General features: G+C 46.8%; 55 protein-coding genes and 1 pseudogene (1 of these 56 running past the window's edge). 20 read left to right on the top strand and 36 right to left on the bottom strand.

Features of this window, described 5'->3' with window-relative positions; translation table 11 throughout:
• The 4 genes from OQJ86_RS05845 to OQJ86_RS05830 all read left to right on the top strand — a co-directional run.
• A protein-coding gene (locus OQJ86_RS05845) for a sodium:solute symporter family transporter (RefSeq protein ID WP_102388995.1) crosses the window boundary here: on the top strand, nt 1–1,763 show its 3' portion. The gene continues 25 nt to the left of window position 1, outside the view; the window shows 1,763 of its 1,788 coding nt (coding positions 26–1,788); its start codon lies beyond the left edge, outside the window; it ends in the stop codon at nt 1,761–1,763.
• Nucleotides 1,764–1,821: 58 nt separating this feature from the next.
• A complete protein-coding gene (locus OQJ86_RS05840) occupies nt 1,822–3,438 on the top strand; it encodes a polysaccharide lyase 6 family protein (protein ID WP_265987133.1) in 1,617 nt (538 codons plus the stop codon).
• 179 nt (nt 3,439–3,617) lie between these two features.
• Nucleotides 3,618–4,574 (top strand): AEC family transporter, encoded by a 957-nt coding sequence (locus OQJ86_RS05835; protein WP_265987132.1) that lies wholly within the window; start codon nt 3,618–3,620, stop codon nt 4,572–4,574.
• An 87-nt stretch (nt 4,575–4,661) separates the two neighbouring features.
• On the top strand, nt 4,662–5,471 hold the full coding sequence (locus OQJ86_RS05830; RefSeq protein WP_265987131.1) for a fumarylacetoacetate hydrolase family protein: 810 nt from the start codon (nt 4,662–4,664) through the stop codon (nt 5,469–5,471).
• A gap of 64 nt (nt 5,472–5,535) precedes the next feature.
• Here the strand turns inward: OQJ86_RS05830 and OQJ86_RS05825 are convergent, their stop codons facing one another.
• The 3 genes from OQJ86_RS05825 to OQJ86_RS05815 all read right to left on the bottom strand — a co-directional run bounded on the left by OQJ86_RS05825 (nt 5,536) and on the right by OQJ86_RS05815 (nt 9,031).
• Nucleotides 5,536–6,237 (bottom strand): DUF1028 domain-containing protein, encoded by a 702-nt coding sequence (locus tag OQJ86_RS05825; RefSeq protein ID WP_265987129.1) that lies wholly within the window; start codon nt 6,235–6,237, stop codon nt 5,536–5,538.
• A gap of 21 nt (nt 6,238–6,258) precedes the next feature.
• On the bottom strand, nt 6,259–7,650 hold the full coding sequence (locus tag OQJ86_RS05820) for a YfcC family protein (protein WP_005437061.1): 1,392 nt from the start codon (nt 7,648–7,650) through the stop codon (nt 6,259–6,261).
• A 133-nt stretch (nt 7,651–7,783) separates the two neighbouring features.
• The gene (locus OQJ86_RS05815; protein WP_265987128.1) at nt 7,784–9,031 is read right to left on the bottom strand and encodes a M20 family metallo-hydrolase; all 1,248 of its coding nucleotides are present in this window, start codon (nt 9,029–9,031) and stop codon (nt 7,784–7,786) included.
• A 208-nt stretch (nt 9,032–9,239) separates the two neighbouring features.
• Here OQJ86_RS05815 and OQJ86_RS05810 point away from each other — a divergent pair, with 208 nt between their 5' ends.
• Nucleotides 9,240–9,986, top strand: coding sequence for a FadR/GntR family transcriptional regulator (locus tag OQJ86_RS05810; protein ID WP_005437056.1), 747 nt, complete (start codon nt 9,240–9,242; stop codon nt 9,984–9,986).
• A gap of 28 nt (nt 9,987–10,014) precedes the next feature.
• Here the strand turns inward: OQJ86_RS05810 and OQJ86_RS05805 are convergent, their stop codons facing one another.
• From OQJ86_RS05805 to OQJ86_RS05795, 3 genes are all read right to left on the bottom strand, one after another.
• A complete protein-coding gene (locus OQJ86_RS05805; RefSeq protein WP_005437051.1) occupies nt 10,015–10,467 on the bottom strand; it encodes a MarR family winged helix-turn-helix transcriptional regulator in 453 nt (150 codons plus the stop codon).
• A gap of 542 nt (nt 10,468–11,009) precedes the next feature.
• Entirely contained in the window at nt 11,010–14,171 is a 3,162-nt protein-coding gene (locus OQJ86_RS05800) for an efflux RND transporter permease subunit (protein ID WP_265987127.1), read from the bottom strand.
• Between the two features lie 2 nt (nt 14,172–14,173).
• The gene (locus OQJ86_RS05795; protein WP_265987125.1) at nt 14,174–15,310 is read right to left on the bottom strand and encodes an efflux RND transporter periplasmic adaptor subunit; all 1,137 of its coding nucleotides are present in this window, start codon (nt 15,308–15,310) and stop codon (nt 14,174–14,176) included.
• Between the two features lie 497 nt (nt 15,311–15,807).
• Here OQJ86_RS05795 and OQJ86_RS05790 point away from each other — a divergent pair, with 497 nt between their 5' ends.
• A complete protein-coding gene (locus tag OQJ86_RS05790) occupies nt 15,808–16,434 on the top strand; it encodes a winged helix-turn-helix domain-containing protein (RefSeq protein WP_265987123.1) in 627 nt (208 codons plus the stop codon).
• The gene (locus OQJ86_RS05785; RefSeq protein ID WP_265987122.1) at nt 16,388–16,810 is read left to right on the top strand and encodes a hypothetical protein; all 423 of its coding nucleotides are present in this window, start codon (nt 16,388–16,390) and stop codon (nt 16,808–16,810) included. Before OQJ86_RS05790 ends, OQJ86_RS05785 begins: the two co-directional genes overlap by 47 nt.
• Before the next feature lie 96 nt (nt 16,811–16,906).
• Here the strand turns inward: OQJ86_RS05785 and OQJ86_RS05780 are convergent, their stop codons facing one another.
• The 7 genes from OQJ86_RS05780 to OQJ86_RS05750 form a co-directional block, all read right to left on the bottom strand.
• Nucleotides 16,907–18,544 (bottom strand): methyl-accepting chemotaxis protein, encoded by a 1,638-nt coding sequence (locus OQJ86_RS05780; protein ID WP_265987121.1) that lies wholly within the window; start codon nt 18,542–18,544, stop codon nt 16,907–16,909.
• Between the two features lie 179 nt (nt 18,545–18,723).
• Complete coding sequence (locus OQJ86_RS05775) at nt 18,724–19,191, bottom strand: hypothetical protein (protein ID WP_265987120.1); 468 nt, start codon at nt 19,189–19,191, stop codon at nt 18,724–18,726.
• A gap of 163 nt (nt 19,192–19,354) precedes the next feature.
• On the bottom strand, nt 19,355–21,106 hold the full coding sequence (locus OQJ86_RS05770) for an ABC transporter permease subunit (RefSeq protein ID WP_416236443.1): 1,752 nt from the start codon (nt 21,104–21,106) through the stop codon (nt 19,355–19,357).
• Nucleotides 21,107–21,110: 4 nt separating this feature from the next.
• Complete coding sequence (locus OQJ86_RS05765) at nt 21,111–22,625, bottom strand: ABC transporter substrate-binding protein (RefSeq protein ID WP_265987118.1); 1,515 nt, start codon at nt 22,623–22,625, stop codon at nt 21,111–21,113.
• A complete protein-coding gene (locus tag OQJ86_RS05760) occupies nt 22,615–23,463 on the bottom strand; it encodes an ABC transporter ATP-binding protein (RefSeq protein WP_265987117.1) in 849 nt (282 codons plus the stop codon). Before OQJ86_RS05760 ends, OQJ86_RS05765 begins: the two co-directional genes overlap by 11 nt.
• A 20-nt stretch (nt 23,464–23,483) precedes the next feature.
• Nucleotides 23,484–24,245 (bottom strand): ATP-binding cassette domain-containing protein, encoded by a 762-nt coding sequence (locus tag OQJ86_RS05755; RefSeq protein ID WP_084413280.1) that lies wholly within the window; start codon nt 24,243–24,245, stop codon nt 23,484–23,486.
• Nucleotides 24,246–24,417: 172 nt separating this feature from the next.
• Nucleotides 24,418–25,722 (bottom strand): MATE family efflux transporter, encoded by a 1,305-nt coding sequence (locus tag OQJ86_RS05750; protein WP_265987115.1) that lies wholly within the window; start codon nt 25,720–25,722, stop codon nt 24,418–24,420.
• A gap of 306 nt (nt 25,723–26,028) precedes the next feature.
• On the opposite strand from OQJ86_RS05750, the gene OQJ86_RS05745 reads away from it, so the two are divergent.
• Together OQJ86_RS05745 and OQJ86_RS05740 are read left to right on the top strand one after the other, a co-directional pair.
• On the top strand, nt 26,029–26,694 hold the full coding sequence (locus OQJ86_RS05745) for a DUF1007 family protein (protein ID WP_095759907.1): 666 nt from the start codon (nt 26,029–26,031) through the stop codon (nt 26,692–26,694).
• Nucleotides 26,694–27,563: a nickel/cobalt transporter gene (locus tag OQJ86_RS05740; protein ID WP_265987110.1), complete on the top strand. Its 870-nt coding sequence runs from the start codon at nt 26,694–26,696 to the stop codon at nt 27,561–27,563. The genes OQJ86_RS05745 and OQJ86_RS05740 overlap by 1 nt, the downstream gene beginning before the upstream one ends.
• Before the next feature lie 80 nt (nt 27,564–27,643).
• Here OQJ86_RS05740 and OQJ86_RS05735 read toward each other — a convergent pair whose 3' ends face one another.
• Both OQJ86_RS05735 and OQJ86_RS05730 read right to left on the bottom strand, forming a co-directional pair.
• Nucleotides 27,644–27,967 (bottom strand): cupin domain-containing protein, encoded by a 324-nt coding sequence (locus OQJ86_RS05735; RefSeq protein WP_038866922.1) that lies wholly within the window; start codon nt 27,965–27,967, stop codon nt 27,644–27,646.
• Nucleotides 27,968–27,970: 3 nt separating this feature from the next.
• Nucleotides 27,971–28,777, bottom strand: coding sequence for a class I SAM-dependent methyltransferase (locus OQJ86_RS05730; protein WP_038866920.1), 807 nt, complete (start codon nt 28,775–28,777; stop codon nt 27,971–27,973).
• 212 nt (nt 28,778–28,989) lie between these two features.
• Between OQJ86_RS05730 and OQJ86_RS05725 the strand changes: the two genes are divergently transcribed.
• Complete coding sequence (locus OQJ86_RS05725; RefSeq protein WP_038896347.1) at nt 28,990–29,676, top strand: Crp/Fnr family transcriptional regulator; 687 nt, start codon at nt 28,990–28,992, stop codon at nt 29,674–29,676.
• A 73-nt stretch (nt 29,677–29,749) separates the two neighbouring features.
• On the opposite strand, the gene OQJ86_RS05720 is transcribed toward OQJ86_RS05725, so the two are convergent.
• The 7 genes from OQJ86_RS05720 to OQJ86_RS05690 form a co-directional block, all read right to left on the bottom strand.
• Complete coding sequence (locus tag OQJ86_RS05720) at nt 29,750–30,085, bottom strand: zinc ribbon domain-containing protein YjdM (RefSeq protein ID WP_005426222.1); 336 nt, start codon at nt 30,083–30,085, stop codon at nt 29,750–29,752.
• A 141-nt stretch (nt 30,086–30,226) separates the two neighbouring features.
• Nucleotides 30,227–31,654, bottom strand: a complete 1,428-nt coding sequence (locus OQJ86_RS05715) for a 6-phospho-beta-glucosidase (protein WP_265987101.1) — start codon at nt 31,652–31,654, stop codon at nt 30,227–30,229.
• Between the two features lie 63 nt (nt 31,655–31,717).
• Complete coding sequence (gene ascF / locus OQJ86_RS05710) at nt 31,718–33,211, bottom strand: PTS cellobiose/arbutin/salicin transporter subunit IIBC (protein WP_265987099.1); 1,494 nt, start codon at nt 33,209–33,211, stop codon at nt 31,718–31,720.
• A 371-nt stretch (nt 33,212–33,582) separates the two neighbouring features.
• Nucleotides 33,583–35,130 carry an arylsulfatase gene (locus OQJ86_RS05705; RefSeq protein WP_009707066.1) on the bottom strand — a complete coding sequence of 516 codons (1,548 nt, stop codon included), beginning with the start codon at nt 35,128–35,130 and terminating at the stop codon, nt 33,583–33,585.
• A gap of 184 nt (nt 35,131–35,314) precedes the next feature.
• Nucleotides 35,315–35,554, bottom strand: a complete 240-nt coding sequence (locus tag OQJ86_RS05700) for a hypothetical protein (RefSeq protein ID WP_038875735.1) — start codon at nt 35,552–35,554, stop codon at nt 35,315–35,317.
• A gap of 352 nt (nt 35,555–35,906) precedes the next feature.
• Nucleotides 35,907–36,350 (bottom strand): DUF3291 domain-containing protein, encoded by a 444-nt coding sequence (locus OQJ86_RS05695; protein WP_265987094.1) that lies wholly within the window; start codon nt 36,348–36,350, stop codon nt 35,907–35,909.
• 30 nt (nt 36,351–36,380) lie between these two features.
• On the bottom strand, nt 36,381–37,145 hold the full coding sequence (locus tag OQJ86_RS05690) for a carbon-nitrogen hydrolase family protein (protein ID WP_265987092.1): 765 nt from the start codon (nt 37,143–37,145) through the stop codon (nt 36,381–36,383).
• A gap of 381 nt (nt 37,146–37,526) precedes the next feature.
• Between OQJ86_RS05690 and OQJ86_RS05685 the strand changes: the two genes are divergently transcribed.
• Nucleotides 37,527–37,898, top strand: a complete 372-nt coding sequence (locus OQJ86_RS05685; protein WP_005528920.1) for a zf-TFIIB domain-containing protein — start codon at nt 37,527–37,529, stop codon at nt 37,896–37,898.
• A 63-nt stretch (nt 37,899–37,961) separates the two neighbouring features.
• On the opposite strand, the gene vopD is transcribed toward OQJ86_RS05685, so the two are convergent.
• From vopD to sctW, 12 genes are read right to left on the bottom strand one after another with little or no spacing between them, the layout of a single operon-like run.
• A complete protein-coding gene (gene vopD / locus OQJ86_RS05680; RefSeq protein ID WP_265987088.1) occupies nt 37,962–38,966 on the bottom strand; it encodes a type III secretion system translocon subunit VopD in 1,005 nt (334 codons plus the stop codon).
• A gap of 9 nt (nt 38,967–38,975) precedes the next feature.
• Complete coding sequence (vopB, locus tag OQJ86_RS05675) at nt 38,976–40,175, bottom strand: type III secretion system translocon subunit VopB (RefSeq protein ID WP_042600917.1); 1,200 nt, start codon at nt 40,173–40,175, stop codon at nt 38,976–38,978.
• A gap of 3 nt (nt 40,176–40,178) precedes the next feature.
• Nucleotides 40,179–40,670, bottom strand: coding sequence for a SycD/LcrH family type III secretion system chaperone VcrH (gene vcrH, locus OQJ86_RS05670; RefSeq protein ID WP_005426175.1), 492 nt, complete (start codon nt 40,668–40,670; stop codon nt 40,179–40,181).
• A gap of 12 nt (nt 40,671–40,682) precedes the next feature.
• The gene (locus OQJ86_RS05665) at nt 40,683–42,500 is read right to left on the bottom strand and encodes a virulence-associated V antigen (protein WP_265987082.1); all 1,818 of its coding nucleotides are present in this window, start codon (nt 42,498–42,500) and stop codon (nt 40,683–40,685) included.
• A 10-nt stretch (nt 42,501–42,510) separates the two neighbouring features.
• Complete coding sequence (locus OQJ86_RS05660; RefSeq protein ID WP_005426293.1) at nt 42,511–42,801, bottom strand: LcrG family type III secretion system chaperone; 291 nt, start codon at nt 42,799–42,801, stop codon at nt 42,511–42,513.
• 60 nt (nt 42,802–42,861) lie between these two features.
• Nucleotides 42,862–43,275, bottom strand: a complete 414-nt coding sequence (locus OQJ86_RS05655; protein WP_265987076.1) for an LcrR family type III secretion system chaperone — start codon at nt 43,273–43,275, stop codon at nt 42,862–42,864.
• Complete coding sequence (gene vcrD / locus OQJ86_RS05650) at nt 43,275–45,401, bottom strand: SctV family type III secretion system export apparatus subunit VcrD (RefSeq protein WP_095759917.1); 2,127 nt, start codon at nt 45,399–45,401, stop codon at nt 43,275–43,277. The genes OQJ86_RS05655 and vcrD overlap by 1 nt, the downstream gene beginning before the upstream one ends.
• Entirely contained in the window at nt 45,385–45,723 is a 339-nt protein-coding gene (gene vscY / locus OQJ86_RS05645; protein WP_038866893.1) for a type III secretion system chaperone VscY, read from the bottom strand. Before vscY ends, vcrD begins: the two co-directional genes overlap by 17 nt.
• A 5-nt stretch (nt 45,724–45,728) precedes the next feature.
• Nucleotides 45,729–46,106 carry a type III secretion system protein VscX gene (gene vscX / locus OQJ86_RS05640; RefSeq protein ID WP_005426245.1) on the bottom strand — a complete coding sequence of 126 codons (378 nt, stop codon included), beginning with the start codon at nt 46,104–46,106 and terminating at the stop codon, nt 45,729–45,731.
• Nucleotides 46,103–46,477, bottom strand: a complete 375-nt coding sequence (gene sycN / locus OQJ86_RS05635; RefSeq protein WP_038875764.1) for a type III secretion chaperone SycN — start codon at nt 46,475–46,477, stop codon at nt 46,103–46,105. The genes vscX and sycN overlap by 4 nt, the downstream gene beginning before the upstream one ends.
• Nucleotides 46,464–46,748, bottom strand: coding sequence for a TyeA family type III secretion system gatekeeper subunit (locus OQJ86_RS05630; RefSeq protein ID WP_005426113.1), 285 nt, complete (start codon nt 46,746–46,748; stop codon nt 46,464–46,466). Before OQJ86_RS05630 ends, sycN begins: the two co-directional genes overlap by 14 nt.
• On the bottom strand, nt 46,729–47,622 hold the full coding sequence (gene sctW, locus OQJ86_RS05625) for a type III secretion system gatekeeper subunit SctW (protein WP_038875767.1): 894 nt from the start codon (nt 47,620–47,622) through the stop codon (nt 46,729–46,731). The genes OQJ86_RS05630 and sctW overlap by 20 nt, the downstream gene beginning before the upstream one ends.
• A gap of 186 nt (nt 47,623–47,808) precedes the next feature.
• Here sctW and vscN point away from each other — a divergent pair, with 186 nt between their 5' ends.
• The 8 genes from vscN to sctU are packed head-to-tail and all read left to right on the top strand — an operon-like array spanning nt 47,809 to nt 54,708.
• Nucleotides 47,809–49,131, top strand: coding sequence for a SctN family type III secretion system ATPase VscN (gene vscN / locus OQJ86_RS05620; protein WP_265987066.1), 1,323 nt, complete (start codon nt 47,809–47,811; stop codon nt 49,129–49,131).
• A complete protein-coding gene (sctO, locus tag OQJ86_RS05615) occupies nt 49,128–49,589 on the top strand; it encodes a type III secretion system stalk subunit SctO (protein ID WP_265987064.1) in 462 nt (153 codons plus the stop codon). Before vscN ends, sctO begins: the two co-directional genes overlap by 4 nt.
• Nucleotides 49,590–49,598: 9 nt before the next feature.
• Nucleotides 49,599–50,969: a type III secretion system needle length determinant gene (locus tag OQJ86_RS05610; protein WP_265987062.1), complete on the top strand. Its 1,371-nt coding sequence runs from the start codon at nt 49,599–49,601 to the stop codon at nt 50,967–50,969.
• Nucleotides 50,969–51,934 carry a type III secretion system cytoplasmic ring protein SctQ gene (gene sctQ, locus OQJ86_RS05605; RefSeq protein ID WP_265987235.1) on the top strand — a complete coding sequence of 322 codons (966 nt, stop codon included), beginning with the start codon at nt 50,969–50,971 and terminating at the stop codon, nt 51,932–51,934. Before OQJ86_RS05610 ends, sctQ begins: the two co-directional genes overlap by 1 nt.
• Entirely contained in the window at nt 51,931–52,581 is a 651-nt protein-coding gene (vscR, locus tag OQJ86_RS05600) for a SctR family type III secretion system export apparatus subunit VscR (protein WP_265987060.1), read from the top strand. The genes sctQ and vscR overlap by 4 nt, the downstream gene beginning before the upstream one ends.
• 13 nt (nt 52,582–52,594) lie before the next feature.
• Nucleotides 52,595–52,861, top strand: coding sequence for a type III secretion system export apparatus subunit SctS (gene sctS / locus OQJ86_RS05595; RefSeq protein WP_265987058.1), 267 nt, complete (start codon nt 52,595–52,597; stop codon nt 52,859–52,861).
• Nucleotides 52,858–53,640, top strand: a complete 783-nt coding sequence (gene sctT, locus OQJ86_RS05590) for a type III secretion system export apparatus subunit SctT (protein ID WP_045424042.1) — start codon at nt 52,858–52,860, stop codon at nt 53,638–53,640. The genes sctS and sctT overlap by 4 nt, the downstream gene beginning before the upstream one ends.
• Nucleotides 53,641–53,658: 18 nt before the next feature.
• Nucleotides 53,659–54,708 carry a type III secretion system export apparatus subunit SctU gene (sctU, locus tag OQJ86_RS05585; protein WP_038866876.1) on the top strand — a complete coding sequence of 350 codons (1,050 nt, stop codon included), beginning with the start codon at nt 53,659–53,661 and terminating at the stop codon, nt 54,706–54,708.
• A gap of 148 nt (nt 54,709–54,856) precedes the next feature.
• On the opposite strand, the gene OQJ86_RS05580 is transcribed toward sctU, so the two are convergent.
• The gene (locus OQJ86_RS05580) at nt 54,857–56,335 is read right to left on the bottom strand and encodes a CesT family type III secretion system chaperone (RefSeq protein WP_265987055.1); all 1,479 of its coding nucleotides are present in this window, start codon (nt 56,333–56,335) and stop codon (nt 54,857–54,859) included.
• Between the two features lie 11 nt (nt 56,336–56,346).
• Nucleotides 56,347–56,805 (bottom strand): CesT family type III secretion system chaperone, encoded by a 459-nt coding sequence (locus OQJ86_RS05575; protein WP_265987053.1) that lies wholly within the window; start codon nt 56,803–56,805, stop codon nt 56,347–56,349.
• Between the two features lie 467 nt (nt 56,806–57,272).
• On the opposite strand from OQJ86_RS05575, the pseudogene OQJ86_RS05570 reads away from it, so the two are divergent.
• Nucleotides 57,273–57,671, top strand: a pseudogene (locus OQJ86_RS05570) (IS5-like element ISVa2 family transposase); the annotation flags it as partial.

Below are 57,671 nucleotides of genomic sequence, written 5' to 3'. Positions count from 1 at the left end.
GCATCTATTTCCTATTCCTCATTGCGATAGGCTGGATGTTTAGAACATTTACAAGCACCACCAGTGACTACTTCCGCGGGGGCGGCAACATGCTGTGGTGGATGGTAGGCGCAACGGCGTTTATGACCCAGTTCAGTGCTTGGACATTTACTGGTGCGGCCGGTAAAGCGTACACCGATGGCTTCGCTGTAGCGACTATCTTCTTAGCGAATGCGTTCGGTTACTTGATGAACTACCTGTACTTCGCACCGAAATTCCGCCAGCTGCGCGTTATCACGCCGATTGATGCGATTCGCATGCGCTTTGGTCGCTTTAACGAGCAAGTATTCACTTGGTCTGGCATGCCAAGCAGCGTGATTTCTGCGGGTATCTGGTTGAATGGTTTGGCGATCATCGCATCGGGCATTTTCGGCTTCGATATGACAACCACCATTTGGATCACGGGTTTAGTGGTGCTGATGATGTCCGTAACGGGCGGCTCTTGGGCGGTTATCGCATCTGATTTTATGCAAATGGTCATCATCATGGCAGTTACGGTTACGTGTGCTGTGGTAGCAGTAGTAAAAGGGGGCGGGATTACGGAAATCATTGCGAACTTCCCTGTTCAAGAAAACGGCTCTTTCGTAACGGGTAACAACCTGAACTACCTCAGTATTTTTGGTATCTGGGCAGTGTTCATTTTCTTAAAACAGTTCTCTATAAACAACAACATGTTGAACTGTCACCGTTACCTAGCTGCAAAAGACTCTAAGAACGCGAAGAAAGCGGCATTGCTTGCGTGTGTACTAATGACAGTGGGCGTATTTATTTGGTTTACCCCTTCTTGGTTCATTGCAAGCCAAGGTGTTGACCTATCGGCGCACTACCCAGATGCAGGTTCAAAAGCAGGTGATTTTGCTTACTTGTACTTTGTTGAGCAATACATGCCAGCGGGCATGGTTGGTCTGCTGATTTCTGCGATGTTTGCAGCGACGATGTCGTCAATGGACTCAGGTTTGAACCGTAACTCAGGCATCTTCGTGATGAACTTCTACTTGCCGATTCTGCGCCCGAACGCGACAGAAAAAGAGCTGATGATCGTATCGAAAATCACCTCTACCTTCTTCGGCATCGCGATCATCTTGATTGCTCTGTTCATCAACTCGCTAAAAGGTCTGAGCCTGTTCGACACCATGATGTACGTTGGCGCGTTGATTGGTTTCCCAATGACGATTCCCGCGTTCTGTGGCTTCTTCATCAAGAGAACACCGGACTGGGCTGGCTGGGGCACATTGGTGGTAGGTGGCATCGTGTCTTACACGGTTGGTTTTGTCATCACACCGGAAATGATTCAAAACTGGTTTGATCTTCAGCCTCTAACAGGTCGTGAATGGTCAGATCTAAAAGTTGCGGTTGGTTTGATTGGTCACTTGGTGTTTACCGCAGGCTTCTTTGCTCTGTCGACACTGTTCTACAAACCGCTTGAAGAGAAACGCCAACAAGACGTTGACCGCTTCTTCAATAACTTAGCAACACCGTTGGTTTCTGACTCAACGGAACAGAAAAAACTGGATAACAAACAACGCCAAATGTTGGGTTCGTTGATTGCTGTGTCTGGTGTGGGTGTGATGGCGATGTTCTTACTGCCTAACCCATTCTGGGGACGCATGATTTTCGTGTTCTGTGGTGTGATTGTTCTTGGCGTCGGCGTGGCGCTGATGAGAGCAGTCGATGGCAACGCAGAGCGCGCTTCTGAGGGGGCTCCGATAACGGAGAACTCATAACGAGAAACAAGCGGTTGAGTATTCAACCGCTTTTTGTGCTTCTACAAAGAGATACATTATGAAAAAAACAATGCTTGCTGGCGTGGTTGCCGCGTCCATTTCTGCCCTAACCTTAGTAGGTTGTAACACTTCACCTTCTCAAACGACGGAAGCTGCGGCTCCCGCTGTTGTTGAAACCGCGGTGAATGACATCACTCGCGATTACTTGCTTGCTACGGATCGCTTAAACACAGTGGACGGCAGCGCACTTAAAGCGCAATCAGCAGACGCTGTGCAAGCATTGAAACAACAGATGGAGAATACCGAAGACGGTACAACAATTACGATTCCTGCGGGTAAATACGCGGATCTTGATATCGTTACGGTGAAAGCCAACGACATTACCATCAAGGCGGAGCAACCTGGCAGCGTTTGGCTAACGGGTTTGGCTCAGCTTCGCCTTGAAGGTAACAACATCACTGTCGACGGTTTGGTGTTTACCGAAGGCGGCCCTGCTGAACGTTTCGGCGGCGTGCGTATGATGGGTAACAACAACACTTTGCAAAACTCTACGTTCTACTACTTCAACCACGCTTACGAATACCAACCGGACGAACGTCGCTCTGAATACCCGAAATATTTGTGGGTTTCACTTTGGGGTAAAGATGGCAAGGTGATCAATAACCGTTTTGAAGGTAAGCAAAAGCGCGGCACGTTAATTGGTGTACAAAAAGACGACACACCAGATAACCACCTTATTGCTAACAACATTTTCTTGGACCAAAAACCAAACCAGTTCAATGAGTTCGACATCAAAGAAGCGATTCGCTACAACGGCAACAGCTGGGAAGCGATTCGAATTGGTGACTCTAAATCTTCTCAATGGGCATCAAACTCTAAGTTCACCAACAACCTGATGATTGATATGGATGGTGAGCGTGAGCTGATTTCGATTAAGTCAGGCGGCAATGAAATCTCTGGCAACACCATCTTTGAAAGTGCCTCTCTGATTTCTCTTCGTCACGGTAAAGCGAACGTGGTGAAAGACAACGTGATTCTAGGTAATGAAAAACTGCTGACTGGCGGTATGCGTATTTATGATGAAGACCACGTGATTGAGAATAACTACATCACTGGCACGCGCGGTCGTGATGGCAAGATTGAAGGCAATGCGGATCTACGTGGCGGCATCGTGATCAACACCGGCATCATTGATGTAGCAAACGGCGAGCAACTAGACCAAGCAGTGAAAGGCAAAGAGCTCAACAAACAATGGACACCAAAGAACATCACCATTCGGAACAACACCCTTGTGGATACGGAATGGGGCATTGTCTACGGTAACCAAACGCACCGTGTGAGCCTGTTCAACAACAGTGAAGTGAAGAACATTTTCGCTGGCGTGGACGTTCACTTCGACAGCAACGTGGTTGATAACCACCAGCAAGAGCAATTCGTTAGCGTACGCGCGACAGAAGAGTTGCCGCTGGTGAATCCTATCTACAACAACGAAGTTTACGTCGGCGCGGTGACTAACGCAGAGCAAATCGCTTCTTACTCGGTAGAGCTACCAAAAAGCGAACAAGTGAAAGGCTTTACTCAATACCAAGGTGCTGGTGCAGATACGAGCAAGCTGTCTGTCGTAACGGCGGAAACAGCAGGGCCTGATTACCTCCTTTCAAACGCTCAAAAGTAATTCTGCTTTAGAGTTTGCTTCCAGTCTGGTGATACAAGCCAGACTGGTTTTCCTCTCCTTTCACCAGTAACCCCAAAATAACTGAAGAAAATTTCACCACCCTACTGTCTCCCAAGATTGAGTTGTGGTTTAATTGTATGACAATTATAAAACTCTTTTCTTTTGCTGCGGATACACTCATGGATGCTGTTTTACATCAGTTGCAATTCTCGTTGTCGATCACTGGCCCCATCTGCTTAATGCTGGTATTGGGCGTAATCTTCAAACGCATAGGGCTTATCAACGACAACTTTATCGAAGTCGGTTCTAAACTGGTGTTTCAGGTCACGCTACCTGCGATGTTGTTCTTGAGTATCGTCGTCTCCGAGCACGATTTCTCTGCTGCTAGCGGCTTCGTCAATTACGGCATTGTTGCCAGCATCGCGTTTTTCATCTTCACCTATGTTTCCGTCAAACTGTTCTTCAAATCTTCGCCCGACCAAGGCGTTTTAATCCAAGGTGGCTTTCGCGCCAATACGGGCATCATCGGCATTGCGTATGTGGCGAATGCTTACGGTTCACAAGGTGTGGCGCTGGCCGCGCTTTATGTTGCGGTAACCACCTTTATCTATAACGTACAAGCGGTGATTTGTTTGTCTCCAAAAGGCGCAACGTCTGGATCTCAAGCCGCCAAAATGATGGTGAGAACCTTAACGCGCAACCCACTGATCATCGCAATCGTCTCTGGCATGGTGTTCTACCTTCTGTCGATTCCGGTTCCGGATGTGGCGATTGATGCCGGTAACTATCTATCGAAAATGACACTTCCCCTCGCCCTTTTGTGTACCGGCGGCTCACTCGATTTAAGTTTGATGAAGAAAGAGAAAGGACCATCTTGGTTTGCTAGCAGCTACAAACTGATCGTCGCCCCTATTGTGATTACCACAGGCGCGTATTTAGTCGGCTTTAGAGGGATTGAGCTTGGAATTCTGTTCTTTATGAACGCCTCTCCTGTAGCGGCAGCAAGCTATGTTATGGCACGTTCGATGGGAGGAAACTCCGTCTTAGCAGCGAACATCATTGCTTTAACGACCGTGCTCTCTACAATCACTTGCACATTGGGTATCGTCATCCTTAAGAGTTACAGTCTCATTTAATCGAAACATATACCCAAGTGGGAGATATCGGCATACGCTTCCCTTTAATTAACCGATATAATGCGCTAAAAAATAAGGATTTCTAGAATGAAGCTCATCGCATTATGTTTAGGTGCGTGTTTAAGTGTTGTTAGCCTTGCCGCGAATGCCTCTTCAACGACATATGTTCGCTATCAACACCTCGGAAAAATCGGATACGGTAAGCTCGTTGAAGACTCAATTTATCCTCTTAAGGGGGATATTTTCTCTGACTCATCCCTTTCATCCCGAAAAATGTCTGTCCGTGATGTAAACCTGTTACTTCCAACTAAGCCTGAAAAAGTATTCGTTGTTCAAGCCCAAAAACAGCTTGGTGAAACACAAGCAAACGATTATCAATTTTCGTTTAAACTCCCCTCAGCCTTAATTTCGAAAGGTGTTCCTATTCAAATACCAACCGATGCGAAGAACATAGAGTATTCCAGTTCCCTAGTGGTCGTGATAGGAAAGCAAAGTAAGAACATCGATACCAAGCAAGCGTCAGCCGCTATATTTGGACTCACCGTTGGGGGCGATCTTACAGAAACAAACTGGCTGCAGCGTGATGCCCATTCGTTAAGAGCAAAAAGCGCAGACGGTTTTGCCCCAATTGCGAATGAGATCGTTCGCGGACTCGATTTCACCCAGATTCATGTTTCTACGCAAATCAACGGTAAAGCGATTAACAATGATGCCTTTGCTGAAATTACCTATTCTCCAGCAGAAATCGTGAGTGAACTCAGTCAGTATTTCACACTCAAACCGGGCGATTTAATTTACATCGACTTGCCAACTCACACTGTTGAAGTGAAAGATAACGATGTCGTTTCTGTTTCACTCAATGGCATCGTTAAAGTTGAAAACAAAATTATGTTTTAACCAATACAAAAAAGCCGAACAGCAATAACTGTTCGGCTTTTTATTTTGCGCGACATGAATCCTCTTACTGATTCGGCAATCCGTTGAGAAACTCTTGGAAGCTCGGTGCTTGTACGCGACTCAGTACCTTTCTCATGTCTTCAATTAGGCTATCGTCAGACCAATCAACGCGAATATCAATCGGTGCTTGCGTGTAGCTTTCAATACGAAGCGAAGCCGAATACGTACCGCGCTTATCGCCGCCTGCTTCCAACGCGGCTTCTAGTGCAGTTATGAGCACTTCCGCTAACCTTGCTTCGTAGTTCTCATGATATTGAGGTTTGTCCCCTGCTCTCACTTGATCGGCATTCAACATTGTTTGAGCCATAAATGAATCCGCAAAAGCTTCAATAACCGCGTCACTTTCTAACATGTTGCCTGCAACAGCGAGATCTTGAAAAGCAAGAGAACCCACGTGCGCGATATTCTCTTCACCGTTGATAAACGCCGCGTGGCCATGTTTATCCATTACCATGCATTGACGCTTAGCAAATTCAGCATCGCCCTCTTTCAAACGCTCAACCACATCATGGCAGCAAAGCCCTTGGGATAACCATCGCTTGGCGTTGTCCGCATACCAAGGGTTAGTAAATAAGCCTTGGGTGGCACACGCGCCAATCCCACGCCAACTGTGGTTTACGTAGCCACCGACGGCAACGCCGCCAGTCGCTGTAATGGAAGCCGATAACCCTGTTTCTGGGTTAACGTGTATAAGTGAAATCGTCATAGATTCTCAATATAAAAGGCGTTAGTAACCAACCATTTGTCCAACAAACAGAGCTACCCAACATAGAACATAAACGAACGCCATGAATGGCATGATGGCTTTGAGCCACTGCTCGTAAGACACGCGACCAAGTGCCAACATTGCTAGCGTACCACCAGAAGTCGGTACGATAAGGTTGGTCAGACCGTCACCCACTTGGAATGCGGTGATCATCAGCTGACGGCTCATGCCAGTGAGATCTGCCACAGGAATTAGGATTGGCATAGTAACCATTGCCTGACCAGAGCCCGATGGTACGAATAGGTTGATCACACCTTGCACCACACTCGCAACAATCGCAGAGATAGCAATCGGCATATCTTGAATAAGTGAGCTTAGCGCGTTAACGATGGTATCGATGATTTGCGCTTGGTCGAGGATGATTTGAATCGATGCCGCAACACCAATGACCAATGCGCCTGCGGTTACACCCGACGCACCTTCCATCATCTGCTTCACAATGCCATTGGCGCTTAAACCGTTGACTGCGCCGATCACAATCGCCATCAATAAGAACAGGCCTGCGATCTCGTTGATGTACCAACCATTGGCAAATACGCCGTAAAGCATCACACCAAGACCGGCTAGGAATACGCCCAGCGTCAGTTTGTCTTTCTTCTCTAGGTGGTATTCCGATAAATCTTTACTTAAGCCTTCTGCTGAATCTGGCTCTTTAAACTCCATCTTCGCTACACGAGTACAGATGTAGTATGACAGCAGTGCAAGAGAGGAAATCACCATCGCCGCACGCAGCCAAGCGCCCGAGAAAGTTGGCAGTTCAGCAATACCTTGAGCCACACCGACGGTATAAGGGTTGATTGGTGACAGTGCAAAGCCCACACCGATACCGCCCACCGCCATTACCGTACCGACAAGGCTGGAGTAACCAACCGCTGCAGAAATCAGAACTGCAACCGGAACAAGCGCGATGTTGTTCTCAAAGCCTACCGCCACGCCAAAGAAGCCGTAGATAAAGGTGCCGATGGTGATGATCAGATTACGGTTCTTCACACCCGCTTTGTTTACCGCCACACCAATTGCGTTCTCTAGCGCACCGGTGCGTTGCAAGATGTGGAACAAGCCACCAGCAATAAATACGATGAACAAGTAAGGCGCCGCGCTGATCAAACCTTTCGGAATCGCGACAAAAATATCAAAGAAATGCACCGCTGGAACGTCATTCAGATAGGCAAATGAGTTCGGCACAACCGTCGTTCGGCCATCGACAACAACGCGTGAGAATTCCCCCGCAGGCACAACAAAGGTCAGTAGGTAAGTCGCCACTAAAATCATAAAGATCAGGACCATCGGGTCCGGCATGCTTTTGTACCAAGCCTTTTTCTCTGTCGTCTCCATCTTCTTTGTCATATCCATAACAAAATCTCTCCTTAGTATAGGAATGAAAGCTCACTCGTTTGAGCAATCACGTTTGCAAGCAAAAACCAAAGCTTGGTTTTAAAAGTAAAAAAGAGGATGAATCCCCACCCTCTCTTGTTTTATTCGCGTGTTATTGATGCTTCATCAGCATGCAGAAATGGTTCAGCACTTCGACTGCGGCCATCAGATCTTTTTGTAGAATCGCTTCATCTGGATGGTGGCTAACCCCATCCGTACAACGCATAAACAGCATCGCAATGTCCGTTAATTCACACACCGCAAGACCATCATGCCCTGCACCACTGAATAGGTGCTTTGCTTCAATATTGGATAGCGAGATCGCCTGAGTCAGTGCCGAAGAGAGCGAATCAGAACAAGTGACCGCCGCTTGTTCGTAAGTTTGTTCATGGCGATACGCCAGGTTGTACTGCGTCATTAAGGTTTCGATGTTTGCCAGCATTTCTTGTCGTGCTGCAATACGAGAAGCATCATTTGGTGAGCGCAGCTCAATAGTGATGTCCGTTTGCTGAGGAATCACATTCACACCATTCGGGAAGTTGGCAATTTTGCCCACTACACCCACAAGGTCGTCTTCACGCTTACACAGTTGGTCAAACATATGAATGACCTGCGCAGCCCCAACTAGCGCATCTTGGCGCATGTCCATTGGCACTGTACCCGCGTGACCAGCTTTCCCTAGAACTGACAAAGTATGGCGCTCGATACCGGTGATGGCCGTAACCACACCCACAGGCAAATTCGCTTGCTCAAGTTGTGGGCCTTGCTCAATGTGCAGTTCCACAAAGCCCAACACCTTGTCTTTGTCGTAAGCATCTTGCGCAATAAGTTCTGGATGGCAACCGAATGAAGTCAGTGCTTCACGCATCGTAATACCGTAAGCATCGCGTGCATCCAAAACACTCGGGTCAAACGTTCCGGCAATGGCTTTTGAACCAAGTAATGTCGATTGGAATCGTGTGCCTTCTTCATCACTGAAGGCAATCACATCGATATGGAAAGGAAATTCGAATTTCTTCTGATGGAAATAATGAACCAAAGCGATAGGTAGGATGACACCTAAAATACCATCGTACTTACCACCATTTGGCACGGTATCTTGATGAGAACCAAAGATCAGCGTCTGCGCATTTGGGTTCGGGCTGTGGTAACGACCAATAAGGTTTGCCGCGTTATCCATGCGCACTTCCATGCCAGACAACAACATCCACTCGCGTAGCTTTTCATTTGCTCTCGCATGCTCTTCACTGGCACACAAACGCGTCACGCCTTCGCTATCTAGGTCATTGGTTTGGCTGCATTGAGCAATATCTTCCAACCATTCCCACGCTAGACTGGCCGTTTCTACAAATTTATCCATCTTGAATCGCTCTATTTCTAACCATGTTCATTTTTAATTTATCATGATAAATAGACTTTTTTGTGAGTGCGATTCGATCGATAATCGGATGGTTTCATAACTAAAACCGTGTTCGTTTATCAGAAAATGAAAGGCAGAAAACAGGTGACATCCTTTGAATTTCCTTCAAAATTCAATAGATACCGCGAGATAACCCAGCGAGGAAAATGTGGCAAGCAGCGCGAAAGGACGTAGAACTCAACAACTGGCCGAATCGATCAAAACTTGGATCGTCGATCAAGCTTTGCAGCCCGGCGATCGTCTGCCGAGTGAAATCGAAGTCATGGAAACCTTTGATGCTTCCAAAAGCACGGTGCGAGAAAGCATGCGAATCCTTGAGGCACAAGGCATTCTCTCGACCAAGACAGGGCCAAAAGGCGGTGTGTTTGTTAGCGAAATGAGTGAGAACAAAGCTCAGGCACTGCTAAGCAACTACCTGTTCTTTAAAGATGTTTCGATTTCTGACCTGTACCAAATCCGCTTGTCACTTGAACCAGAAATCGCCGCCTCTTTGGCAGGCACATTAACAGAGGCACAGCTTGTCACGCTCGATCAGCAAATCGATAAGTACCAAACGCCACCAGAAGACGTGTATCAAGAGCGCGAACACCACATTGCATCGATAGAGTTTCACAGCCTATTAGCCAGTTACTCTGGCAACGAGCTGCTGAAGTTTGTGGTTCGCTTCACTGCGCAGATGCTTACTGAGCTAACGATTTACCGTAAATTGTATGAACCGGGGAACCACAAGCTGTGGCAAACGGGCGTGCAAAGCCAACGTGCACTGGTGGAAGCATTGCGTAAAGGTGACGCTTCAAAAGCCAAACAAGTGATGGAACAACACATGCTGACCGCGCATCAATTGATGAAGAAGCAAGAAGCTGAAGTGGCGAACCGTTTTCTCACAGAAAGCTAATTGGTTCGCCATCGTTTGAAACGCAGAATTAAGCGTGATTGGCTAAGGTCATTTTACGGACCAAACGGAAGAATTCGTCGGATTCCTCTTCCGTCAAACAAGAGAAGAAATCTTGCTTAAGGTTGGTCATGATGCGGTGCACTTTGCGTACCGCTTCTACGCCTTCTTTGGTGAGTGTCAGAATCTTTAATCTCTGATTGGTTTCGCTCTTTGAAACTTTAACAAAACCTCGTTTCTCTAAGTTATCCACCATGCGTTTTGCGACGCTTCGCTCCGTTAGTACCGCATCCGCCAACTCTTGCTGGCTCATTGGCTGAAACTCTTCCAACGCCGCCAAGGCACTCGCCATTTCCAACGTCATCAAGTCCTGGCGCGATAGCTCTGCTTGGGCACGATTACGGAAGGTTCGGTTCATCACGCTGCACACAAACATCGGGCTTTGATCCAACACGGATATCGGAGAAATCTTCTGATCTTTCATACTTGCCTATTCTACTTTCGGCTTTGTTTTCATTTGGATAGTACTGCGTTTACAAGAGATTCCCGACTACGCTCCTTCGTCGCTTTAGGGAATGACGCGTTGTTGAGTGACATGCTCAATTCAGCACGCAAACCTCTGTCATTCCGACGAGCCTAGGCGAGATCAGGAATCTAATTGCCACACGCTCTAACTCAATATTTCACGCCAAGTCACAGCACTCGGTGAGCAGATTCTGAATCACGCTCGTCCCTCGCTGTTCAGAATGACGAGAAACACAACCGAGAGAACAACACCCCGTCATTCCGACGAGCCTGAGCGAGATCAGGAATCTAACTACCACACGCTCTAACTCAATATTTCACATCAAGTTACAGCACTTGATGAGCAGATTCTGAATCATGCTCGTCCCTCGCTGTTCAGAATGACGTAAAAATTAAACATCAAACCCAAACTATCCAATTGAATCCAAAAATAAAGGACGCCGAAGCGCCCTTTTCTTGTACTTATTAGCAAGAGTATAACTTAGTCTCTAGGGCTAAGTCCTACTCTTGGCTTGCCGTTGGTTGTGAAGTAGATTCCACTTGCTCTTTTTGTGCTTCTTTTCTTGCGCGGCGGTCGAACAAACGCTCAACCACAACGAAGAACACTGGCACAAAGAAGATACCAAGCAAGGTCGCACTTACCATACCGCCAAGTACACCAGTACCTACTGCATTCTGACCCGCAGAGCCTACACCCGCACTGATCGCTAGCGGCACTACACCCAGACCAAACGCAAGCGAGGTCATGATGATAGGACGAAGACGAACACGCACCGCGTGCAGCGTTGCTTCAATCAAGCCCGCGCCTTTCTCGTAGTACTCCTTAGCGAATTCCACGATAAGAATCGCATTCTTTGTTGCCAGACCAACGGTGGTCAACAAGCTAACTTGGAAGAATACGTCGTTATCCATACCGCGAGTCATGACCGCAAGTACCGCACCTAGCACACCTAGAGGTACTACAAGCACAACCGCAAATGGTACTGACCAGCTCTCATACAGTGCAGCTAGTACAAGGAAGACAACCAGAATCGACAGCGCGTAAAGCATTGGCGCTTGGTTACCAGACAGACGTTCCTCGTAAGAAATACCGTTCCAGTACACCGTAAAGCCAGGAGGCAGTTTCTCTACCATGGCTTCAATTTCTGCCATCGCTTCACCGGTACTTACACCCGGAGCCGCACCACCTTGGATGTTCATCGCAGGCAGACCGTTAAAGCGTTGCAATAGCGGAGAACCGTAAGTCCACTCACCAGTTGCAAATGCCGAGAATGGCACCATCTCGCCTTGCGAGTTACGCACGTACCATGAGTCGAAGTCTTTCGGCTGCATGCGGTGTTCCGCGTCACTCTGCACCATTACCTTCTTCACGCGTCCGCGGTCGATGTAATCGTTGATGTACGCACCACCCCATGCCGAAGCTAGGATTTGGTTTACATCGTTAATGCTCACATCAAGCGCACGCAATTTCACGTGGTCGATATGAACTTGGTACATCGGCGCATCTGCCTGACCGTTTGGACGCACGCCCACCAGTTTCGGGTTTTGTGCTGCCATACCTAAGATTTGGTATTGAGCCGCCACAAGCGCTTCATGACCATTACCGGTTGAGTCTTGTAGATAGAAGTCGAAACCGGTCGCGTTACCCAACTCTTGAATCGCCGGTGGCGCAAACGCAAACACCATTGCTTCTTTAATGGTTGAGAAGTAACCCATCGCACGACCTGTCAGAGAAGCCGCATCCGAACCTGGTGCTTCACGTTCTGACCAGTCTTTCAGACCGATAAACGCCATACCCATGTTCTGACCTTGACCCGCGAAGCTGAAGCCCGCTACCGAGAACACTGACGCGACGTTGTCTTTTTCTTCTTCTAGGAAGTAGTTACGGACTTTTTCTAGCGTCTTTTCAGTCTGCTCTTGAGTCGAGTTCGGTGGCAAGATAGCCATTGAGAACAGGGTACCTTGGTCTTCATCCGGTAGGAACGACGTCGGTAGGTTCATGAACAACCAACCTGCGCCTGCACTCATTGCCGCGAACACCAACAGCATACGACCAGTGCGTTTCAGCATTTTCGCTACGCCCGCTTCGTAACCCGCCGTTGCCGCATCAAACTTACGGTTGAACCAGCCGAAGAAGCCTTTCTTATCCGAAAATTCTGCATCGCCTTTTTTCAGCAAGCTCGCACAAAGTGCCGGAGTAAGAATGATCGCCACCAATACCGATAGCGTCATCGCCGCTACGATTGTAATAGAGAACTGACGGTAGATAACACCAGTTGAGCCAGACATGAACGCCATCGGTACGAATACTGCAGACAGCGTCAAACCAACACCGACTAGCGCGCCAGTGATCTGTCCCATCGACTTCTTAGTCGCTTCTTTTGGATCGAGGCCGTCTTCGTGCATCACACGCTCCACGCTCTCTACTACAACGATCGCATCGTCCACCAGCAAGCCGATTGCCAGAACCATCGCAAACATGGTTAAGGTGTTGACACTAAAGCCCGTCGCGTACAAGACTGCAAACGTACCTAGCAATACAACAGGAACCGCAATCGTCGGGATGATCGTTGCACGGAAGTTCTGCAAGAACAGATACATGATCAAGAATACCAACACGATTGCTTCAAGCAGTGTCTTGATTACTTCTTTGATCGACGCATCTACGAATGGCGTTGTTTCAAACGGGTAAGCGATCTTCAAGCCATCAGGGAAAGTCGCACTTAGCTGACCAAGGCGTTCTTTTACTGCTTCTGCCGTTTCTAGCGCGTTCGCACCGGTACCGAGGGAGATACCAAGACCTGCCGCAGGGAAACCGTTGTACTGACCTTTGATGTCGTAGCTTTCTGCACCACGCTCAACACGCGCCACGTCTTTCAGGTAAACGTTCGAACCGTTCGCTTCTGATTTCAGAATGATGTTTCTGAATTCAGCCACACTGGTTAGACGGCTTGCTGAAGAAATGGTCGCGTTAAGTAACTGACCAGCCTGAGCAGGTGCTGCACCTAACTGACCAGAAGAAACCTGTGCGTTCTGCTCACGAATAGCGTTCGCAACGTCGATTGCCGTTAAGTTGAACTGAGTCAGTTTGAACGGGTCTAGCCAAATACGCATTGCGTATTGAGAACCAAACGCTTGCACTTGACCTACGCCCGTAACACGGCTGATCGGATCTTGAATGTTGGTAACAACAAAGTCGCCAATGTCGTTTTCTGTGAATTCAGGGTCTTCAGAGTAAACCGCCACAACCATCAAGAATGAGGTGTTGGATTTGTTTACGATGATACCTTGGCTTTGTACTTCCATCGGAAGCGACGTCATCGCCAATTGCAGTTTGTTCTGCACCTGAACTTGCGCGATATCTGGATCCGCTTCGCTATCAAACGTCAGCGTAATGGTCGCGTTACCAAACGCATCACTGCTTGAGTTTAGGTAGCGTAGGTAGTCCAGACCCGTCATGTTTTGCTCGATAACCTGAGTTACTGAGTCTTCTACGGTTTTCGCAGAAGCACCAGGGTAACGGGCATTGATTGAGATCGTGGTCGGTGAAATCGTCGGGTATTGAGAAACCGGCAAGTTCAACAGGGACATTACGCCCGCCAACATGGTCAGAATCGCAAGTACCCAAGCGAATACCGGACGATCGATAAAGAATCGTGCCATGATTATGCCTGCTCACCTGATTGAATGGTCACTGGGTTACCCGGTTGGATCATCTGTAAGCCTGTTGTGATGACTTTATCACCCACTTTCAGACCGTCAGTGATACGCCACTGGTTACCAATAGACTCAGCCGTTGTTACCGGAGTGATTGTTACTTTGTTGTCCGCACCCACCGTCATTACTGAGGCTTTACCCGTTGCGTCACGCGTTACCGTGTTTTGCGGGATAAGAATCGCAACAGGGTCCACACCAACCGTTACCGTTGCGCGCACAAACATGCCCGGCAACAACAAGCTTTCTGGGTTCGCAAATTCTGCACGAAGCGTTACGCTGCCAGTACTTTCATCGACATTCACTTCAGTAAACTTTATTGCACCTTTGTGCGCGTAAGTCGAACCATCTTCGAGCGTCAGCGTGACTTGAGCAGTCTCATCTTTTTGCAAGTGACCTTGTGACATCGCAGCTTTCAAACGGAGTAGTTGAGCAGAAGATTGCACGATATCAACATTGATTGGGTCTAACTGTTGGATAGTCGTTAACGTCGCCGCTTGGTTTGCCGTTACAAGCGCACCAGCCGTTACGTTAGACTTGCTGATTACACCGCTGATTGGCGCCTTCACTTGTGCGTAAGATAGGTTGATCTTCGCCGTATTGATCTTCGCTTTCGCGACTAACACTTGCGCTTTCGCTTCTTTATAAGCCGCTTCTGCTTCGTCCAATGCTTGTTGGCTGATCGACTTCTTAGTGATCAATGCACGGTAACGACGCACTGTTGAGTACGTTGATTCTTCTGATGCCTGCGCACGAATCAGTTCCGCTTCTGCACTCAATAAATCAACTTGGAAAGTAGAATCATCAATCTGGTATAGCGATTGACCCTTCTCTACCACGCCACCCTCAACAAAATTACGTTCAGAAATAATACCCGTTACCTGTGGGCGAACTTCTGCTTCTTTAAACGCGCGGCTACGACCCGGTAATTCAACCGTTAGCGCTTGGCGAACCGGTTCAACTGTTATGACAGTCACTTCCGGTGTTGGCGCGGGACCACCTTGTGCTTGTCCATCTTGACTCTGTTCACATCCAGCCAAAAATAAGCTCGACGCAATCAGAAATGATAGCGTGGTTCTACGTCTCATGAAACTTCTCTCTTCCTAAATAAAAACAGTGACCCAATAAAAAGTCAGCAAATATTATTCGCGATGATAATTACTCAATGTTGTACATACAACAAAATTTACCGCTCTTTACAATAGACAAAAATATTTGCTCGAAAGCTGTTATTGATCTCTCAATTTGAACGCATTCATATTGGAAAAATAAATTTTCTGTGAGCAATCGAAAACAGATTTTTCCTAATAAAAACAAGAAAAAAGAGTGGACAAAGCGAGAGAAATCGTGAAGAAGCAAAGTATTTTGGAGGACGCGTTGCTACTACGAAGAAAAAGATAGTTTATTAAATATCGTGAAAATAAGTGAAAACACAGGAATTGACACTCGCATAACATTTAATCACCAATTGAACATTTAGAGCGCGCTTTAATTAAATAAATTGCAAATATAGGCGTTGATTTCCGTATTCATTACCCTATAATTCGCTCCCCCTAAACAACCTAATATACGATATAAGTTGGTTATGAAAAACAACAATAGAATAGTATTAGGGAAATTCACATGGGACAGGACGACTCACTATTTACAGCTATCCCCTTTGAATGGCACAGCAGAAGAACAAGAAACGGTTAAGCTGACCAATAAACAAAAAGCGTTATTGAACTGCCTTGTTGATGCGTATCCAAACACGATCAGCAATAAAGAGATTATTCAACAGGTTTGGGGCTATGAACACATCTCACAAGAGAGTTTGCCTCAACTGATTAATCGCACTCGACGAACGTTGGAAGATAACGAAAAGACCATTCTGGTTAATACCCCTGGAGTTGGCTATTCCCTCAATTTTAAATTTGCTCCAGAAGAGCCAGTTTTAAAGCCAATAACCAAACCAGAAGAGTGTGCTCTCAAGTCAGCCAGCAAGCAAAACGCAAAACTATGGCATGCGCTTTTTATAGTCATGCTGTTAGTGACGCTGTTTAATCTTTATGAAACGACGAAAGCACTGTATTACAAGCACGACTTTGAACAAGTGCTAAAAGCCAAAGCTTACCCAGAAATAAAACGTTCCGATGACGGAAAAACGGTAGTGACAATTAACAACCATGAATGCATTTATCACAAAGATCAGCTTTTACTTCAATGCCCATAAATTCAAAGTATTGATAGCATTGGTTGTGTTCAACGGCATTCTCTTGTTCACGGCACACCAGTCAAAAGTTCAATTGTTTGGCAAAGTAGAAGCGATGCAATACAGGTGGACGACCTATACCAAGCTCTATAAAGGTCACATTGAGACCCGTAATCACTACTCACCGATCGGTGGTGCTGTGACAGAGTATCAAGCGCTTGACTATCAATATGAATATTCAAAATCTAAGGGAAACGAATACATTGTATTGAGCTGTGAAAAGCCGGTAACCATGCGCCACAATCGTATTTACTATCTAGATGAACAATGCAGTTTGCTCTTTTTCGGCAGAGCAGAGAGAACTCTAAAGAATATGACGCTCCGCTGCTTATACTGATGCTTACCGCTTCTAAAGAAACTTATAAAAAGGCACCTTTGATAATCAAAGGTGCCTTTTTTATTTCAGGTAGAGCGTAATGGGTATAACGCTGTCTTATACGCGGAACTGGCTGACTTGCTTGTCTAGCTGTTGTGTCTGTTCAGACAACATAGACAATGACTGTTGCGCTTGGCTTACTACATCCACAATCGACGTACTGCTGTCTGCGATACCTTGAACGTTGCTGTTTACTTCATCACTCACTGAGCTTTGTTGGCCCGCAGCTGTCGCAATGTGCGTGTTCATCTCGTTCATACGTGCGATCGCGTTTAGGATTTCAGCCAACGACTCTGTCGCTAAACCTGCCGATTGAATGGTGTCTTCGCTGCTGGTTTTACTGCCCTGCATCACTTCCACCGCCTGAGCAGCACCTGCTTGCAGCTTCTCAATCATGGCTTGGATCTCGCCCGTGCTCTTTTGCGTTCGGCTCGCTAAGGAGCGAACTTCATCTGCCACGACAGCAAAACCACGACCTTGCTCACCAGCACGCGCTGCTTCAATCGCCGCGTTTAATGCCAACAAGTTAGTCTGCTCTGCAATACCACGGATAACATCCAATACCGAAGCAATATTGCTCACATCGCTATCCAAGGTGTTGATGACTTGGCTTGCGCTTTCAATCTCACCCGCTAGGTCGCGAATAGCACCCACAGTTTGTTCAAGAATGATATTTGTATTTGCGAGCTCTTCATTGGCAGTTTGGCTTGCCAATGCAGCTTCCGTCGCACTGTCGCTAACATTACGACTGGTTACTTGCATCTCGTGTACTGCTGCAGCAACGGCTTCACTATCACGCTGTTGGCCAACAGTTGAATCTGCGATGGTCGAAGTCAGTGAGTTTAGGTTGTTCATCTCTTGGCGCAACGTATTAGCGCTTTTCACCACTTGTGACACCGTCGCTTGGATCTTAGTCACGAACTGGTTGAAGCCACCAGCAAGCTGACCAATTTCATCTTGAGAATTGATGCTAATGCGTTGACTTAGATCGCCTTCGCCCGAAGCAATTTGCACCATCGCCTCTTTAATATCATTGATTGGTTTAACTACCGTTTTAAGTAGCAATATGACCATACCAAGTGCAGCGATAATCACGATCGCGATACCTGATTCTAGAATAATCTCAGCTCGAAGCGCTGCCGCTGAAATGTCAGATTTCAACTCGCTTTGTTTTGCTTCGATGCCATCTTTTACGACATTAAGCTGCTCGCGTACCGCACCAAACTGATCTTCAAATAAAACTTTGTTAGATTCGTAATAATTCAACCACTGTGCTTGTGGTTTGTTAATCATATCGTCATAACTTTGTAGCCATTGCTCACCCGTCGTGACCAACTTTTGTACTTCGCTACCATGGCTGCGAGGCATTACACCCTCATTAGAAAGAGACATGACTTTTTTCATTCGAGGTAATACTTTGTATGCGTTGTCTTTGTACTCAAATAGGTGGTGATCGATCTCCGCTTGAGTCTTCGCTAGCGCTAAACCCTGAATTGCAGAAGTCGCTTGATACAGGTCGCGATATGCATCTTCAATAGTAAACAAGCTCGGGGTTACTTGTTCATTCAGTGTTTTGGTCAGTTCAGTTTGCTTCCACATTGTTACGACATTCAGTACTGAGCTAATAACCAGTAATGCAATCATCAAAGACAATGGAAGAACGATCTTCTGCTTGATAGACAGGTTGTTGAACATGAATAGATACCTTTGTTTTATTGTTCAAATCACCACCGAGTTTATCAAACAAAAGGCGTATAAAATTGTTTATACGGTTCAACGTCCTCTAATAATTTTTGTCTTTACGACTAATATTTTAGATTCAACAAATAACTGATTTATTGGACGATTTTTCTAGGAAGCAAGGTCACATAACTTCAATCGGTACAGTTCGATATACCTTGGTTAGATTGGAACATTTCCATCATGGGTTCGATTTGAACGTTACCCCATACAACAAAGCCAAAGCACAATAAGGGGAACAAGAGATGAATAAGGGATTTAAGCGTGCCAAGTTTGCCGCGTTGAATCGCTGTGGGTCTGAATACCTTGACGCCTTTTGGTGGGAACTGACCTTCGATTAAGCCACGTACACCGAGTGGCAACATCAATACCGAAGTAAGTAAAAACACGGACAGTGGTATCCAAAAGAACAATGTGTGAACCAAAAGTTCTAAGCTCTGCATACCGAACACTTCATAACATTCCGGCGCTTCGGCGACTGCTTGCAGCAGAGGCTCTCCCTCAAGCTTAAACATCACACCAACTAGAACACAAAATACGCCAGCGATAGCGACTCTGATGATCTTTTCTTTTTTGCTGTACTGCGGTGCGTATTCCTTCATGCCCTTTCCTATCAAGATAAAACCGAGAAAGTCAGCTTAAGAATGGCACACCAGAGCGCAAATGTGTGCGTGGCTTTTGGGACGTACAATAGCGAATAATGAAACAGAAAGAAAACAGCCTCAATATCGCTATTGAGGCTGTTGGAAAGTTCACGAGTCCGGTTTAATCGTCGAACAACAAGTTGATTGCAATTGCCATCAAAACTAAGCCGGAGATTGGCAGCAAGACACCCAATGGCGAGCGCTCTATGTAAGGTAAGTTTTCCGCAATCAATAAACCCCACTCAGGTTCTGGCGGTTTAACGCCAAGTCCGATAAAACTCAGAGACGTCAGGCTGAGCGTAATGTATGGCAAACGTAAAAACGCGTGACGAATTAATGGCGGCAGCACGTAAGGCAACAAATAGTAACGGAGTACTCGCCACTGACTGGTTCCCCAAATAGGCGCAAGATGCGTATAAGGCTGCGCTTTGGCTTCCATCAACAAACTTGCACAGTGCGCTGCTAATGGTGCCCATGACACCATAACAATAGCAATCAAGGCACTGTTTGGATTCATCCCCGTTAGACCAGCAATCAACAGACCCGCCACAATGTATGGCACACCTTTGGTGATCTCAATTAAGCCTTGGCTATAACGAGTCACGAAGCCGAGCAGCAAACCAATAACCAAACTTAGGAACGTTGCGATGATGCCCATTTTGATTGTCGACATCATACCGCCGCCAACGCGAGCAAGCAGATCTCGCCCGACCGCATCAGCACCAAATGGAGCTGCTAAGCTTGGCGATTCAAGGCGGGTAAATTGGATGGTGTAAGGATCGCGCATTAACGCCCATCCTGCACAACCAATCAGCAAGGCAAAGATTGTGGCACTGACGATGCGTTTGGTGGTGCTTTGGGTAAAACGGAACGTACTGTGACTGCTGATCAGCTTGCCACTTGTGACACTGTGCCCGAGTAACCAGCGCTGCAATAAGATGCTCGCACTGCTGATCAACATCGAGAACACCAGCAACACCAACAAGCCACCTTGCAGCATCGGCAGATCTTGTGACTTCGCTGCGCCTAAGATTAGTCGTCCGATACCCGGAATGGAAAACACCTGTTCCACAGCAACCGCGCCGCCGGTCAAACCAATCACCGTCATTGCGATTTGAGGGATCAAGTTACTAACGGCACGCCACAAGGCAAAGCGTACGATTTGAAACTTACTGACGTTCGCCGATAGCCAAGTGATCACCCAAGGCTCATCTAATACACGCTTGAGGCTGTCATTGAGCAAGCGCCCGAACAAGCCAGCAGCAGGCAATGCCATTGCCAGACTTGGTAGCCAGAGGTTTTGCACGCCTTGCCAGCCATAAGGCGGGAACCAGCCCAACCAAATGGAAAACACCATGATCAGCAGCGAAGCAATCACGTACTCAGGCAGTGAGACCAACACCGAACTGAGCGTGTCATGATGCTTGTCTAAACGATTCTGTTGCCAGCGACGCACGGTGTAAAGCACGCTCGCCATGCACATTACAAATGCCATGCCTAGCGCTGTAAGCATCAGTAATAGTGACGTTTTTGCAGTTTGTTGAACGCTCTCCATCACGGATGCGCCACTCACCCAAGAGACACCTAAGTCACCTTGCATGGCAAGCGTCAACCAATCCCACAGTCGCTCAGCAGCGCTGCGGTCAAGTTGAAGATCTTCTCGAATTGCTTGCAGAGCTTCTGCCGTCAGCAATTGTTGAGCACCCGCACGGGCACGGAGAATTGATTGGCTTGGGTCGATACCCGCAATATCCGGCATCAAACCCACCAGCACAACCACTACCCCGAGTGATAGGAAGCGCGACAAAAAACGCGTAAACCATTCAGGCATACAAGCGCTCCAACGAGAGCGCATGTTGGCAACAGACGACATCGAGTTAGTTCACCTCAGTAAACTGGTCGATCAGGCGACGCTCACGTGGGTCACGTTGTGCGTTCTTCACGCGGTCACTCTCACCTTGGATTACGCGCTCGTGAAGCAGTGGAATCACAGCGTATTGCTCAAGGATTTTGCTTTCTGCTTCGATGATCGCTTGTTGGCGTTTCTCACCCAACGGCTGACGATCAGCGTGTTTCAATGCTGAGTCCACTTCTTCAGAGCAGAACTGACCTAGGTTGTAAGAACCTTTACAGCTAAAGTCACTTTGCATGTACGCCACTGGGTCACCAGAATCCAGCACCGTTGCACGTGACAACAAGAACGCATCGAACTTACCTGCTAGTGCATCGTTTTCGATTTGTGCGTATTCACGAACGTCTAGCTCAACCACAAAGCCAGCCGCTTCAAGTTGTTGCTTTAGCAGCACCGCTACTTCTGGCAACTCAGCACGGTCGGTAAACGTACCAATGGTGATCTTCTCACCATTCGCGTGGCGCATTTCCATGGTTTCCATACGAGGGTTCGCGTCACGAATTGGTTGAGCCCATGCCAATGCAGGACCTAACAAACCTTTCGCTGAATCGGCGTGGTTCTCGTAAACCGTTTTGATGATTTGCTCACGGTTAACCGCTTGAGCTGCTGCTTTACGCAAACCGAACTGGCTAAACACATCTGATTTGTTGTTTAGGTAAAGCGTGTTGGTACGTGGCATTGCGACTTCGTGCAGCTGTGAAGATTCCATCATCGCGATTTGCGATACAGGAACCGCTTCAACTACATCCGCCTCACCGGTACGTAGTGCAGCAGCACGAGCAAAACCGTTTGGTACGTATTCAGCAAAGATACTGTCTACTTTTGCTTTTTCACCCCAGTAACCGTCAAAACGCTTCAGTTTTGCGCTGGTTGTCCCGTTGATTTCTGTCAGAACGAATGGACCCGTACCCGCATTGATTGGCACAACACGACCGTTTTCTTGATATGCAGCACCCGAAAGGATCGCTAGCTGTGGGCTAGATAGACGGCTTGGCAACAATGGATCGTTAAAGGTCGTTTTGATTTCAACAGTGAAGTCGTCCAGTGCGCGAACTTGCCATTCGATACCATCCAAAATACGTGGCTTAGGTGCGGCATCTAATGCTTTTTGTAGAGAGTTCACAACCGCATTGGCATCAAGGTCAGAACCATCGTGGAATTTCACGCCCTTACGTACCGTAAATTGCCACGTCATCGGGTCAACTTGTTCCCATTCCGTTGCCAGCATAGGCTCTGCTACCGACTGATCGTTAAGGTTCACCAGCGTTTCTGCCGTGCTCCAACGTGACAGTTTGAACGCGTCATCTGAAAGTGGCGACAAACCTGTGCGTGGTGGTTGCATCATGGCAACGCGAATTTCCGTTGCTTGCGGTGCAGCTGCTTTTTCCGCTTCTGGCTTGCTTTCGCCAGAGTCAAAACAACCCGTCAGCAGTGCGCTTAAAGCCAGCGACAAAGCTAACTTGGGAGTACTAAGGTGCATAAGAAACCTCTCCAATGGTTTTTGTGAATTCATTACTTTTGTGTTGAGCGCTCATCAAGGCTCTCGTGATCAAGTGCGATGGGTTATTTGTCACGTTCTGTGCTGTGCCGTGCTCGACAACGCGTCCTTTGTCTAACACTAGGATTTCATCGCATAGGGTTTGTGCCGCATCGAGGTCATGTGTCACCAAAATCAGGCGCATCTGACGACTCTTTTGAATGCCTGCCAACAATTCGAGAATCTGTTTACGACTGACGGGGTCTAAGCTGCTGGTTGGCTCATCGGCAACCAACACACAAGGTTCGACAATCAAAGCTCTAGCGATAGCCACGCGTTGGGCTTGCCCAACTGATAATTGCTGCGGGTTACGATCCAACAATGTGAGATCCAAACCGACATCCGCCAACACCTTTTCCACCTTCTCGTTGAGCTCTTGCGTCAAACCAATGTTGCTTAGCGGCTCCAGTAAGATCTGGCGAACGGTGTAATACGGATTCAAGCTCGATTGCGGCTCCTGCGGAATCAGTTGAATGTGCTGACACAACTCTTGTCGCTGCTTAGCCGAGCTGCGCGATAGCGGATAACCACACACATACACTTCACCAGATGTGGGGTTACGAAGACCAAACAGAAGTTCAATCAAGGTCGATTTACCCGCACCAGAAGGACCAACAATCGCAATGTTCTTTGTGTCGATGGCAAGATCCAATTGTTCGAGCGCTTTAAACGGTTTGCCCCCTAACCAACTTGGTTTGGAGTAATAGTGAACACTGGCTTGCTCAAAGCGAACTTCCGCCGATTTAGGCTGCGTGTGCCCGCTCAAGTTGTGCTTAGTCAAAATAGGCTCCAGAGATGAGGTTAAGGCAGCAGTTGCGCAAGTTGTTGGCAGAAAGGATGCGAACTTTGCTGAATGGCTTGCCATGGTGCGCCATAAGCCACCATGGTGTTGTCCGCAATCACCAAGACTTTGTCACACGCCAAAGCCGCAGATAGATCGTGCGTGATCAACAAACCACTGATGTTGCGTTGCTGAACACTACTGCGAAACAACTCAAGGATCTCCGCTTCGGTGATTGGATCGAGCGCACTGGTGGGCTCATCAGCAATGATCAAGTTGGCACTACCAAGCAACGCAATCGCAATACAAATACGCTGGCGCTGACCACCAGATAGCTGGCTTGGATGCTGCGCCAATGCTGCTTTTGGATCCGTAAATCCGAGTTGAGACAGCAAGGTCGTCACTGTTTCTCGGTTTGCTGAAGACAAGCGTGTTTTGTTGCCCGTCAATGCCAAACACAGTTGTTGCTCGACAGAGGCCAATGGATTCAGCGCTTTAAGTGCATCTTGGAAAATGACCGCAGGACGCTGCGATTGACTCCGTTGCAGCATGGCAGTTTGTGCGACCTCACTGCTGTTAAGCTGGATACTTCCGTCTACCCAAATATCGGACGGCAAAAAACCTGCGACGGCTTTCGACAACATGGATTTACCAATGCCGGAAGGTCCCATAATGGCAAGAACTTCACCTTGAAACAGCTCAAAAGAAATGTCTTTGAAGAGTGTGCGTTCTGAGTCTGTAAGGCTGAGATTATTAACGGAGAGTATTGGTTGAGAAATCACGACATCAAACTAAATGTAACAATATAACATAACGATAGTATCACGCAGGTCTGAGCAAGAAAACAACTCAGAGGGGTTATTTCATCACCTTTTTCACGCTTTTATCAGCAAGGGCAGATAACTCCGCCCTTGCGATAAAAAATCGAAATAAAACCGATTGTAAAAGCGTGAATTACTGACACTTTTGTTTTACTTGATCGAGGTACGGGAACAAGAAGACAAAGCGCCCAACGTAGAACAAGGTGAATGCCAGCCACAAACCGTGGTTGCCCCAATATTGCACCGCAATAAATTGAGTCACTAAGAACAACACCATGGTTAGGAAGGTAGAGTTACGTACTGGTCGCGTCGTCCCTGTGCCGGTAAAGATGCCGTAAAACGTAAGCCCAAAACCAGCAACCAACGGGAATGCCAATAACCAAGGGCTCATGTCTAGATACAGCTCAACAAGGTTTGGCAAAGTGGTAAATAACGACACCACTTGGTGTTTGAACAGCACCAACAGCAAGGTCAATACAACAACGAACGCCGCGGTCCATTGCGTGTTTAACTTAATCACGTTATCAAGCAATGTCGGATTCTTCTGCCCTACAGCTTTACCTGCAAAGACGCTAGACGCATTCGCCACACCATCGAACATGTAGCTGACGATGAAGGTTACTTGCATCAAGATTGCGTTCGCCGCGAGCACATCAGAGCCAAGCTGAGAGCCCACACGCGCCATCATGTTGAAGAACACCAATAGACACACAGTACGAAGCAGCAGATCCATATTGGAAGATGCGATAACTTTGAGATCTTTACGCGTCATGCTCGCTGTTTGAATGTAATCAAACAGCGGGAAGCGACAGGTTTTCAACACGAGCACCGCACCAATAACAAACGTCGAGATTTGCGCGATAAGTGTCGCTACCGCAACGCCAGCAATACCCATATCGAAGTACAACACAAAGACGATATCTAGCACGATGTTCAGCACGTTACCAAACACTTGCGTGAACAAGGTTTCTTTGGCTTTCGCCTGCCCCATTAACCAACCAATCACGGTGTAGTTCAGCAGTACAAACGGCGCACCAAAGATCATGATATCGAAGTAAATCTTAGCGTTTTCGGCCACGACTGCATCAGGGGAGATAATCAGCTCTGCCCCCATCCAAATCACAGACTGCAACGCAATGAAAATCAAGCCAAGGCAGAGCGAAAGCACGAAAGGACGGAATAAGCTGCTCGCTTGATCTTCTGGGCTATTTTTACCTAATGCGATTGCACTTTGCCCAGTAGTACTGACGCGGAAAAAGCCAAACAGCCAATACAAGGTATTCATGATAACGGTGCCGATCGCCACACCACCAATCATCTCAGCCACACCGAGTTTACCGATCACCGCGGTATCCACCGCCCCCAATAATGGCTGGGTAACAGTAGAAACGATGAAAGGAAATGCGATTTTAAAATAGTCTTTATGAGTCAGATTCATGATTTGAAAAAGTTGGTTAGAAAAGTGCAGAACGCGTGAAGAGTCGGTTTAAGTCATCTTGCCACCGAACTGCATTCTATTTGTTTAATGGGCTCAAGTTAACCACAAAATGGGAAAAAGAATGAGAACGAAAATCAATAAATAGTTAACCCATCGGCTTTATTGCCACCCTATGCATCTCAACAGGTAAACGGATAAATCGTCGATAAATAACCACACTAACAGTAATGAACAATGTTCAAATGCCACCAATGTTATGTTATAACAATCGAAAATTTTCGCATCATTTTAATCATAGGTAATCGGATGTCCATTTTTGGATCGTTTTCTCTTTCTAGATTACGCCTAACTCTTACTGCTTTCTCGCTGCTGTTTTCTTGTTTTGTCCACGCTCACCCTCATTCTTGGGTGACGATGGAAACCAAAATCAATATCAAAGAAGATAAGATTCAATCGCTCTCAATGAACTGGGAGTTTGACGCCATGACCACGGCTTACATGCTCGCGGGAGAGAAACTCACCGACGAAAATCGAGATGAAGTACTTTCGACCCTCTCGAGTCAGGTGATTTACAACCTGTTATCAAGCCATTACTTCACCTACTTTTATGCCGACGACGAACCGATTCGCTACAAGATGGTGGAAGAAGGGTCTATCGAGATGAATGGCGCAAAAGCAACATTGAAGTTCAATCTTGAACTCGCTAAACCCACCAGTATCTACACGCCTGATCTACGTTTGCTTATCTTTGATCCAAGCTACTTCGTAGATATGAGTTGGGAGCACAAGCATGCCATCACCATCAATAAGCCTTACGCTGATCGCTGCCATATCGACGTGGTTAAACCAAACCCAACACCTGAGCAAGTGACTTATGCGATGTCACTCTCTGTTGATGCAGATCCAGATAACGAACTCGGTCAGTTGTTTACCCAAAAAGCCCTCTTCACCTGTGATCCGGAGGAGAACTAATGGGAAACTCGCCAGTCTTCAGACGTGCCCTGTTCGCTGTGTTTAGCGTGGTGCTGTTAGCCACTACTCTGCATATTTGGAATCACTTCCCTGCTCACTGGATGCAGTTGATTCGGCTTCAACGTGATACGGTAAACTCACTCAGTGAATACCTGATGCTCATCAGCCAAGGGCAACTGTTGTACGGTTGGTACTTGTTAGGGTTTAGCTTTTTGTATGGTTTGCTGCATTCGGTTGCCCCTGGGCACGGTAAAACCGCAGTGACGTCAATGAGCCTGATTCATGGTTATCGTCGCCGACAAGCACTTGTTTTGGTCGCGATTATTGCCGCCCTACAAGCAGCGAGTGCGTGCATTCTTTTCGTGATTACCGCAAAGATTGCAGAGCAGTTTGCTTTCAGCCTTTCCGATAATGTTCGTCTGCTAACGCAAGGTTGTGCGGTTTTTATTATTCTGCTGGCGCTGAAAGAGTTTGCGTCGGTGGTTAAACGCCGCATCAAGCAAACACCCTCTCAAGAAGACGATGATTCCGCAGAGTCTAGCGGCAATATTTCATGGAAAGCACTACTGCTTATTGGCTTTCGCCCTTGTACTGGTGCAGTGTTAGTTCTGTTTCTCTCTAACATGCTAGGCAGCTTAATGTGGGGCATGGTCGCGACATTTGTGATGGCTTTAGGAACGGCAATGACCAACTCGATATTGGTGTTCAACGCTTTAACGATTCAACGCCAAATGAAAAACCACAACGCCAAACCTAATGCCAACTTGAGCGATACGCTGAACCTCGTTTTGGCAGTCACCATGGTGGCATCGGGCTTTATTCTCTATAACTTTGCCAGCGTGGCAGGATTGCAGAACTTCGTCAGATAAGTACCGACAGCAATAAACGCAAAAGCCCCAACACTTGGTTGGGGCTAAATTTACATTGGTTTGTATTTCAATACTGTGTGTTACTTAGGTTCGCGCAACAGGTACAGCATCAGCTTCAATGGCGTTTTCGCGATAATGCTGTGAGGCAAATGCGCGTCCATTAGCAACCAAGCGCCAGCTTTTAGTTCCTTCGCCTCTTCTTCTAACGTGAACGTACATTCTCCTTCGAGTATTTGTGCAATTACTGGTACTGCTGCAGTATGTTCGCTCATTTCTTCACCCTCGGCGAACCCGAAGATAACACCTCGCAAACGCTCACTTTTGTACACAGGGCAACTCGTGATACCTGCTTTGGGGATATCCACTTCGCTGGCGAGATCTTCATATAAAGTGTATTCAAACATGATTTAGCTTTCCTTCTTTCTTGCGACAAGCGTTATCGCAGATAGGTTCTTTTCGTGCTTACGGAAAATCTTACGCATGCCTAACACACGCTTTCTCGCTTGCGGTTTAGTCAGTACGTTTTTCACGATTTTTAAGAACCCACTCAAGCCTTCATCGGCGATAACGCGTTTTGGTTCGAGTAAATGCATTGGAGCAACTGCTTCAAATTCAACGAAAAAACCATTCTCTTCCATCAAAGCTTTCCACTCTGCGGGTGTGATGGGTTTGGCGGGGTGTTGAATGGTCTCGGAAACTTCTCTTTGAATTGCGCGCTTTTTATCTTCATCGATAGTATCTGGCGTAATGCACAGCTCATGGATACCGTAACGACCATGAGTTGCGAGGATTCGAGCAGCCTCAGCAATAATTTCGTTTTTACGCGCATCGGATTGCATCGTCAGCATGGCTTCGCCATAAACCACAGAAGCGCATTCTGGCTCTAACCCTGTCTCTTGTGCATTCCCGACATGACAACGTTGGTTTGCACCCTGTAAGTAAGAGCGAACAATCTCCGCTGCCTGCTCATTTTGTTCGATAGCGGTGTAGCTTGCAGGGGATTTTTCCAAGCACAAACGTGCCGTGTAACCCATACCGGGCGCAAATTCGACAACGCGGTCACCACGAGTAATCGCCAACCCTTGCAACATTTTTTGTGTCAGCTCTTTGCCACCAGGACGCAGCACTTTCTTACCCAGTTGAGCGAGTACCCAGTGTCCCGGTGTTTTTGTCACTTCTCGCCCTTCATTGGGCATCGCTAATCGTTTAGACATAATGACTCCTAAGCAAAGATGGCGACGGGAACAAAAAGAACGACCAGACCGCACAAGGCAACCCATCGAAATACGTGGCTAATACCGTCCATAACTGTTCTCCTTTCTCAGGTTGGATAAGTTGGCATATCAATCAATAATGATTATTATTTGTATCTTATCCCCCAAGTCCGAATTTGCTGCTTGATAATTATCAAGCTAAGGAAAACAGCGTGCCCGGCTCTATTGTTTCGCTCCTGAACGAAGAAGAAAAAACACAACTCTTCTCAAAACGCTCGCCTTTGCATTGCGATGCAGGGCATCAACTGTTTGAACGTGGGGAACCTGCGGAAAATATGTACTTAGTAGAGAGAGGAAAAGTCTCGCTGTTTCGTTTGATGCCTAACGGAGACGAAAAGCTGTTTAGAGTGTTTATGGCGGGAGAAATGATTGCGGAAATGGCGATGTTTATGTCTCCAAGAACCTATCCGATGAGTGCCCGTGTCGATCAGGATACGGAGTTGTCTGTGTTCCACTACCAAGATGTGTTAACGGTGTTTACTCAGTCTCCGCAGACTTCATTAAAAGTCATGAACTACATGACCAATCGCATCCACCAGCTGATGGATACCGTGAACATTTTGACGCAAGTAAACGCGAACCAAAGACTGGTGATGAAACTGGCTGACTTCTATCGCGCTCAATCGAGAAGCGAAGGGAAAATCACGTTACCCGTGACAAAAAAGCTGCTCGCAACACAGTTAGGAATGACGCCAGAGACGCTTTCTAGAACGTTCAAAAAACTGAAAAACGATGGTTTTATTACTGAGTGCGAAAGTCATATCACGCTGCTAGATATTCCTGCCATGTGCGAAGCGGTGGAGTTAGCACCAGAAATATTCCAGCGAGATTTAGCTTAAACGCTCTAAAACAAAAAACAGCTCCTAGTGAGCTGTTTTTATTGTTTCTGAAAGCGATATCCCAATGCAGGTCTTACGCTTTCTTCACAAACTGCGCCGTCACCATCATCTCGCCAGCACCATCAACTTTGCAATCTAGCTGGTGATCTTTGCCGTCTTTGATGCGACGAATCACCGCTTTGGTGCCGATCTTAAGTACCAGCGAACTGCCTTTTACTTTTAAGTCTTTCGCTAACGTGACCTTATCACCTTCTTGCAGCAACGTGCCGTTGGCATCTTTCACGTTTACGGCATCTTCGTCTGCCGCCTGAGTTGGGTTCCACTCATAAGCACATTCTGGGCAAACAAGATGGTCTTGGTCTGGGTAAACGTATTCTGAGTTACAGTTTGGGCAAGGAGGTAGAGACATAAGTAATTACGAGCTAATGAATTTGCCGTTATGGTAAAGGGTATTGCTCACCTTATCGAGGAGATTTGTCAAAAAACGCCCTCACAACTTAGCCATCCCTCGTTGGAAAGGCATTCAAGATAAGGGCGTGTTTCTGTTTGATTAAACCTCAGTACCGTTAGACGCAATGACACGCTTATACCAATGGAAAGACTTCTTCGGTGTGCGGTTTAGTGTGCCGTTGCCTAGGTTGTCTCTGTCAACATAGATGAAGCCATAGCGCTTGCTCATCTCACCCGTTGATGCCGCAACCAAATCGATACAACCCCATGGTGTAAAGCCCATCAGCGGAACACCATCGGTAATCGCATCGGCCATGGCTTCTACGTGTTGGCGCAAATAATCAATGCGGTAATCGTCTTGCACTTCGCCATTCGCATCAGGTACATCTTTCGCACCCAGACCGTTTTCTACTAAGAACAATGGCTTTTGGTAGCGATCATAAAGTGTGTTCATGGTGATTCGCAGGCCAAGCGGGTCAATCACCCAACCCCAATCGCTAGCAGGCAAGTGTGGATTCCTAATCGACTTCACGACGTTGGCTTCACTGGTGTTATTGGCATTCATCTCTGCCGATGCACAACGTGAGGCGTAGTAACTAAATGAGATGAAATCGACCGTGTTTTTCAGCGTCTCGTAATCTTCTTCAAGAATCTCCAGCTTCACGCCTTTTTCATCAAACACTTTCTGCGCGTAAGATGGGTAGTAGCCACGAGATTGAACATCAATAAAGAATAAGTTCTCACGATCTTTTTCCATCGCTGTGAACACATCTTCTGGCTTGCAGCTGTATGGGTAGAAGTTACCCCCCGCCAGCATACAACCAACTTGGTTCTCTGGATTGATCTCATGAGCAATCTTAGTCACCAAGGCGCTTGCAACAAGCTCATGGTGCGCAGCTTGGTATTTTACTTGATCGCGGTTTTCACCCTCTTGGAACAACAAACCCGCACCTGAGAATGGGCTATGCAGAAGGATGTTGATTTCATTGAACGTCAGCCAGTATTTCACTAGCCCATCAAACGCTTCGAAACAGGTTCTTGCGTAGCGTTCAAAAAAGCCAATCATCTTTCGGTTTCGCCAAGAACCATATTCGTTCACTAGATGCATTGGCACATCGAAATGGCACAGCGTGACAAGCGGCTCAATATCATACTTGTGGCACTCTTCAAATACGCTGCGGTAGAAATCAATGCCTGCTTGGTTTGGCTCTAGTTCATCGCCTTTCGGGAAGATTCGGCTCCATGCGATCGACATACGAAAGGTCTTGAATCCCATCTCCGCTAGAAGCGCGATATCTTCTTTATAACGGTGATAAAAGTCGATGGCTTGGTGGCTTGGGTAAAACTCTTCTTCGCTCAATTCCACTGAATCGACAAGGCCGAGTTTGATTGGCATTCGGTTGTCACCATAAGGGATCATATCCACGGTCGTCAGCCCTTTGCCACCTTCTCGATAACCGCCCTCAGATTGGTTTGCTGCAATAGCCCCACCCCATAGGAAGTTTTCTGGGAACACAGATTTAGACATCTTATTTACCTCTTAACATAGAGCTGCCAGCAAAGGCGGCTCTATCAATTATTCAAATCTTGGTTATGCGGAAGCTGGCTTTGCAGGCTCTAACACCGTTTCTTGCTCTTCGGCTTTTTCTTTATTTGCGACGTCTTTGTTTGCAGTAGCTTCGCCTTCTTCGTCTTCATCGTTCGGGATATCCTCAAACCCAAGGATTAAAGTTAGAGCGAAAGAAAGCACAATCGACAGAGCAATCAGACCAAATACCCACGCGATACTCATCGGGTCGTTCACATCAAAGAACTGCACACTGGTGAACAAGCTCGGCGCGGCCATTGAGTGGCTCGCCAGTCCCGCCATGCCGGCAAGTGCACCCACAATAAAGCCAGTGATCATGGTTGCGATAAGTGGTCGTTTCAGACGAACAAGCACGCCGTAAAGCGCAGGCTCTGAGATACCCGCAAAAATAGCAGACGCACCCGCCGCACTCGCGGTTTGTTTCAGTTCGCGGTTTTTAGTTTTCCATGCAACCGCAAGACAAGCGCCACCCATGCCGATGTTGGCACCGATTTCCGATGGCATAACCATGCCTTCACGGCCTGTTTCAGCGATGGTTTGAATGATGGTCGGTGTAAATACGCGGTGCATACCTGTCAGAACCAATAGTGGCCAAAGTGCGCCCATGATCGCAACAGACAACCAACCTAGTGTGCTGTGAATGGTGTAAACCAATGCAGAAAGCGCAGTACCAATCCAAATACCTAGTGGACCAATCAAAACGATGGCTAGCGGTGCTGCAATCAATACGATCAGCATCGGTTTTAGGAAGTTCTTCGTCACCGCAGGTGTGATGCTATCAACCCAACGTTCGATGTAAGATAGCGCCCAAGTCATCACCAACACCGGAATAACGGTGTAAGTGTATTTCACCGAAGTGATTGGAATGCTGAAGAAGTCAACGTGCTTACCATCAGCCGCTTGCGCCATCAACTCCATGAAGTTCGGGTGAATCAACACGCCCGCGATCGCGATGGAGAGTGACATGTTGGTTTTGAATTTAATTGAAGCAGACGCGGCAACCATAACGGGTAGGAAAAAGAACGCACCGTCGCCAATCGCATTGAGGATGATCAGTGTTGAAGAATCATCATCAAGCAAGCCTGTCATCTTAAGAACCATAGCCAGCAGCTTCACCATTGAGCCGCCGATGATCGCTGGAATCAGTGGTGACATGGTGCCGACCAACGCATCAAGGATCTTAGCGCCAATCACTTTTGGAGTAAGCTTGACCTTTTTCTCTGGTTCACTCGATTCTGATGAAGAAAGGTTGCACAACGCCATCACTTTTTTGTACGCATAAGAGACGTTATTACCAATGATGACCTGACATTTGTCACCATTGTGAACCACGCCCATCACACCTTTGATGCCCTTCAGTGCTTCTGCATCTATCTTACTTTCATCGCTTAATACAAAACGCAATCGCGTCATGCAGTGTGTTAGTGCCACTACGTTTTCTGCACCGCCCAGTTTCTCTAGTACTGAACGGGCAATGATGCCGTAATCTTTCGCCATCTTTCTCACTCCAATTATTATTCATCAACCTGTAGGGAGGTTGTTTTCTTGCTGCGAACCTTCAAATGAGAGTCAACGAAATCGAACACAACAACCAAGTTACCGGTAACATGTTACTGGTAACTATCGGTAAATAAACCGCGTATTCGGAGAACAAGTTCAAAGTGGGATAATGGCTGGAATCCACTGCAAGGTGAATGAAACAGCGAAATCTAAACATGATTCACGTTCTCAAAGACGTAAATCTGATCCGCTATTTCATTGATGAAGCTAATGATGTTGCATATGAGCAAGCGACATTTATAAAACGTTAAGTTTGGAACCAAAAAAACCAGAGTCATGCTCTGGCTTTGCTTTAGTAGAGGTGATTGCTAGCTTTTCGCTTCTTCCAACTTACGTAAGTTAGTCATTTGCTCCATGACTTTGTCGACTGAGAAGCTTGGGATCTCTTGTCGTGGAGGGAACTCTTTAAATGACTTCAACATCTCTGCCACTTTCTGTTGGGCAGGAACCAATAAGAACACATGCTCAAACTGCCATTTCTTATAGCCAAAGCCTTGATCGCCTTTCTCAAGTGGATCGACTTGAAGGTCAAAGATCATTGGTAAACGCAAGTTAGTCAGCTCTTTGGTCCAAACATCCCAGCCTTCGTGTTCTTGGATCTTGAAGTGCATCTTGAATCGTTTATCACGCATAGCAAGCAGCTCACCATCATCAGACCAATAGAAGAACTCATCACGCGCTGATTTGTCTGTTTTACCCGTAATGAAATCAACTTGGTTGTAGCCATCAAGGTGGTTTTTGTAAGTCTGGTCTGCCGAAGAAGACTTATATCCTTTTAGCAAGTCTTGCTTGATGGTGTCATTACCAGCAATGGATAGTAGCGTTGGGAACCAGTCTTCACTCGCGAACATGTCGTTCAGCTTGGTGTTTGGCTGAATATGACCAGGCCAACGAATCATTGCGGGTACTCGGAAGCCCCCTTCCCAACCAGTGTTCTTCTCACCACGGAATGGGCTAAATGCCGCATCTGGCCACGTCGCATTCATTGGGCCATTATCCGTGGTGTAAATCACAATGGTGTTATCCGCTATCTTCAAGTCATCGAGCTTATCGAGCAAATCCCCAACCATGTTGTCGTGCTCAACCATGCCGTCTGCGTATTCGCCAAGCCCTGTTGTACGGTGCTCGGCTTTCACGTGAGTACTGATGTGCATTCGCGTTGCGTTGTACCATAAGAAGAATGGCTTATCGGCTTTGACCTGACGCTCCATGAAGTTCATCGCGGCATCAAGGGTCTCTTCATCGACCGTTTCCATACGTTTTCGCGTCAGCGGCCCTGTATCTTCGATCTTGCCATCCGCATAAGAGTGAATCACACCACGCGGGCCAAAGTTCTTACGAAACTCAGGATCTTTCGGGTAGTCTGGGTTTTCTGGTTCTTCCTCTGCATTTAGGTGGTACAGGTTCCCCATGAACTCATCAAAACCATGATTGGTTGGCAACATGTCGTCTTTGTCGCCCAAGTGGTTTTTACCGAATTGCCCCGTGGCGTAGCCCATGTCTTTTAGCGCTGTTGCCATGGTGATGTCTTGCATTTGCATGCCTTGCGCGGCACCAGGTAGACCAACTTTAGTCAAACCAGTACGAGCTGGCATCTGACCTGTGATAAATGTACTGCGTCCTGCGGTACAAGATTGTTGTGCATAGTAAGTGGTAAATAAAGCGCCCTCTTGAGCAATACGGTCAATGTTTGGCGTCTCGTAACCCAACATACCTTGGTTATATGCAGAAATATTGCCGTAACCGACATCATCCCCAAAAATAACCAGCATGTTTGGTTTAGAGGCCGCATGGGCTGCAACCGATGATGTGGCGGCCACCATCGCAAGCGTTAGTGTAGATTTATTTATCTTCATAATATTATTTCTATAATGGTTCTTGGTTGAGTGAATTAATGAGTATTTTAAAATGAGGAAAAGCAATCCACTCTCACGATTCACGATTCACGATTCACGATTCACGAACAACATTATTTATATTTGGAATTAGACGATGGATATATTCAATACATCCACCGCTTTAAGAATAGATATTTAACGTTTAGCTACGGCCTCGCAACACGATAGGCTGAGATTCATCCACTTGGCTCTTAGTTACTAAGCCACCAGCACGATCTTCATTTCGTCCTTTTAATTTGATACTAGCGTCAACCACTCGTTCATACTTCACTTGATTGCCTTGCGGCATAGTCATATCGATCGTCCCCGTGTATGTGCCTTCTCCAGCAACAGCTGCGTTACCAAAGGAAACTGCGAGACCTAGGATTATCAGCCTTTTCATAACTAACCTCTCTTACTCTATTATTGAAATAGTGTCTTGCTAATAACTTGAGCGACAATGATTACTCAAGCTTCATCGATATAATGATATAGAGAAGTGAATACACACAAGGAAATATCACCTTTCCAAATTGGACAGAAAAATAATAATGTTAAATTTAAAACATCAAGTTATATTAACTATAACTTTTCGTATAGGGCATATAATTAATAAAGAACCAAGATCATATTAGTTATTAATCCAAATTCCAATTTCACCTATTTCAATTAAACACGGAACCAATAATATCCCGAAAACAGATAAGTATTATTCGAGCTACTTAACTAGAATCCTTGTTAACCGGTAGACGGATTTACAAATCATTAGACGTAAAGTTAGCTTTAAAGGTAAATGCATATGGCGTATCGCCGTTTTCACAAAGGTACTGTAGACGGGCTAAAGCCTCCTCTGCTGTTGGAATATGATTATCCTCAATCCACCAAAGCACATAAGTATCTTCTACTAAACGATGGAACCATTCATTCTTACGGCGCATGAAATCACGATGATGGGTCCGGAACATAAAATTCTTCAGCACATCCACGTTATCCCACACCGACATATTAATGATCATATTAGGGTCATCGAATAGCTTAATGCTGGTCGCATCACCGGATTCGTCTTTGAGTCGCCAAACAAAGCCTTCACTCTGCTCCGCTATGCCGTTCACCAAATCGAGATTATCGACGAAATCCTTTATCTCCGGTGCATCCAGCGGATACTTTGACAACGCAATATTCAATTGAGCAAGTTTCATTTCGTCTTCCTTTACCCTTATTACTGAGAATTACGACTCACTCAGTGATTTTAATCCAGCTTTCAAAGGCTCTACCGTTCCTTGGTTCAAATCCAAGATACAAACTGACTCTTTGTCGACCGGCATTGTGTATATACATTGACCAGAATCATCATAAATATGACTCCCTCCCAGCCCTCTCAAATTTGGGTCATTCAAGGCGTGAGGCCAATTGCATTGCACAACGAAAGCACCCGCTTCTTTTGCGATAAAAGATGCTCGCTCGTAGTAGCCCTGAGTTTGCTGATCTTGTGATTGTTGACCGATGTAACTAGGCCAAAGGATCAAACTGGCTTGTTCTTGTACCTCAGATAAAAACCATTCGATGTCATCAACCTCTCGACACATGACACTCGTTATTGATGATTGCGCCAAGTTAAGCAGTTCACGTCTTTCGCCTCTTGCAAAGAACTTGGCCTCACTTTCCGTTAGCCCGACTTTATTCCATTGCGCCACGACGTCACCATTAACATCGATACATAGGTAGCTATTAAATATACGCTCGCCTTCCGTTAACGGCGCACCAATAAAAAGCGTGGTCTTGTAATCGAAAGCAAGCTCGCATAACGTCTGAATAGCGTGATGAATAGTTTGAGGCTCCGATTCCTGTTTGATGTTGCGATGGAAACCGCTAAGGCTGAGTTCAGGGAAAACCAGAGCATCTAACGCCCTCATATTCTCAACATGAGAAATGATTGTTTTTAGATTTTCTCGGACCGTCCAACCCATCCTCATCTGAACTACACCAATCTTCACTCCTAGCCACCTCCCTGACCTTTCAAATTTATAGGATTGTGCGGTTACTCGTCTCACTTCGACGTGCCAACCCTTTCAATTCAAATAACTTTTCAATACCTTTTAACACATTCAAATAAGCAATAAGTTTATGAACAAACGGATTCATTCAAAAGCGTGACATTCAACGGAGATAGAAGCTCTTTAAAAAGAATTCATCACCGAGAACGCTGCTAGTTAGGCTCAAGCAATCATGGACTCGTCATTGCTAAGAAAACAATATAAACAACTTAGAAAGATTCAAAACGTATGGCACGAGAGATGTCGTATTTTGATTTGTCGTCAAAGAGAGCTGGGAGTACTAGGCTCAATTCTCTTTAGAAAATAAAAAGGAAAAACAAAATGCAATGCCCAAAATGCAATTCTGACTTTGAACAACTTCAAACTCCGCTAGGCGATGTTGAACGCTGCACTGAGTGTAAAGGCTTATGGATTGACGCCTACGAAGTGGAAGCGATGAAGCCGTTAGCTGATGTGATTGATTCAGGTGACGAAGAAATCGGAAAAGCCTTCAATGCGATTGATCGTATCGATTGCCCTGTATGCCCAAACAATCAACTGCTTCGATTGGTCGATCCAAAACAGCCACATATCTGGTTTGAAAGCTGTCCTACGTGTAAAGGTCGCTTCTATGACGCCGGTGAATTTAAAGATCTAGCGACACTCGACCTATCTGATTTTTTCAAGAAATTTGGCTTGGTTGAGCGCGTGTAGCTTATTTCTTCTTTCCATAAAAAAGGCGCTGTATTCCCAGCGCCTTGATGATTGATAGCAAACCTATACCGTAGGGATAGAGGCACGCCATGCTTGGTTTTGACTATCAGCGATAGAGCGGAAAAGCTCACGCAGCTCTTTTAGCAAACCTTCTTGGAAGCCAATGTTTTCATCGGCTCTCTGTTTGTCTGCTTGAGCACGAGTTGCTAATACCTCATCCTCTTTGCTTCGAGCTTGAGCTTTCGTCTGCTCTACATTTGCAGCTGAATTCGCCATTTGGCCAAGTCCCTGCAATACCGCGTTCTTCGATTGGTTTGCGCCCATCATCTTGTCGAACTTGCGGCCACCACTAGACAAAGTATTTGTCGTATCAGTAATGCTATCTTTTGCGAACGCATGAGCACGTCTCACTTGATCTTGTTGAGTTTTCGACAAGTTAGTATTGCCCATTAACTCTTCAACCTGATCAAAGCCTGCTTTCTGCGTCTTCAATACATTGTTGCCCGCGACTTCTGCCTTGATTTCTTTGCCCGCTTTGAAAGAACCCACGGCACCGATAATAGCAGTCACACCAGCCAATACGCCTGATACTACCGCCATCGCGATCATCGCTTTAGCAGAGTTGTTTAACTCTTCCGCTTGGCTCTTGATGCTTGCAACGTTTGCTTCAACGGCAATTTCACGTTGCAGAACCTGTTGCTCACGGCTTAGCTTAGACACTTGGTAAAGCAGAGTAATCAGAGACAGTGATTGCGAAATGGCATCCGATGGTGACTTAACCACTTGCTCACCATTCAGTGCTTTTTCGGTGGTTTGCATTAATAGATTTACGGTTGGAGCCAACGCGCTCATCAGCTTTTCTACCACACGAGCTTGATCGCCAATCGCAGGGGCTTTTGGCCCATTCAATTGGTAGTTCTTCGCACCCGTTACTGCACGATCATTGTTACCACGGACAGCAGCAGCTTCGGCTTTCGTCTCAGACATTTTCTCGGCCTGAGTTGTTTTGCCTAGTTCACCCAAACCGTAAAGGTCAGCGCGTCCAGTATTACTAATTTTATCTAACATGGTTGCTCCTTAAACCGTCGCTGGACGACTCATTACCGCTTGCATCGTTTCGCCTTTCGCCTGAATCATCTGCATGATGACACTCATTAGCTCTTGGAAATCTTCCATTAGCTTGGCGATTTCTTCTTTAAGTTTGTCGATCACCGCTTGGCTAAGCGTCATCTTCGCCCTTAAATCTGTAATGTCAGCTTGGATTTCAGTTACATGCGCATTGTTTGCAGCATGAACGCTGTCCGTGGTCCCCTTGCCTACGTTAACAGTAAGGTCGACGGTCTCAGCACCGTAACGGATTGCCTTCGCGGTGGTTGTCGCCGCTTTAGAACCCATATCGGCAATTTTCGCCATGTTTGTCGCCGCTTTGGTTGCGATATCAGTGACTTTTTGCGCAATTGAACTTGCACTTTTCGCCGCTAACTTCGCAATACCACTCGCAGCTGCACCACCAAATGTAACTACAGCGCCAATGACGGCAGTCGCAATCTCTAACGCCATGACGACTTTATTAAGTATATCGACGTTAATTCCGGCCTCTTTCATCGCCTCTTGAACAGCAGGCTCTTGCAGAGTCATGTTGATTGCGCCCATCACGCCGCCTGCGATCATTAATGCGCCAGCTGCCGCACCAACACCCGTCGCCACCATGATTGCACCAACGACAATAGAAACCACAGCGCTAACCCAACCGAAGATCTTGGAAGCTAAGCCCGATTTTTGTGCTTCTTTCGCTGCCGCTTCAGACTCTTTGATCTTCTCTAGGTTTTCTGCCATCTCTTGTTCGTGCTTCGCTTTCGCTACCTTCACTTCCTGAATTTTGAGCTCGTTTTGAGCGCTTTTCAGTTTGTCTGTGATAGCAGCCAGTTCAACTTCAAAATCATCTGCATAACCTGAGATGATTTTCACTGCTAGCGAGCCCGTACTGTCGGCAACCGCGTGTAAAACCTTGGCAATTGAGTCTACAATTTTTTGTAGCTGCTCCATGGCTTTAAGCGTAAGGTCATTCACCTTATCGCTGACTGCGGCATTTGGTGCATCAAGCTGAACTTTTACCTTACCGGTGTTCAATGCTTCAGCATCTTTACCTTTTACGTTTTCAACGGTTACTGACGGCGATGCATGAGCAGCGGTCTTGTTAACCTTGTTTAACGTAGTTTGGTCAGAATCAGGCGTGTATACCTGACTCTGAATGCGGTCAAGTGCAATAGAATTCATATTCTAGTTACTCCTTTTGTTTCTCACCGCTTCTAACATGATGCCTGCTCGTTGATGCAAGTCTGCATACTCTGATTTCCCGGCAGACATCTCCTTCGCGCTGTAAAACCCACTCTCTGCTTCCGTCAGTTGCTCAAGCTTGAGGTGACATTCTGCAGAGTGGAAAGGTGGGCGTGGATCATTTACGTCCACAAGCGCAGCGTAGCTGTAGGCGTCAAGCGCCTGCAGGTACTCACCCAGTTCCTGACGAGCCGCACCCAAACCAATGAAAAATCGCGCTTGATAGTGATCAAGCATGCTAAGCAGCTGAAATACCTTAGCGGCCTGCTCTATTTTGCCTGACTGGAAAAAGTTGTATCCAACCGCATAAATGTGCTCGATGGTGTCTGCTGATACATCGTGCAGCATTTTTAGCGTGCCCCCCTCTTCCAAAAATGAAAGGAGTTCCTCTGCTTGCATTTGAGATGGGTCAGTTGGCGCGTTTTGTGTAGTCATGGTTATTTATCCTTAAAGGGCTCGTAGGATTTCTTGTAAAATACTGTGGTACTTCTGAACAAATTTGTTCATCGCTTCAACGGTTGCGTTGTACTGAGAACTGGTGTCGTTTAACTCGGTCGTTTTAATCTGCACTTCATCGTTGAGCACTTTAGATTCTGCGGTGACAGAACTGGAGAAATTAGACAGCTTGTCCCCTTTGAAAGAGTCGCTTCCAACTTCCATTCCCTGTTTTACTAAAAAGTCTTTATGGTTGGTGATGTTGTTGTCTTTTAAGTATTTGTATTCAGGAGAAGCCTTAAACGCCGCATCATTGTCGTAGCCAAAATCGCTGGCTTTAAAGTTATTCGCTGCGTCACCCGGCTTGTAAGTGCCATCAACACTTTGGGTCGAGTGTATTTTTGACTGAACGACACTAAACACTTTCAATTGGATCGTTAGATCTTCGAGTTGTTCTTTTTGCTCGTTACGCTTTTCAAGGCGGTCGACTCGGCGCTCGTTTAGAGCAAACAAGACGCGTTCATCAAAGCGGTCACCGATACTAGATTCAATCACCGATAGTAGGTCACGAGCGGTCAATGCGTGCTCGGCATTCACTTCTTTACTGCTCACTTCCTCTGGTGTGATTTTGCCCAAACGATCATTGAGCTTTTCTAGGTTCTCTATCATTTTTTGATGACGTGCAATGAAATCCGTCCCGATGTCTTGGCCTGCGACTATTTTGTCGAAAAGGAGTCGGATATCTTGTGCGGTGTTTTGTTTAATCCGCTCAAGTTGCTCCGGTGTTGTTTGAGTGACCTGAACATCGAGCAAGCCGTTATAGAACGCATCGATCTGAGTGTTGATAAGCGCAATGGCTATATTGGAGAACAAGCTCGATAAGGTGATCGCACTAGGATCCGATTTTATTCTCGCGATCTCGGCATCAAGGATGGTTTGCAGTTGAGTAACACCACCTGCGCCGTAAGCATTTTCAAACTGTCCTTTTACTTGTGTCGCTAAGCTATTTAGCGCATCAGTAAGTTCCTGCTTAGACATGCCTGGAATCCAAGCAATCTTGTTCGCCAAGGCCTGTGCATCAGCGGTGCTGATAGTGATCCCAATGCTATTGAAAGAGGCAACAAGTTGAGCGGTAACAGCAGCTCTAAAGCTTTCTTCTGTTAAGAAGTAGTCTGAATTCTTAATCTCATTAAGGTTGACCGAGCCAAGATTACCAAAGGCATTTCGCAAGAACGGAATAGCACTCTCACGAACCTCACTCGTACTCATCTGCACTGCCAGTGCATTTACAAACGAGCTAATCTGCGCCGTTGCTGCTTTAAGAGAGCTCGTATCTAAAGCCTCAATTTGCAGTGCTTGGTTACTCTGGCTTCCCAAACGGAAATTAGCGACAAAATCGGTCGGAAGCGAGCTGTCGACCTTGTCTTTTAGCTGTGTGCTAAACCAAGATTGGAATTGATGTGCGAGCGTAGTATTAACGCCCATCTCCACTTCTTTAGGTGCGATCTGACCATTCAACGCTTGGTGTTGCAGTGACTGCATCCAATGCGCAGCGGTCTCAGCGGCAGCAGTCCCAGTAAAGGCATCTTGCTTCTTTAACAAAGTACCCAATGAATCTGCATAAAGATCCAAGCTTTCTTGTTCCGTACGCCCAACGACCATGGGTAATTGGCGAATCAATGACTCTAATTGATTCGGGTCGATATGGGCATCGCTTAGAATGGGAGAAAGGGTCTTAACCAAACTCTGCTGGAATGCGATCTGAGAATCACGATTGGCTGTTGTATTGAGAACTCCGGTGATGGAGTTCATGGTTGTCATATCCGTCATGTAAAAACCTCTAGATCACCATGCCACGCATCATGGTCGGTCGCTTGCGCCTAGTGCCTTTGGTGCTCGCGGCTTGTGGCTGATGCTGTTGTTGTCTGCGGCGTTGTACTTCTTCAAGCAGCTCATGCTCTGCTTGTTTCATCAATTGAGGCGAAGCATTTAACCCATCGAGCAGAATGTTGCCTGCTACCGGACCAACGCCTAATCCTTCGAGTAGTTCATTGAATACGTCAGTCCTGTCTTCTGCATTGCGAATAGCAAGCTCTGAGTTTTCAATGGTTTCAGTAAAGGGTTGCTTCATCTTGGGTCCTATCTTAAAGCGAAGCATCTCTGGGATGCTGTCAGTAACAGTCGAGAGTTTTTACTTTTTTCTCTTTTTAAGTGGGCGGTAATCACTGAGGCGCAAGAAGTACCAATCTTCTTGTTCATCGTGGCTCGCACCGCAGGCTCGTAAGTAGAATTGTGCTAACCGCTGGCTGCTCATGTTGCTACCTCGCAATACATCAACGTTGCCACGAATAGCCCAGTCGAGCGGGTACAAACGGATGGCATGTTCTGCGAGCATAAATAGCGCGGAGAAAGGGTTGCTTAGACCTTGGTTTGGGCTGATTCTTCGCAGTAATACGATGATGATTTCGCCCTCTTCGACACGGAAGACCAGCTCCATCCCATCACATTCATAACGATGACCAAGTAAGATGGTACTTTTCTGCCAAAAGTAGGGCGTCACTTCGATGCCTGACGCCACTAGAGACTGAGTGAGAGGGCATTCCATCACATACCTACCCTGCCAAGCGGTTGAATATTGATTTGTTGCGTGAGCTCTTGGAACGACAACACAGGCAACTCGTAGTATTCAGATTCAATCAGTTTGCGTACGTAACGGCGCACGTCCATCGACACCACCAGCACAGGTTTATTTGGCATGCGGCTTAAATCACCAATGGTTTGCTTAACGTCGCTGACAAATTGCTGTGTCACAGAAGGGTCCAGCGCCAAGTAACTGCCCGCAGAAGTCTGACGAATGCCGTTACGGATCGTATCCTCCAAACTCTGATCCAACAGATAGGCTGGCAGCATGTTTTGACCGCTGGCGTACTTGTAACAGATATAGCGTTTCAAGCTTGAACGGATATATTCCGTCAGCTGTACCACGTCTTTCTCCTTCTGGCCCCACTCCACCATGGCTTCTAAAATCACTCGTAAATTACGAATAGAAATGTCTTCAGAAACCAAACGCTGCAGGATTTCCGTCATCTTTTGCAGAGGCACAATACGTTGCGCTTCTTTCACCAGTTCGGAATAGCTGCCTTCCATTTGCTCAAGCAGATAGCGGGTCTCTTGAATACCGATGAAGTCTTGCGCGTACTCTTTCAAAACGTGAGACAAGTGATAAGTCAGAATGCGATCGGGGGTCAGAAAGCCCACATGACTGTTTTGCAGTTTTTCGTGATGACTTTGATCGACCCAAATGCTCGTAATGCCCGGCAGAAAGTCGTCGTCTTTTTCGTAAGGTACGCCCAGCAAATCAATCTGTTCATTACCTTCGGTCACCAGCAGTTTTTCGCTTTCAATTCGCCCGCGAGCTACTGGTACTTCTTGCAATTGAATCAAGTACTCGCCGTTACTCATTCCTTCGTTGAAGCGTAAGTGAATACCGGGGAACGGCACACCGAGATCGAGGTAAAGCGCGCGCCTGACTCGTGCAAGCTCATCGTTCAGAGCCACGGCTTCTAAACTCTCTTGTAAACGAGAATCCAAGTCGATGAGCAGCGGTACTGTCATCGCAAACTCTTCTTGCTCACCCAGCTTGCCTTTGCTATTACGAGATGGCGTCGGTTTATTAGGCTTAGCCGCTGGCGAACCAGCACCTTGGGCGACGAAGCTAGGTAAATCAGAACTGTCGGATTCGCGTTGTTTTTTCTGTTGGTAGAACAAGAAGAAGCCACCACCGCCAACAATCGCGGCAAGAATCAGGAAGGTAACCTTCGGAAAGCCCGGAATAAGAGCAAACAAGATAAGCAGAACGCCACCAACTAACAAAGCTCTTGGCTGAGCAGTCACTTGACCACCAATATCTGAGCCTAAGTCAGAAGAGTCCTCGTTTGAAACACGAGTAACGATGATGCCGGCCGTGATAGCGATAAACAGTGCTGGGATCTGCGAAACCAGACCATCACCGACGGTCAGGATTGCGAACAGCTCAAGTGCCTCAGAGGCAGACATGCCCTTTTGAGTAACACCGATGGTGACACCACCGAGAATGTTTACCACGATGATAATCAGGCCCGCGATTGAGTCGCCTTTCACGAACTTCATCGCACCATCCATCGAGCCATACATTTGGCTTTCTTTTTCGATCAATGAACGGCGGTGACGCGCCTCATGAACATCAATAACCCCAGCACGCATATCGCCGTCGATACTCATCTGCTTACCCGGCATCGCATCAAGGGAGAATCGAGCGCTGACTTCCGCAACCCTTTCAGAACCTTTGGTGATCACCATAAATTGAACAATGGTGATGATCAGGAAAACAACAATACCCACCACCAAGTTACCGCCGACCACGAAGTTACCAAAGGTATATACGATCTGGCCTGCATCGCCTTGCAGCAAGATAAGTCGCGTTGTCGTAATAGAAAGCGACAAGCGAAACAAGGTGGTGATCAAAAGCACGGCTGGGAATGCAGAGAATTCCAGCGGTGTCGTGATGTAGATAGCCAACATCAATAAGACGACCGCAATACTCATGTTGGTACCGATCAAAACGTCCACGAGTGCCGTAGGTAAAGGCAAGATCATCATAAAGACGATCGCAAGTAACATCACGGCAAGCATGATGTCTTTACGCTGTCCGACTTTGTTTAGAATATCGATCAACTTATTCATTTGATTCACTATTTAGAGATTGTAGATAACGTCGATGCGCGCGGCGGGCACCGTCAACATCCTGTTGTTTCCAGCGAGCTTGGCTTAGGCAAAACCACAAGCCCGCTTTATTTGAATGTTCGGTTTTCAATAAGCTTTCGCACAACTCGATTGAACGTGTGTATCGACCCGAATTCAGGCATGCCACTGCTAATGTTTGGCGAGCTTCTTGATGCTGAGGTTCGATTTCCAGCAGTGCATCAAGCAAGGTAATCGCTTGTTCCGGCTTTTGATATTGAACTTGGAGTGCAGCGTGGATAAGCAACAGCTCCACGTCTTTCGTTTGCAACATGGGGCTTAAACCTGAATCAGTAGATTCAACGCCATGGTGAGATAACGTTGGTCTAATTGGGTACTTTGCAGTGTTTCCAGTGCCTGATTGAGCGCGTGCGATCCATTTTTCTGCGCCAGTTCCTGAAGCCGCTGCTGAGTGGTATCAAACTGTTGACGGTATTTGTCTGGGCGAAGTAGCTCCGAATGCGTCAACTTTGGCTTCGCAAGTGACATCAAGTACTGCTCAGAGGGGCGAAGCTCGTACAGTTTCTCTAGGTGAGTCGCGATGGCTTGACCATCAGGCAACAGTTGAAAGCGCTGTGGGAAGTCGTTTTCAACTTGTTCAAGTGAAACGTGAGTAAAGCCTTCAATACCAACGTTTAATGTACTAATGCGACTCATGAATCCGCCACATCTTTATGTAAACGAGCCAGTAGAGCGAACGCTTGTTCGATGGTTGGCAAGGTCACTTCATCCCCTTCAATTTGTGCAGAGAAGACCAGTGTCTGTTCATCCAGCAACCCAGTCTTAATGAGGAATGGCCAACCTTGACCTGCATGGCAAAAACTCAACGCCTTTTTAATCGGCTCATTCGACTGGTGCCAAGGCAACGGTTTCGCCAGCATAAGAAACAGGCAGTCCTGATGCTTCTCGATATGCAGAGTGCCGCTTTGCTCGAAGCTCAGTTGAACACGTCCTGCTGACGAGAAGTCCACCGCTTCAAGTCCCATTCCTCGGCAAAAATCATCCACTGACGCATCAATCCAATTCATCGTCCCACATTTCCTCTTCTTCTAAATCAATCGCTTCATCAAGCGCCTTTTGCACAGCTTGTATTAGGTTTTGTCGCTGTTCTTCGTCGTTAAATACATCAATTGGAATATGGCGAATCAGTTTGTGCAGTTCCCTAAAAAAGCTAATTTTTCGCTCCGTGGATGCCAACTCCATGGCGTTCACTAGGTTCCATATCTCGGCACTTCCAACCCAACGCTGTTCAACCAAAGCGATGACATCTGACATCAAATCAGTAACTTGATAAGCCATAGTTTGCCTGCTGAGGTGTGAACATCTGGTAGAGGTTACTGACTTGGTCTTGAAGCGTATTCAACGTCTTAAGTTTTTGCATATCGGACATCAAAAGCTGAAGCTTAACGGAGTCAATATTGCTACCTTGCACGCTCAAGTCTGCGCTCATGCCCTGCAACATAAAATCGACCGCCGTGGAGACCTCTTTTGCACCAAAACGCTCAACCACATCCTTGTATGCTGAGCCTAAACCTTGGTAGCTATGTACCGTGTCGCGATAGAAACCACGCAATTGGTGCAAACTGCTAAAGCCTTGCTCTTGGCTGTATTCATCCGCAAAGCTTGAAACACGAATTTCAGTATCAATCTGAGCCCAAGAGTCCGGGTTCTGCTCAAAGGTCAGAATGGCTTGGTCTATCAGCGCTAATAGGTTCTTACTTTCCGGATTGGCTCCGAGGAACTTTTTCACTGCTTGCAGCGCGAGGTACTGATGGCTCTTCTCTTCAGAGAATCCGTTGAGGTACGCCTGTAACTGAGCAATCGTTGATAAGTTGCCGCTTGCCATTTTGGTAGCAAGGTCTTTGATCTTTTGGTTCTTCTCAAGATCAGGCACTTTTCTTAGGTAATCAGAGACCAGCTCATGCGCTTCATTCACGCGAATGCTGCCGTCTTTCACTTTGCGTTTCGTGAGATCTTTTTCTGCTTTTTCTGAACCTAACGCCGTCAGCTCTTCCATCGCATCAAACAACGACTGAGTTGCATTGTGTACGCGGACAGTTTCACCTCGATAATTACCATTGACTGAGGCTCCCGTGCGGGAAGACTCAAGGTTACTTCGGATTGACGCGTCAAATTTGTTGCTCGTTAAAATTTGGCTATTGATAGTGCTCATTGATTTGCACTCCTTCCTACAATATGGACGAATTATAGGAATTGCATTTTTAATCGGCTGTCAAAATCAGACGTGTTTTTTTAGGGCGTTTTAAGTTTTCTAAAAACTCCCGACCAATAGTCACTATAAATACGGCGCCATCCTTTCTATTCTCCCAGCATCAGTTATTGCGCATGTTTTCTTAAATTGAACGACTTCTCATACATAACCGAAACTCAACAATCGGCCATCAAGCAAACGCGTTTGATCCAAATCCGTGGTCGCGTGACTCAGGTTACTGGCACCATTATCAAAGCCGTTGTGCCTGGTGTTCGTGTCGGCGAGCTTTGTGAGCTACGTAACCCCGATCAAACCTTGTCGCTGCTTGCGGAAGTGGTGGGTTTTCAGCAACACCATGCGTTGCTTACCCCACTTGGCAACATGTTTGGTATTTCCTCCAATACCGAAGTGAGCCCGCTTGGAAAAATGCACGAAGTCGGCGTTGGCGATCATCTGTTAGGGAAAATACTCGATGGCCTGGGCCGGCCATTCGATGGTTCTCAAAGCACTGAACCGAGCGCTTGGTATCCGGTTTATCGTGATGCGCCGCCACCAATGCAGAGAAAGCTGATTGAAAAGCCGATTTCTATGGGCGTGCGTTCCATCGACGGATTGCTCACCTGTGGTGAAGGACAAAGGATGGGCATTTTTGCTGCGGCTGGCGGAGGTAAAAGTACCCTACTCGCCAAGCTCATTCGCTCTGCCGATGTCGATGTAACCGTGCTTGCCCTCATCGGTGAAAGGGGCCGTGAAGTAAGAGAATTTATAGAGCACGACCTTGGTGAAGAAGGCATGGCAAGGTCTGTATTGGTTGTCGCAACCTCAGACCGACCAGCAATGGAACGAGCCAAAGCGGCGTTCGTTGCAACCTCTATCGCGGAGTACTTCCGCGACCAAGGTAAGCGTGTCCTACTGCTGATGGATTCGGTGACGCGTTTTGCCCGAGCTCAGCGTGAAATAGGCTTGGCAGCTGGCGAGCCACCAACACGACGAGGCTATCCGCCTTCTGTTTTTGCTGCACTACCAAAACTGATGGAACGTGCAGGTCAATCAGACAAAGGCTCCATCACCGCGCTGTATACCGTGCTTGTGGAAGGTGACGATATGACAGAACCGGTTGCCGATGAGACGCGTTCGATACTCGATGGTCACATCATTCTCTCTCGCAAACTGGCGGCGATGAACCACTATCCAGCCATTGATGTGCTTCGTTCAGCCAGCCGTGTGATGAACCAAATCGTCGATAAAACTCATCAAGCGTCCGCGGCTCACATGCGTGAAATGCTGGCCAAATATGAAGAAGTCGAACTGCTGATAAAAATTGGTGAGTACCAACACGGCGCCGACAGTCGCGCGGATATGGCCATCGCACAGGGAGATGATATCCGAGCGTTCTTACGCCAAGGCACGTACGAGCCAAGTGAACTCGAAGAGACCGTCACACAGCTGCGTGGGCTTGCAGGCTTATGATCAAGCAATTGCTAGAGATAAAAAAAATTCGTGCCGACCGTGCCGATCGCGCGGTTCAGCAACAAGAGTATCGAGTCAATAACGCACGAGCCTCACTCCGAAAGGCGGAACAATCTGTCGTTGATTATCGTCAATGGCGCGAAGAGGAAGAAGAACGGCGCTTTGCAAAAGCCAAACAGAAAACCGTCGTTCTAAAAGAACTTGAAATATTGCGGCAAGAAATCGCGCTGTTAAGGGAAAGAGAAGCCGATTTAAAACAACGAGCTGCAGAAGAAAAAAAGGCATTGGAACAAGAGAACCAGCGACTCAAGGAAAGAAAGCAAGAAGCTCTGGCCGCCCATAAAACCAAAGAAAAATTCATTCAATTAAACGAACAAGAAATCGCTGAGCAAGCACGCCAAGTGCAGTATCAAGAAGAGCTCGAACAAGAAGAGTTCCGCAGCGTAGTTGTTTCATAGAAGGTAAAGATGCGAGTCAAAAACGATCATCCAAACACAACTGAACGTCCGCAACAGGTTCAACAGAGGCCAGTCAACCAAATCTCAGAAGAGCTCGAATCTCGCTTTAATAATGCACTTAAGCCAACGCAAGCAGAGAGCGAACATGAGTCAGAGACCTCTCGCTTATTCGATGCTGTATTGAACGCAGATAAACTCGATAGCATGAAGCAAAAAGGCAAGGTCAGCAGTGCTATTCCTGAGGCGGGGAAAGAGCAGATCGAGGGTGGCCAAGAGTCCCCTGAAAACTTGAAAGATCAACCTACTAATGAGAAGTCAGACGCTGGTTTGCACCCAGAAAAGCCAAGTCACGATCTCTCAGAAAGAGAAACCGTGCAGGTAATGGACAACAAAGATAAAAACGAAGAGAGCCATAGCGAGGCTTCAGAGCGCCCTGCGAAAGAGCCACATTCAGATACTGGCAAACCCGTAAAACCACACTCTCTAATCGAGCAGTCGGTAGGAAGTAAGGAAGCGGATAAATCACAGCTGTTGACTTCTAACTCTGCGGCAGAAAAAGACTCGAACAATAAGCAAGTCAGCTCGGTAAGTACGGCACCATTAGATAATGGTTCGTCTCGTGATCCTAAAATACCGATGACCAGCTTGCCTAACGCTCTAAAGGATCAGGTATTACCGATTCAGACTGACCAAGCTAATCTGCGTAACAAAACCAATCTACGGAACAAAACTGAGCCATCAACCGTGCAGAGTGTGCTGCAAGGTCAACTACATAAATTGGATGCAGCGGCTCACAAACTCGACCCAACCACAAAAGACGCTGCTGCTATTGTGGACTCGAAAATTGTCGACTCGAAAGCCGCATTGTCCGCACTTGAAGAGAAGGTTAAAGCAGTGAAGCACATCGAACAGCGTCATCTAAGTTCAGAGTCGGACGCTAAGCTTCACCCGACGGGCAACCTAAGCCAATCGACAGCGCAAGGCGACATCATCCTTAAAAACGTAGAGACACACGCCCCTCAGAGCAGAACTCAAGACGTAAATGAATTGATTAATAAGTTAGTCGACAAGATCTACGTGTCTCTTCCTTCAGCAAACGAAAAAGAAGTTCGTCTGCTTCTTAATGAAGGTCAATTAAAAGGCGGCGAGATCTCCATCAAGCAGGACAGTTCTGGCTACAGCGTGCTGATTAAGCAAGAGCACGCTCTTTCGCTGATCAACCAAACGGCTAAACAAGAGTTGACCGAGCGTCTGCAACGTTTAGGCATCGACCAACCGATTCGAATTGCAGTCAGCGAACAGATGAACCAACAACAAGACCAACAACGCTCACGACAACAACGCAGCATTTACGATGAATGGAAGCCTGAGGACGAATGATGATATTAGATTTCCCAAAGGTCGAACCTTCAAGCATCGCGCTGAGCAATCAACTGTGCGCAAAACAGTGCCACTTTCAAGATAGTCAGAGCAATAGCTTATCGGTCACGCTTGGCCAAAAACCGGAGTTTTCTGGCTATCGTTTAACGCTACTCATTGGTGGGCAAACCATTCAAATCGATTTCAGCGGTGCGCAACTACAGCAATGGTTACATAGCATTCTTGACTCGACGGCATTTGAATCACTGCCAAACTCATTGCAATTGGCGCTGCTCAGTAGCCAAATTGAGCCCTACACCGACGTGATTAAGCGCTTATTTGGACAACTTCCGGTATTGAGCAAGTTGCAAGTTCATGAGCAGCCTACACCAGAAGAAAACGTGTTGATGCTCACCATCAATCGCGATGATGTCTCTCTTAGCCTGTGGGTCAATGAGGGTCGAGATGTGTTGATTGACACTCTGCCACAAGCGCCCTCTTACCTGAGCCAAAACATCGCACTGCCCTTCTGGTTGAGCTTTGGCAAAACGCGTTTGGCGCTCAGTCAATTTGAGCAACTGGCACTGGGCGATGTGGTGTTTTTCGATGATTGCTACATCTCGCAACACCAAGTGCTGCTTCAGGTCTCCAATCAGAACCTTTGGCGATGCCAACTCGACAATACGACACTCCATATCCAAAAAAAAGAAACCAATATGAACGATATCAACAGCTCTGAAGCACTTACCGACCACCAGCAATTGCCAATTGAACTGACTTTCGATGTTGGTCAGCAAACCATTACTTTAGAACAACTTAACGCACTGCAACCAGGGTTTACCTTTGAGCTTAACCAACCAATTTCTAACCCAGTCACCATGCGAGCAAACGGAAAAATCATTGGGGAATGCGAGCTTGTGAACATCAATGAACGCTTGGGTGTGCGCGTGCTCGAACTGTTTGGCGGCAGTCAGGAGCCAGCATGATCCAGTTACCTGATGAACTGAACCTCATCGTCACACTTGCCCTTCTTGCTTTGGTGCCTTTCATTGCAATGATGGCGACCTCCTTCGTTAAACTGGCCGTGGTTTTCTCTCTGCTAAGAAATGCACTAGGTGTACAACAGATTCCACCCAATATGGCCTTGTACGGATTGGCGATCATTCTGTCGATCTTCATCATGGCGCCAGTAGGGTTTGAAACCTATGACTACGTGACCCAGCACGAAATCTCACTTGAAGATTCAGAGAGCATCGAAGGTTTAATCGAAAGTGGATTGCAGCCGTATCGTGAGTTTTTAAAAAAGCACATCCGTGAAACTGAATCGGTCTTTTTTGCCGATGCAGCAAGAACCTTGTGGCCACAAAAGTACGTCGACCGTTTAGAGTCAGACAGCTTATTGTTGTTGCTCCCCGCTTTTACCGTGAGTGAGCTCACTAGAGCGTTTGAGGTTGGCTTCTTGTTGTACCTGCCATTCATCGCTATCGATCTGATCGTATCCAACATCTTGCTGGCAATGGGCATGATGATGGTCTCGCCAATGACCATCTCACTGCCATTCAAGTTGTTGCTCTTTGTGTTGCTAGACGGTTGGACCAAGTTGACCCATGGCCTAGTGCTCAGTTACGGATAATGAGGAGAGAAGCATGAATCCGGCTGAAATCATCCACTTCACCACTCAGGCTCTAACGCTTGTTCTGTTCTTGTCGCTGCCACCGATTTTGGTTGCGGCACTTGTCGGTACCTTGGTCTCTCTCGTCCAAGCTCTAACACAAGTACAAGAACAGACGTTAAGCTTTGTCGTCAAACTGATCGCCGTCATCATTACCCTATTTGTTACCACACAATGGCTGGGCGCCGAGCTGCATTCATTTGCCACGTTGACCTTGGATAAAATTCCGCAAATACGATGAGTTACGATGATTTGCACCAAGCCCTGTTCCTATACAGCTTGACGCTCCCTAGGTTAATGGCTTGCTTTATATTTTTGCCGATCTTAAACAAGCAAATGCTGGGTGGCACCTTGGTAAGAAATGGTGTTTTGTGCTCGCTTGCACTGTTTATCTTCCCAATGATCAACCAACAAGACCTGCCCGCAGAAACGGATGGGATTTGGTTGATGGTCATCTTAGGCAAAGAGGTGTTATTGGGTATGCTGATTGGCTTTGTTGCAGCAATCCCTTTTTGGGCTATTGAGGCCGCAGGCTTTTTGGTGGATAACCAACGTGGTGCTGCGATGGCAAGTATGTTTAACCCTACTCTCGGCTCTCAGTCAACGCCAACGGCCGTGCTATTGACTCAAACTCTGATCACCTTGTTCTTCTCCGGTGGTGGCTTTGTCGCTTTTATTTATGCGCTGTTTAACAGCTATGCGTCGTGGCCTGTGATTAGCTTTTTCCCAACCGTCACTGAGGAATGGGTGCACTTTTTCTACGCTCAGTTCGAGCAACTTATGTGGCTTGGCGTTTTGATGTCTGCGCCTTTGGTTTTAGCCATGTTCCTTGCCGAGTTTGGACTCGCGCTGATTAGCCGATTCGCCCCACAGCTGAACGTTTTCTCTTTAGCCATGCCGATCAAAAGTGCCATTGCCAGCGTGCTATTGATTGTTTATTTGGCATTGATGATGGACCACTTTCAAGCCCTTTTCTCTGAAATCGTACTTTTCAGAGAACAGCTCAATACCATTTGGTAATAACAGACAGGAAGAGCAATGAGCGGAGAAAAAACAGAACTCCCCACCCCGAAAAAACTTCGGGATGCCCGGCAAAAAGGGCAAGTCGCCAAAAGTCAGGAAGTCGTCTCATCGGCGTTAATCCTAGCCCTAATTGCCGTCTTATTTGCCTTTGCTGACTACTATATGTCGCACATCTCTGCCCTACTTTTGTTACCGAGTGAGTTGGCTTATCAAGGGTTTCAGGATGCGTTGCTTGACGTAGCCATCGCTATTGCCAAAGAAATGGTCTACCTACTGGCACCGATCCTGATCGTGGCGGCATTGATTGCCATCATGTCGAACATGGGGCAATTCGGCTTGCTATTTAGTGGTGAATCCGTCAAACCAGATATCAAAAAAATCAACCCCGTCGAAGGGGCGAAACGAATTTTCTCGCTAAAGAGCATCATTGAGTTTATTAAGTCAATTCTTAAAGTCTCGCTCCTTTCCTGCATCATTTGGGTAACACTGAAAGGTAACTTAAACACGCTACTGCAAATCCCGACATGCGGATTAGAGTGTGTACCGACCATCACCGGCGTATTGGTGAAACAACTCATGATCATCTCTTCCGTCGGCTTTATTGTGATTGCAGCTGCCGATTACGCTTACCAAAAGTTCGACCACACCAAGCAACTAAAGATGACTAAAGACGAAGTTAAACGCGAATATAAAGAGATGGAGGGCAGCCCGGAAATCAAGAGTAAGCGTCGTCAGTTACACCAAGAGCTGCAAGCTTCGAACCAAAGAGATAACGTTAAACGTTCGAATGTGTTGGTCACGAACCCAACCCACATCGCTATTGGTTTGTACTACAAAAAGGGCGAAACACCGCTGCCTGTGATAACCCTTAAAGAAACCGATGCGATGGCGAAACGTATGATCGCGATAGCCCACGAAGAAGGCATCCCTGTGATGCAAAAAGTGCCGCTCGCACGTGCCCTTTATGCCGATGGTCAGTTAAACCAATACATTCCTGGCGATCTTATTGAAGCCACCGCCGAGATCCTGCGTTGGGTTGCGTCTCTTGAGCAGTCAGAGGAATAACGGGAAACGGATTTATTTTGTCTTTATAGGAACAGACATTGGCACTGTTTTTTAAGGAATTTAACTGAACACAAAGGGAGCTTACGCTCCCTTTTGCTTTCCTTCTTAACTATGATTTAGCCGCGAGCTTTCTTTTAAACTCAACGGATTAAACCCAGCCTTCTGCTAAGTACATCAATCTTAACTGGCTTGGTGAGCCTAGCTTCTCTAACGCTGATAATTGCCCTTCACTCAGGTTCGGGCTTTTATCCAAGTACACTCGTCCGTTTTCTGCATCGAGAGGCAGTTTGTAGGTCAAGGTCTTATTGATGTCCTGTGCCTTACCTTGATCAATGGCTCGGACGGCTGGCATCAACCAGTCCCAATCTTCACTAAGCAGTTTCTTAAACGCACCATTCGCCACGGATTCAGTTTGACTTGGAGCATCTTCCACACTCAGTTTAAGCATAGGATCGACATCTGGCACCAAGTGTTCACTGGCTTCAGAGCCCAGCATCTTCTTGAGCGTTAAGCGCGCTGTTTCCATTTCCTGTGCTTCTTTCGGCGCTTGAGGAGACGTCATCGACTTGTCCTCTTTTGGGCCTAAATACGCCATCAAAGCACGTACTGACGCGGAATCTTGCATACTAAAGGTAAAGTCTCCTTTGCTGTTAGACACTTCGATACGTGGTAGCACACCAGACATGGGATCTTGACGAAACACCTCTTGAGCTTCGTTATTCAAACCATACGAGCCCGCTTGACCTGCCACAAAACCAGAACCACTGATTAAGCCTGATGCCGCAGCACTGCCCAATGCTTCTTTTGCAACAGGAAGCACACCCGCCGTCCCAACAGAGTTGACTCCAAAAGCACCAAGGCTGCCTGTAGCCATCCCTAATGTTGCTGTAACAGCACCTTCAGTCGACAAGGTGGCGTGTCCGTGTGCTAAGGCTTGTTGCATCGGCAAAGCAAGTCTCTGATCACGACCGGGCAGTTGCGCAATTTGATCCAATTGATGATGGTAAGCCTCTGCATCGCCATTTACCGCTGCTTTGTGCAACTCACGACCTGTCGCCACCAGCAATCCAACGCCCGGCAAGACAAGGTTAATCGCCGCATTCACACCAGTGCCTTTGAGCTTATCTTTTGCCATCTCAAGCAACTCTGCCCCAAAGCCGTCCATTTTTCCTGGATATTGATTTTCGATGCTCACCTGTAAGCGAGGATCGTGACTGATCGAATCAAACGTACCTTTGAGGTTTTCATAAGCGCTACCGTCAATCTTAACCTCTTCCAACAAGTTCACTACTTCAAGGATCTTTCGTTCCGTTAGTGGTTCACCACGGTACCCTGATGGGCTGACAAGAGAGAAGGCTAACAATGCCGTCTCTGGCTTTTCTTGTTTTAATAACGCCTGCTTTAAATCAAGATGAGTCTTAATATTTTCTTGAAAGTACTTTGGGTATTTTGAGCGCAGCAAATGTTCACTCACTGCTGCAAATTTTTGCCCTTTATGGAAAGTCGACGGCTCTTTTACCTTGCCACGCTTGCTGATCACTCGGTCATCTTTTTGCGCCGCAACAGAACGAAATTGGTCTAAGTTAGGAACCGGGCTTTGGCTGATTTTATTCGTTGGATTTACCATGGATGAACTCCTTAGACTCGAAGGGTCTGTACGTGAGATAGCTGTGTGTTGGGTAATGGAGTGATATCTTGGTCTAGCATCACAAATCGGGCTTGCCAGAGCTGAGCTTGCTCATTGAGCGCATGGAACCAAGTTGACAAACTCGCGGCATCTAAGTGCTCTATTGGCTTCCTGCCCGCGAGAACAAGCTGCCTGCCATTTGGTGTCAGTGACAGGGTTAGGCCCCCTTCTGCAATGGCGAAGTAATTGGCATGAGCTATGAGCTCAAGACCTTTCACCCTTAGTTCACCATTTTTTTTGAGTCCACCAAAAGCCACGGAAAGAATAAGATCATGATTATCTGTTGCGCTAAAGTAAATAACGTAACGGTCATCAACTAATAACTGACAGCGACCCCCTTCAGAAAAGTTAAGTGGCGGTAGCTCATTTATCTCACAAAACTCATTTAATAGAACTTGTATTGTATTCATTGCAACTCCTCTATTTACTCTCTCTAGTAAAACGTAAATAGAAAGTTTGCGATGTCGAAATTAGCTTTTATTTTGTTGTTTTCCATTACCTCTCGTGAACTACTGCACAAAATAATAGAAATAAACACTTAAATAAAACCTAGCGGAATGAATATAAAAATTCGTTTTAAACAAGCTATTTAAAGATAAGAATCCGCCAATAAGTTTAATTGATTAATCCAAGGATAAAACATCAAAACTATTAATGAAAAAACTTATTACTTCGGTTTCACACTTCAACGTTAATATATAACTCACAACGAAAAAGAGCGACTTTCGTCGCTCTAAATATGGTCTGGATATTTACTTAATCCCGTGGAGGCTAAGCTCTGCGCTTAAAGCGAGAGGCGGCTTTGTTGCTTAAATCGATGGAACTAAATCTAGAAGCTACGATCTGATCGGCTACACCCATCAATCGTCGTAGCCTCATGCCTAAACCTCGTTACAAAACAACTAACTGGAAACAGTACAACAAAGCCTTAATCAACCGTGGTTCTCTGACCTTTTGGATTGATGAGGAAACGATAGCTGAGTGGAAACAAAACAAACAAGGCAAGCGTGGTAGACCTCGCCGATTCAGCGACTTAGCCATTACTACCGCACTGATGGTGAAACGCATTTTCTCTATGCCATTGAGAGCGCTACAAGGTTTTCTAGACTCTGTATTTAAGCTGGCTAACATCCCGCTTGTTTGCCCACACTACACCTGTATAAGCCGCCGAGCTAAGGAAGTTGAGGTTTCATTTAAAACCAAAACCAGAGGAGCAATACAACACCTGGCAATTGATGCCACTGGCCTCAAGGTTTATGGCGAGGGTGAATGGAAG

It is taken from the genome of Vibrio sp. Sgm 5, from assembly GCF_026241575.1.
Classification (GTDB): domain Bacteria; phylum Pseudomonadota; class Gammaproteobacteria; order Enterobacterales; family Vibrionaceae; genus Vibrio; species Vibrio jasicida.
This window is presented reverse-complemented; position numbering and strand designations above follow the sequence as displayed.

Coding starts and splice junctions, on each gene's coding strand:
- OQJ86_RS05700 (WP_038875735.1), bottom strand. CDS start 35,554: ATGAAAAGGCTGATAATCCTAGGTCTCGCAGTTTCCTTTGGTAACGCA.
- OQJ86_RS05715 (WP_265987101.1), bottom strand. CDS start 31,654: ATGTCTAAATCTGTGTTCCCAGAAAACTTCCTATGGGGTGGGGCTATT.
- OQJ86_RS05745 (WP_095759907.1), top strand. CDS start 26,029: ATGTCCATTTTTGGATCGTTTTCTCTTTCTAGATTACGCCTAACTCTT.
- vscX (WP_005426245.1), bottom strand. CDS start 46,106: ATGAGTCGCATTAGTACATTAAACGTTGGTATTGAAGGCTTTACTCAC.
- OQJ86_RS05775 (WP_265987120.1), bottom strand. CDS start 19,191: ATGAAGGAATACGCACCGCAGTACAGCAAAAAAGAAAAGATCATCAGA.
- OQJ86_RS05660 (WP_005426293.1), bottom strand. CDS start 42,801: ATGAAGCAACCCTTTACTGAAACCATTGAAAACTCAGAGCTTGCTATT.
- sctW (WP_038875767.1), bottom strand. CDS start 47,622: ATGAGCACTATCAATAGCCAAATTTTAACGAGCAACAAATTTGACGCG.
- OQJ86_RS05735 (WP_038866922.1), bottom strand. CDS start 27,967: ATGTTTGAATACACTTTATATGAAGATCTCGCCAGCGAAGTGGATATC.
- OQJ86_RS05740 (WP_265987110.1), top strand. CDS start 26,694: ATGGGAAACTCGCCAGTCTTCAGACGTGCCCTGTTCGCTGTGTTTAGC.
- OQJ86_RS05795 (WP_265987125.1), bottom strand. CDS start 15,310: ATGAGACGTAGAACCACGCTATCATTTCTGATTGCGTCGAGCTTATTT.
- OQJ86_RS05720 (WP_005426222.1), bottom strand. CDS start 30,085: ATGTCTCTACCTCCTTGCCCAAACTGTAACTCAGAATACGTTTACCCA.
- OQJ86_RS05790 (WP_265987123.1), top strand. CDS start 15,808: ATGAAAAACAACAATAGAATAGTATTAGGGAAATTCACATGGGACAGG.
- OQJ86_RS05840 (WP_265987133.1), top strand. CDS start 1,822: ATGAAAAAAACAATGCTTGCTGGCGTGGTTGCCGCGTCCATTTCTGCC.
- OQJ86_RS05800 (WP_265987127.1), bottom strand. CDS start 14,171: ATGGCACGATTCTTTATCGATCGTCCGGTATTCGCTTGGGTACTTGCG.
- vopD (WP_265987088.1), bottom strand. CDS start 38,966: ATGTTAGATAAAATTAGTAATACTGGACGCGCTGACCTTTACGGTTTG.
- vscR (WP_265987060.1), top strand. CDS start 51,931: ATGATCCAGTTACCTGATGAACTGAACCTCATCGTCACACTTGCCCTT.
- ascF (WP_265987099.1), bottom strand. CDS start 33,211: ATGGCGAAAGATTACGGCATCATTGCCCGTTCAGTACTAGAGAAACTG.
- OQJ86_RS05730 (WP_038866920.1), bottom strand. CDS start 28,777: ATGTCTAAACGATTAGCGATGCCCAATGAAGGGCGAGAAGTGACAAAA.
- OQJ86_RS05815 (WP_265987128.1), bottom strand. CDS start 9,031: ATGGATAAATTTGTAGAAACGGCCAGTCTAGCGTGGGAATGGTTGGAA.
- OQJ86_RS05610 (WP_265987062.1), top strand. CDS start 49,599: ATGCGAGTCAAAAACGATCATCCAAACACAACTGAACGTCCGCAACAG.
- OQJ86_RS05780 (WP_265987121.1), bottom strand. CDS start 18,544: ATGTTCAACAACCTGTCTATCAAGCAGAAGATCGTTCTTCCATTGTCT.
- vscY (WP_038866893.1), bottom strand. CDS start 45,723: ATGTTGCAAACGAAAGACGTGGAGCTGTTGCTTATCCACGCTGCACTC.
- OQJ86_RS05575 (WP_265987053.1), bottom strand. CDS start 56,805: ATGAATACAATACAAGTTCTATTAAATGAGTTTTGTGAGATAAATGAG.
- OQJ86_RS05770 (WP_416236443.1), bottom strand. CDS start 21,106: ATGTCGTCTGTTGCCAACATGCGCTCTCGTTGGAGCGCTTGTATGCCT.
- OQJ86_RS05630 (WP_005426113.1), bottom strand. CDS start 46,748: ATGGCTTATCAAGTTACTGATTTGATGTCAGATGTCATCGCTTTGGTT.
- OQJ86_RS05825 (WP_265987129.1), bottom strand. CDS start 6,237: ATGACGATTTCACTTATACACGTTAACCCAGAAACAGGGTTATCGGCT.
- sctU (WP_038866876.1), top strand. CDS start 53,659: ATGAGCGGAGAAAAAACAGAACTCCCCACCCCGAAAAAACTTCGGGAT.
- sctO (WP_265987064.1), top strand. CDS start 49,128: ATGATCAAGCAATTGCTAGAGATAAAAAAAATTCGTGCCGACCGTGCC.
- sctT (WP_045424042.1), top strand. CDS start 52,858: ATGAGTTACGATGATTTGCACCAAGCCCTGTTCCTATACAGCTTGACG.
- OQJ86_RS05805 (WP_005437051.1), bottom strand. CDS start 10,467: ATGAAAGATCAGAAGATTTCTCCGATATCCGTGTTGGATCAAAGCCCG.
- OQJ86_RS05580 (WP_265987055.1), bottom strand. CDS start 56,335: ATGGTAAATCCAACGAATAAAATCAGCCAAAGCCCGGTTCCTAACTTA.
- OQJ86_RS05830 (WP_265987131.1), top strand. CDS start 4,662: ATGAAGCTCATCGCATTATGTTTAGGTGCGTGTTTAAGTGTTGTTAGC.
- OQJ86_RS05820 (WP_005437061.1), bottom strand. CDS start 7,650: ATGGATATGACAAAGAAGATGGAGACGACAGAGAAAAAGGCTTGGTAC.
- OQJ86_RS05835 (WP_265987132.1), top strand. CDS start 3,618: ATGGATGCTGTTTTACATCAGTTGCAATTCTCGTTGTCGATCACTGGC.
- OQJ86_RS05750 (WP_265987115.1), bottom strand. CDS start 25,722: ATGAATCTGACTCATAAAGACTATTTTAAAATCGCATTTCCTTTCATC.
- OQJ86_RS05705 (WP_009707066.1), bottom strand. CDS start 35,130: ATGAAGATAAATAAATCTACACTAACGCTTGCGATGGTGGCCGCCACA.
- OQJ86_RS05655 (WP_265987076.1), bottom strand. CDS start 43,275: ATGGAATGCCCTCTCACTCAGTCTCTAGTGGCGTCAGGCATCGAAGTG.
- OQJ86_RS05695 (WP_265987094.1), bottom strand. CDS start 36,350: ATGAAACTTGCTCAATTGAATATTGCGTTGTCAAAGTATCCGCTGGAT.
- sycN (WP_038875764.1), bottom strand. CDS start 46,477: ATGAATTGGATTGATGCGTCAGTGGATGATTTTTGCCGAGGAATGGGA.
- sctQ (WP_265987235.1), top strand. CDS start 50,969: ATGATATTAGATTTCCCAAAGGTCGAACCTTCAAGCATCGCGCTGAGC.
- vcrH (WP_005426175.1), bottom strand. CDS start 40,670: ATGACTACACAAAACGCGCCAACTGACCCATCTCAAATGCAAGCAGAG.
- OQJ86_RS05765 (WP_265987118.1), bottom strand. CDS start 22,625: ATGCACCTTAGTACTCCCAAGTTAGCTTTGTCGCTGGCTTTAAGCGCA.
- vopB (WP_042600917.1), bottom strand. CDS start 40,175: ATGAATTCTATTGCACTTGACCGCATTCAGAGTCAGGTATACACGCCT.
- OQJ86_RS05785 (WP_265987122.1), top strand. CDS start 16,388: ATGAATGCATTTATCACAAAGATCAGCTTTTACTTCAATGCCCATAAA.
- OQJ86_RS05665 (WP_265987082.1), bottom strand. CDS start 42,500: ATGACGGATATGACAACCATGAACTCCATCACCGGAGTTCTCAATACA.
- OQJ86_RS05685 (WP_005528920.1), top strand. CDS start 37,527: ATGCAATGCCCAAAATGCAATTCTGACTTTGAACAACTTCAAACTCCG.
- sctS (WP_265987058.1), top strand. CDS start 52,595: ATGAATCCGGCTGAAATCATCCACTTCACCACTCAGGCTCTAACGCTT.